This window comes from Verticiella sediminum (assembly GCF_007558815.1).
Taxonomy (GTDB): Bacteria; Pseudomonadota; Gammaproteobacteria; order Burkholderiales; family Burkholderiaceae_B; genus Verticiella; species Verticiella sediminum.
The window spans coordinates 450715-506631 of sequence record NZ_VLTJ01000029.1; the positions used below are offsets into that span (position 1 = coordinate 450715).

52 protein-coding genes (2 of these 52 cut by a window edge) are annotated in these 55917 nt (G+C 68.9%); 22 read left to right on the plus strand and 30 right to left on the minus strand.

The features are described from left to right. On the plus strand, positions 1-859 hold the 3' portion of the coding sequence (gene dinB, locus FOZ76_RS16585) for a DNA polymerase IV (protein ID WP_143949368.1). Its footprint begins 350 nt before the window's first position; 859 of the gene's 1209 nt are visible here — the last part of the coding sequence; its start codon lies beyond the left edge, outside the window; the stop codon is at positions 857-859. Positions 860-1008: 149 nt separating this feature from the next. After that, positions 1009-2148, plus strand: a complete 1140-nt coding sequence (locus FOZ76_RS16590; protein ID WP_143949369.1) for a GNAT family N-acetyltransferase — start codon at positions 1009-1011, stop codon at positions 2146-2148. 42 nt (positions 2149-2190) lie between these two features. Here FOZ76_RS16590 and FOZ76_RS16595 read toward each other — a convergent pair whose 3' ends face one another. Next, positions 2191-2787, minus strand: coding sequence for an IMPACT family protein (locus FOZ76_RS16595; protein WP_143949370.1), 597 nt, complete (start codon positions 2785-2787; stop codon positions 2191-2193). Positions 2788-2967: 180 nt separating this feature from the next. On the opposite strand from FOZ76_RS16595, the gene FOZ76_RS16600 reads away from it, so the two are divergent. After that, positions 2968-3498: a hypothetical protein gene (locus tag FOZ76_RS16600; RefSeq protein ID WP_143949371.1), complete on the plus strand. Its 531-nt coding sequence runs from the start codon at positions 2968-2970 to the stop codon at positions 3496-3498. 163 nt (positions 3499-3661) lie between these two features. Here the strand turns inward: FOZ76_RS16600 and FOZ76_RS16605 are convergent, their stop codons facing one another. Beyond that, entirely contained in the window at positions 3662-4750 is a 1089-nt protein-coding gene (locus tag FOZ76_RS16605; protein WP_143949372.1) for a Zn-dependent alcohol dehydrogenase, read from the minus strand. 542 nt (positions 4751-5292) lie between these two features. Here FOZ76_RS16605 and rplM point away from each other — a divergent pair. Beyond that, positions 5293-5751, plus strand: coding sequence for a 50S ribosomal protein L13 (gene rplM, locus FOZ76_RS16610; RefSeq protein WP_143949373.1), 459 nt, complete (start codon positions 5293-5295; stop codon positions 5749-5751). Then, a complete protein-coding gene (gene rpsI, locus FOZ76_RS16615; protein ID WP_143949374.1) occupies positions 5748-6140 on the plus strand; it encodes a 30S ribosomal protein S9 in 393 nt (130 codons plus the stop codon). Before rplM ends, rpsI begins: the two co-directional genes overlap by 4 nt. A 74-nt stretch (positions 6141-6214) precedes the next feature. Here the strand turns inward: rpsI and FOZ76_RS16620 are convergent, their stop codons facing one another. Further along, positions 6215-7129 (minus strand): IclR family transcriptional regulator, encoded by a 915-nt coding sequence (locus tag FOZ76_RS16620; RefSeq protein WP_143949375.1) that lies wholly within the window; start codon positions 7127-7129, stop codon positions 6215-6217. Between FOZ76_RS16620 and FOZ76_RS16625 the strand changes: the two genes are divergently transcribed. From FOZ76_RS16625 to FOZ76_RS16640, 4 genes are read left to right on the plus strand one after another with little or no spacing between them, the layout of a single operon-like run. Next, complete coding sequence (locus tag FOZ76_RS16625) at positions 7130-7930, plus strand: enoyl-CoA hydratase-related protein (protein ID WP_143949376.1); 801 nt, start codon at positions 7130-7132, stop codon at positions 7928-7930. 2 nt (positions 7931-7932) lie between these two features. Then, positions 7933-9087 (plus strand): CaiB/BaiF CoA transferase family protein, encoded by a 1155-nt coding sequence (locus FOZ76_RS16630; RefSeq protein ID WP_170235494.1) that lies wholly within the window; start codon positions 7933-7935, stop codon positions 9085-9087. A gap of 37 nt (positions 9088-9124) precedes the next feature. Then, complete coding sequence (locus tag FOZ76_RS16635) at positions 9125-10081, plus strand: Bug family tripartite tricarboxylate transporter substrate binding protein (protein ID WP_143949378.1); 957 nt, start codon at positions 9125-9127, stop codon at positions 10079-10081. Further along, positions 10078-10860 (plus strand): enoyl-CoA hydratase/isomerase family protein, encoded by a 783-nt coding sequence (locus FOZ76_RS16640; RefSeq protein ID WP_246129568.1) that lies wholly within the window; start codon positions 10078-10080, stop codon positions 10858-10860. Before FOZ76_RS16635 ends, FOZ76_RS16640 begins: the two co-directional genes overlap by 4 nt. A 130-nt stretch (positions 10861-10990) precedes the next feature. Here the strand turns inward: FOZ76_RS16640 and FOZ76_RS16645 are convergent, their stop codons facing one another. Together FOZ76_RS16645 and FOZ76_RS16650 are read right to left on the minus strand one after the other, a co-directional pair. Next, complete coding sequence (locus FOZ76_RS16645) at positions 10991-11866, minus strand: IclR family transcriptional regulator (protein WP_143949379.1); 876 nt, start codon at positions 11864-11866, stop codon at positions 10991-10993. Positions 11867-12159: 293 nt separating this feature from the next. Continuing rightward, a complete protein-coding gene (locus FOZ76_RS16650) occupies positions 12160-13125 on the minus strand; it encodes a tripartite tricarboxylate transporter substrate binding protein (protein ID WP_143949380.1) in 966 nt (321 codons plus the stop codon). A 107-nt stretch (positions 13126-13232) separates the two neighbouring features. Between FOZ76_RS16650 and FOZ76_RS16655 the strand changes: the two genes are divergently transcribed. From FOZ76_RS16655 to FOZ76_RS16680, 6 genes are all read left to right on the plus strand, one after another. After that, entirely contained in the window at positions 13233-14297 is a 1065-nt protein-coding gene (locus FOZ76_RS16655; protein ID WP_143949381.1) for a WD40/YVTN/BNR-like repeat-containing protein, read from the plus strand. Next, positions 14294-14878, plus strand: coding sequence for a carboxymuconolactone decarboxylase family protein (locus FOZ76_RS16660; protein ID WP_143949382.1), 585 nt, complete (start codon positions 14294-14296; stop codon positions 14876-14878). The genes FOZ76_RS16655 and FOZ76_RS16660 overlap by 4 nt, the downstream gene beginning before the upstream one ends. Positions 14879-14880: 2 nt before the next feature. Further along, positions 14881-15552, plus strand: coding sequence for a maleate cis-trans isomerase family protein (locus tag FOZ76_RS16665; RefSeq protein WP_170235495.1), 672 nt, complete (start codon positions 14881-14883; stop codon positions 15550-15552). Positions 15553-15626: 74 nt separating this feature from the next. Further along, positions 15627-16592, plus strand: a complete 966-nt coding sequence (locus FOZ76_RS16670; RefSeq protein ID WP_143949384.1) for a tripartite tricarboxylate transporter substrate binding protein — start codon at positions 15627-15629, stop codon at positions 16590-16592. A 144-nt stretch (positions 16593-16736) separates the two neighbouring features. Further along, on the plus strand, positions 16737-17534 hold the full coding sequence (locus tag FOZ76_RS16675; RefSeq protein WP_143949385.1) for an HpcH/HpaI aldolase family protein: 798 nt from the start codon (positions 16737-16739) through the stop codon (positions 17532-17534). Positions 17535-17545: 11 nt separating this feature from the next. Then, on the plus strand, positions 17546-18472 hold the full coding sequence (locus tag FOZ76_RS16680; RefSeq protein WP_170235496.1) for an amidohydrolase family protein: 927 nt from the start codon (positions 17546-17548) through the stop codon (positions 18470-18472). A 24-nt stretch (positions 18473-18496) separates the two neighbouring features. Here the strand turns inward: FOZ76_RS16680 and FOZ76_RS16685 are convergent, their stop codons facing one another. Beyond that, positions 18497-23188, minus strand: coding sequence for an ExeM/NucH family extracellular endonuclease (locus FOZ76_RS16685; protein ID WP_143949387.1), 4692 nt, complete (start codon positions 23186-23188; stop codon positions 18497-18499). Between the two features lie 240 nt (positions 23189-23428). Between FOZ76_RS16685 and FOZ76_RS16690 the strand changes: the two genes are divergently transcribed. From FOZ76_RS16690 to FOZ76_RS16710, 5 genes are all read left to right on the plus strand, one after another. Next, positions 23429-24424 carry a D-2-hydroxyacid dehydrogenase gene (locus FOZ76_RS16690; RefSeq protein WP_143949388.1) on the plus strand — a complete coding sequence of 332 codons (996 nt, stop codon included), beginning with the start codon at positions 23429-23431 and terminating at the stop codon, positions 24422-24424. An 88-nt stretch (positions 24425-24512) separates the two neighbouring features. Beyond that, complete coding sequence (locus tag FOZ76_RS16695; RefSeq protein ID WP_143949389.1) at positions 24513-25520, plus strand: D-2-hydroxyacid dehydrogenase; 1008 nt, start codon at positions 24513-24515, stop codon at positions 25518-25520. A 313-nt stretch (positions 25521-25833) separates the two neighbouring features. Then, entirely contained in the window at positions 25834-26658 is an 825-nt protein-coding gene (locus FOZ76_RS16700) for a DUF6776 family protein (protein WP_143949390.1), read from the plus strand. Continuing rightward, entirely contained in the window at positions 26655-27023 is a 369-nt protein-coding gene (gene erpA / locus FOZ76_RS16705; RefSeq protein ID WP_143949391.1) for an iron-sulfur cluster insertion protein ErpA, read from the plus strand. Before FOZ76_RS16700 ends, erpA begins: the two co-directional genes overlap by 4 nt. A gap of 196 nt (positions 27024-27219) precedes the next feature. Next, positions 27220-29043 carry an ATP-binding cassette domain-containing protein gene (locus FOZ76_RS16710; RefSeq protein WP_143949392.1) on the plus strand — a complete coding sequence of 608 codons (1824 nt, stop codon included), beginning with the start codon at positions 27220-27222 and terminating at the stop codon, positions 29041-29043. An 85-nt stretch (positions 29044-29128) separates the two neighbouring features. On the opposite strand, the gene lpxO is transcribed toward FOZ76_RS16710, so the two are convergent. From lpxO to FOZ76_RS16750, 8 genes are all read right to left on the minus strand, one after another. Next, complete coding sequence (lpxO, locus tag FOZ76_RS16715; protein ID WP_143949393.1) at positions 29129-30025, minus strand: lipid A hydroxylase LpxO; 897 nt, start codon at positions 30023-30025, stop codon at positions 29129-29131. A gap of 121 nt (positions 30026-30146) precedes the next feature. Then, complete coding sequence (locus tag FOZ76_RS16720) at positions 30147-30860, minus strand: GntR family transcriptional regulator (RefSeq protein ID WP_211366281.1); 714 nt, start codon at positions 30858-30860, stop codon at positions 30147-30149. Positions 30861-30883: 23 nt separating this feature from the next. Beyond that, positions 30884-31261, minus strand: a complete 378-nt coding sequence (gene hpxZ / locus FOZ76_RS16725) for an oxalurate catabolism protein HpxZ (RefSeq protein ID WP_143949395.1) — start codon at positions 31259-31261, stop codon at positions 30884-30886. 2 nt (positions 31262-31263) lie between these two features. Continuing rightward, positions 31264-32652 (minus strand): AtzE family amidohydrolase, encoded by a 1389-nt coding sequence (locus FOZ76_RS16730; RefSeq protein ID WP_143949396.1) that lies wholly within the window; start codon positions 32650-32652, stop codon positions 31264-31266. After that, positions 32649-32858, minus strand: a complete 210-nt coding sequence (locus FOZ76_RS16735) for a DUF4089 domain-containing protein (protein ID WP_143949397.1) — start codon at positions 32856-32858, stop codon at positions 32649-32651. Before FOZ76_RS16735 ends, FOZ76_RS16730 begins: the two co-directional genes overlap by 4 nt. A 113-nt stretch (positions 32859-32971) precedes the next feature. Continuing rightward, the gene (locus tag FOZ76_RS16740) at positions 32972-33793 is read right to left on the minus strand and encodes an ABC transporter ATP-binding protein (RefSeq protein ID WP_143949398.1); all 822 of its coding nucleotides are present in this window, start codon (positions 33791-33793) and stop codon (positions 32972-32974) included. Further along, a complete protein-coding gene (locus FOZ76_RS16745) occupies positions 33790-34620 on the minus strand; it encodes an ABC transporter permease (RefSeq protein ID WP_143949399.1) in 831 nt (276 codons plus the stop codon). Before FOZ76_RS16745 ends, FOZ76_RS16740 begins: the two co-directional genes overlap by 4 nt. 4 nt (positions 34621-34624) lie before the next feature. Continuing rightward, positions 34625-35641, minus strand: a complete 1017-nt coding sequence (locus tag FOZ76_RS16750) for an ABC transporter substrate-binding protein (RefSeq protein ID WP_143949400.1) — start codon at positions 35639-35641, stop codon at positions 34625-34627. 426 nt (positions 35642-36067) lie between these two features. Between FOZ76_RS16750 and FOZ76_RS16755 the strand changes: the two genes are divergently transcribed. After that, positions 36068-36865, plus strand: a complete 798-nt coding sequence (locus FOZ76_RS16755; protein ID WP_143949401.1) for a FadR/GntR family transcriptional regulator — start codon at positions 36068-36070, stop codon at positions 36863-36865. Between the two features lie 21 nt (positions 36866-36886). Here the strand turns inward: FOZ76_RS16755 and FOZ76_RS16760 are convergent, their stop codons facing one another. The 10 genes from FOZ76_RS16760 to FOZ76_RS16805 form a co-directional block, all read right to left on the minus strand. Beyond that, positions 36887-37642 (minus strand): SDR family NAD(P)-dependent oxidoreductase, encoded by a 756-nt coding sequence (locus tag FOZ76_RS16760; RefSeq protein WP_143949402.1) that lies wholly within the window; start codon positions 37640-37642, stop codon positions 36887-36889. A gap of 31 nt (positions 37643-37673) precedes the next feature. Next, positions 37674-38486 (minus strand): SDR family NAD(P)-dependent oxidoreductase, encoded by an 813-nt coding sequence (locus FOZ76_RS16765; RefSeq protein WP_143949403.1) that lies wholly within the window; start codon positions 38484-38486, stop codon positions 37674-37676. 43 nt (positions 38487-38529) lie between these two features. After that, positions 38530-39516: a tripartite tricarboxylate transporter substrate binding protein gene (locus FOZ76_RS16770; protein ID WP_143949404.1), complete on the minus strand. Its 987-nt coding sequence runs from the start codon at positions 39514-39516 to the stop codon at positions 38530-38532. A 49-nt stretch (positions 39517-39565) separates the two neighbouring features. Beyond that, a complete protein-coding gene (locus FOZ76_RS16775; protein ID WP_143949405.1) occupies positions 39566-41011 on the minus strand; it encodes an MmgE/PrpD family protein in 1446 nt (481 codons plus the stop codon). A gap of 62 nt (positions 41012-41073) precedes the next feature. Then, positions 41074-42495, minus strand: a complete 1422-nt coding sequence (locus FOZ76_RS16780) for an FAD-dependent oxidoreductase (RefSeq protein ID WP_170235497.1) — start codon at positions 42493-42495, stop codon at positions 41074-41076. Next, a complete protein-coding gene (locus tag FOZ76_RS16785) occupies positions 42488-44143 on the minus strand; it encodes an FAD-dependent oxidoreductase (protein ID WP_143949407.1) in 1656 nt (551 codons plus the stop codon). Before FOZ76_RS16785 ends, FOZ76_RS16780 begins: the two co-directional genes overlap by 8 nt. 25 nt (positions 44144-44168) lie before the next feature. Further along, a complete protein-coding gene (locus tag FOZ76_RS16790; protein ID WP_143949408.1) occupies positions 44169-45590 on the minus strand; it encodes an FAD-dependent oxidoreductase in 1422 nt (473 codons plus the stop codon). Next, positions 45587-45844: a hypothetical protein gene (locus tag FOZ76_RS16795; protein WP_143949409.1), complete on the minus strand. Its 258-nt coding sequence runs from the start codon at positions 45842-45844 to the stop codon at positions 45587-45589. The genes FOZ76_RS16790 and FOZ76_RS16795 overlap by 4 nt, the downstream gene beginning before the upstream one ends. 39 nt (positions 45845-45883) lie before the next feature. Beyond that, positions 45884-46846 (minus strand): Bug family tripartite tricarboxylate transporter substrate binding protein, encoded by a 963-nt coding sequence (locus tag FOZ76_RS16800; RefSeq protein ID WP_143949410.1) that lies wholly within the window; start codon positions 46844-46846, stop codon positions 45884-45886. 376 nt (positions 46847-47222) lie between these two features. Further along, positions 47223-48746, minus strand: a complete 1524-nt coding sequence (locus FOZ76_RS16805) for an acyl-CoA synthetase (protein WP_143949411.1) — start codon at positions 48744-48746, stop codon at positions 47223-47225. Between the two features lie 226 nt (positions 48747-48972). On the opposite strand from FOZ76_RS16805, the gene FOZ76_RS16810 reads away from it, so the two are divergent. Then, entirely contained in the window at positions 48973-49812 is an 840-nt protein-coding gene (locus tag FOZ76_RS16810; protein ID WP_170235498.1) for a FadR/GntR family transcriptional regulator, read from the plus strand. A gap of 55 nt (positions 49813-49867) precedes the next feature. Here the strand turns inward: FOZ76_RS16810 and FOZ76_RS16815 are convergent, their stop codons facing one another. The 6 genes from FOZ76_RS16815 to FOZ76_RS16840 all read right to left on the minus strand — a co-directional run. After that, the gene (locus tag FOZ76_RS16815; RefSeq protein ID WP_143949413.1) at positions 49868-51001 is read right to left on the minus strand and encodes an acyl-CoA dehydrogenase family protein; all 1134 of its coding nucleotides are present in this window, start codon (positions 50999-51001) and stop codon (positions 49868-49870) included. Between the two features lie 4 nt (positions 51002-51005). After that, positions 51006-52181: an acyl-CoA dehydrogenase family protein gene (locus FOZ76_RS16820; RefSeq protein ID WP_143949414.1), complete on the minus strand. Its 1176-nt coding sequence runs from the start codon at positions 52179-52181 to the stop codon at positions 51006-51008. A 65-nt stretch (positions 52182-52246) separates the two neighbouring features. Continuing rightward, positions 52247-53263, minus strand: coding sequence for a tripartite tricarboxylate transporter substrate binding protein (locus tag FOZ76_RS16825; protein ID WP_143949415.1), 1017 nt, complete (start codon positions 53261-53263; stop codon positions 52247-52249). A 65-nt stretch (positions 53264-53328) separates the two neighbouring features. After that, a complete protein-coding gene (locus FOZ76_RS16830; protein WP_143949416.1) occupies positions 53329-54216 on the minus strand; it encodes a MaoC/PaaZ C-terminal domain-containing protein in 888 nt (295 codons plus the stop codon). Next, complete coding sequence (locus FOZ76_RS16835; protein ID WP_143949417.1) at positions 54213-55259, minus strand: DUF7064 domain-containing protein; 1047 nt, start codon at positions 55257-55259, stop codon at positions 54213-54215. The genes FOZ76_RS16830 and FOZ76_RS16835 overlap by 4 nt, the downstream gene beginning before the upstream one ends. A gap of 43 nt (positions 55260-55302) precedes the next feature. Beyond that, on the minus strand, positions 55303-55917 hold the 3' portion of the coding sequence (locus tag FOZ76_RS16840; protein WP_143949418.1) for an SDR family NAD(P)-dependent oxidoreductase. 159 nt of this gene lie beyond the right edge of the window; only the last 615 of its 774 coding nucleotides appear in the window; its start codon lies beyond the right edge, outside the window; it ends in the stop codon at positions 55303-55305.

Consider the following 55917-nt stretch of genomic DNA (forward strand, 5'->3'; position numbering starts at 1 on the left):
GGTGATCGAGGACCGCGGCATCGACGAGATCTATATCGACCTCACGGACGTGCCCGGCGCGTTCGACGCCACGCCCGACGACCGCCTGGCCGGCGCCCGGGCACTCGGGCAGCGCCTGCAGCAGGCGGTGCGCAACGCCACGGGCCTGAGCTGTTCGCTCGGCGTGACGCCCAACAAGCTCCTGTCCAAGCTGTGTTCCGACCTGGACAAACCCGGCGGCGTCACCGTCCTCGACATGGACGACATCGCCGCGCGCATCTGGCCGCTGCCGCCGGGACGCATCAACGGCATCGGGCCCAAGGCGCGCGAAAAGCTCGAGCAGGCCGGCATCCGCAGCATCGGCGAACTCGCCGCCGTCGAGCCCGCCTGGCTGATCGCCAAGTTCGGCAAGTCGACCGGCGCCTGGATGCACGAAGCCGCGCATGGCCGGGACGAGCGTCCGGTCGTCACCCACCGCGACCCCAAGTCGGTCAGCCGGGAAACCACCTTCGAGCGCGACCTGCACGCGCGCCTGGACCGCGACACGCTGGGCGGCATCTTCACCGGCCTGTGCGAAAAAGTCGCTGCGGACCTCGCGCGCCACGGCCTGGTCGGCCGCACCATCGGGCTCAAGCTGCGCTTCGACGACTTTCGCACCGTCACCCGCGACCACAGCCTGGACGCCTACACCGCCGACGCCGGCACCATCCGCTGGGCCGCCGGGCAATGCCTCAAGCGCATCGAGCTGACCCGCCGCATCCGGCTGCTGGGCGTGCGCGTGGGCACGCTCGCCGCCAACGACGCGATCCCGGCCGAGCCGCGCCCGGCGCGCGGCCGCGGGAGCCCCGAGTCGCTGCCGCTGTTCGAGGATCTGGACTGAGCCCGCGAGGCAGCCGCCATGAGCCTGCGCAAGCCCGCCGCCGCGGCGGCGGGCTGCGCATCCGCGGCAGCGCACGGGCAATCCATGGCAGCGGTGCTACCATCCCCACATCGGCCGTCCATCCGGGCCGATGTCTTCCCAGCACCGCCGTGTCCACCTGGAAACCTTCCCCCTCCCTTGCCGATATCGATGCCGAGCGCTGGGCGCAGCTCGCCGCCGGCGACCCCACGCTGAGCGCGGCGTTCCTGGGCGCGCTGCAGGCGAGCGGGTCGGCCTCGCAGGACAGCGGCTGGCAGCCCGCGCACCTGGTTCGCGAGGGCGCTTCGGCGGTGCTGCCGCTCTACGCCAAGTCGCATTCCTACGGCGAATACGTGTTCGACCACGGCTGGGCCAACGCGGCCCACCGGGCCGGATTGCGCTACTACCCCAAGCTGGTGACGGCGGTACCGTTCACGCCGGCCGCCGGCCGCCGGCTGCTGACGGGCACGGCAGCCTTGGACGCCACCCTCGCCGGCGAGGCTTACGCCGCCGTGCGCGCGCTGGCCGAGCGGGGGCAGGTCTCGTCCTGGCACCTGCTCTTTCCCGACGACAGCGAAGCGCCCGCCTGGGCGTCGACGGGCCTGTTGCACCGCCTGGGGTGCCAGTATCACTGGTTCGACCGCGGCTACGGCGACTTCGACGGCTTTCTCGGCCGCTTCCGCCAGAGCCGGCGCAAGACGGTCAAGCGCGAGCGCCGGCTGGTCGCGGAACAAGGCGTGGACCTGGCCACCCTGGACGGCACACAGCTCGAGCCGCACCACTGGCAGGTGTTCTACCAGTGCTATCGCGACACCTACGAGAAGCGCTCGGGACACGCCGGTTATCTGAACCAGGCGTTCTTCGCGGCGATGGCGCGCGACATGCCGGAACAGGTGGTGATGACGCTGGCCACCCATGAAGGCCGCTATGTGGCCGCGGCGCTGTGCCTGCGCTCGGCCGACACGCTGTACGGGCGCTACTGGGGCGCGCTCGACGACTTCGCGAACCTGCATTTCGAGGCCTGCTACTACCAGGGCATCGAATACTGCCTCGCGCACGGCTTGACGCGCTTCGATCCCGGCGCGCAGGGCGAGCACAAGATCCCGCGCGGCTTCGAGCCGGTGCTGACGCACTCGTTCCACTGGCTGGCCGAACCCAGGCTGGCGAACGCGGTGGCCGACTTCCTGGCCGAGGAGCGGGTGTATATGCAGGACTACGCGCGAGACGCCCGCGAGCTGCTGCCGTTCCATCGGGCGCCGGCGCCCGAGTGAGGCCGGCCGCGCCGTCGCGGGCGGCGCCCGGGCGCCCAGCGCTCACCCGTCGGTCCAGACCACGGCGCTGCGGCCTCGCGTCAAGTCCACCACCAGGCTCGCCGCAGCCTGCGCCCGGTCCTCCGGTACGGCCAGCCTCACGCTGACACCCTCGGCGCCATAGCGCTCGTCCTGCAGGCGGGCGTCCAGCTCGGCCAGGCGAGCGCGCAGCAGGGGCAACTCGGCGAAACCGCAGTCCAGCTCGCCTTCGCGCATCGGTACCCAGGGGACCAATGACGCGTTGCGCAGGCAGGCCGCGGCGCACCCGCCGTAGGCGCGCACCAGCCCGCCAGTCCCGAGCTTGACCCCACCGAACCAGCGCGTGACCACGAGCATGACCCGATCGCACTGCGCGCCTTCGATCGCCTGGAGGATGGGCTTGCCCGCCGTGCCGGTGGGCTCGCCGTCGTCCTGGAAGCGGTACTGCCGGCCGATCCGATAGGCCCAGCAGTTGTGCGTAGCGGCGGGGTCGGCCACCTCGGCCAGAAAGGCGAGCGCCGCCTCGGGCGTATCGACCGGCGCGGCGAACGCGGCGAAGCGGCTCTTGCGGATCTCCTCGCGGTACTCGGCTAGGGTAGCCAGGGTAAGGACGGCACTCATGTACAGGCAGGTAAAGGCAAGCAGACGCGCCGGGGCAGCGCGGCCTGCCCACACTATAGCCAGGGCGGGCGCATGCCGGCCACGCGCCGCGGCCTCGAACAGGGCGGTACGGAAAATGCTTGTTCCCCGAGCGCCAAGCCACTGTCCGTTGCCTGGCCTCGTGCAAGGGAGAAACATTCCATGAATACCGTCGTCGCCCAGAGCCAAACACCGCGCATGAGCTGGGGAGCGATCTTCGCGGGCGTGAGCCTGTCGCTCGTCGTCTACCTGCTTCTCGGGGTGCTCGGCACCGCCGTCACCGTCACGCTGGCCAATCCGCTCGCACCGGGCTCCGGTGCGGGCACCGGCCCGTACACGGGCCTGTGGGTGGTCGCGAGCACCGCGGCGGCCGTCGCCTGCGGTTCCTATTTCGCCGGTCGCTTCGCCAACAACTACGGCGCCCTGCACGGCTTGCTGTCCTGGGCGCTGACCACGCTGCTCACGGTGTACATCTTCACCTCGTCGGCGGGCGGGATCTTCGGCATGGCCGCTTCCGCCGCGGCGGAAGGCCTGCTGCTCGCGCCCGAGAGCCTGAGCTGGGCTGCGTGGTGGACGCTGACCGCCCTGCTCGTGGGCGCCGTGATCGCCACGACCTGCGGCCACCTGGGCTACCGGGGCCAGCTCCTGGTGTATCGCGACGCCGATGGCCGCACCGAGGTGATCCGCGCCTGAGAGGCAAGCCCCCCTACGCGCTGACGCCCGCCCCCCAGGGGCGGCACTGGCGGACCGGCAAAGCCGGATCCGCTGTGCCCTGGATCGCATCACCACCGCTTCATACGCCGGGGCGGGCGCGCAGCGCCATGGATACCTGGGATGACGTGATCGGCTAGCCGCTTCAGGCCACGCCGTCGAACACCACGACCGAACGCGCCAGCTCGCCCCGGCGCAATTCGTCCAGGGCGTCGTTGATGCTCTCCAGGCCGATGCGCGAGGCGATGAGCTTGTCCAGGTGCAGCTTGCCCTGCAGGTAGAAGTCCACCAGCCCCGGCATGTCCACCGGGAAGCGGTTCGAGCCCATCAGGCTGCCCTGGATGCGCTTCTCGGACAGGAAGTCGGTGCCGCGCAGCTCGATCTTGACGCCCGGCGGGATCATGCCGATCACGTTGGCGGTACCGCCCCGGCGCAGCATGCGGAAAGCCTGCTCCGTCGTCACCTTCAGGCCGACCGCCTCGAAGCTGTGATGCACGCCGCCGTTCGTCATGTCCACCACGTCGGCGACGACATCCCCATCGGCCAGGACCGTGTCGGTGGCGCCGAAAGCGCGCGCCAGTTCGAGCTTGCCCGGCACCCGGTCGATCGCGATGATGCGCCCGGCGCCCGCAATCGCCGCTGCGTTGATGGCGCACAGGCCGATTCCGCCGCAGCCGATCACGGCCACCGTATCGCCCGGACGCACGCGCGAGGTGCGGGTCACGGCGCCGTAGCCCGTGACCGCGGCGCAGCCGATGAGGGCGGCCCGGTCGAGCGGCATGTCGCGACGGATCGCCACGCAGGCGTTCTCGTGCACCAGCATCTGCTCGGCGAATGCGCCCAGCCCCAGCAGTTGCTGCACCGGCACCTGCTCGCGCACCAGGCGCGGCTCGTCGTCAGGCTGCGGGCGCACGCGCGGGCTGACGCAACGCGACAGGAAACCGCTCACGCAATGCTCGCAGTAGCCGCAGAAGATCGACAGGCAGGTGACGACGTGATCGCCGGGCTTGACGGTGCCCACCTCGCTGCCCACCGCCTCGACGACGCCGGCCGCTTCGTGGCCCGGCACCACCGGCACCGGCGTGGGATAGATGCCGTCCGTGAAGTGCAGGTCGGAGTGGCACACGCCCACCGCGGCCGTGCGGATCAGCACTTCGCGCGGGCCGGGCTTGCGCACGGCGATGTCCTGGATCACCAGGGGTTGCTGGGGCTCGACGAGGACTGCGGCTTTCATGGGGACCATTCTCCTTGGCGATCGATCATTGAAAACGCATCATTGTCGCTCGGCGGCCCCCGCGGCCATGGCGGAAAACCCGCGTCCGTGCTGCATGGCGGAACACGGCCGCCGTGCCCGCACGGCGCCTCGGAGCCCGAGCCTCTCGCCACGACCCACCCCCTATTGCGTTTCTCCGCACGCCGAGTTAGTATCAAGGGCTTTTTTCCAAATTCCCCCACGTGTTGCACATAGCTCTTGCGAGCAGCCAAGGCGCAATGATGGCCGCGGCGCGACGTGGCAATGGGCCGGCAGCACCGCGGCGCATTGCATTGCATAGCGGCACACAGCCCTTTTCGCAGTGATGGTCTAGTAGCCATCCGGCCAAACGGAAAGATACGGCAGTCGGGGTCTTAGGCAATCGCAACGGCAAGCCGCCCACGGCGGCAAGGCAATGTCCCGGTTCTGGCCGGTGTGCCTGCTGCGATGATCGGGCACGGACGAGGCATAACGTCCTGGCCCACGGAAGAAAGCTCCTTTTTCACTCTTTTGGATTGACCGTCATGAAATCCTTTGTTGCCAAGCCGGCCGAAGTGAAGCGTGACTGGTATGTGATCGACGCGAAGGGCAAAGTCCTCGGTCGTGTGGCCAGCGAAGTCGCACACCGTCTGCGCGGAAAGCACAAGCCGGAATACACGCCCCACGTCGACACGGGCGATTACATCGTCATCATCAACGCTGCCGATATCGTCGTTACCGGGAACAAGGCGCTGGACAAGCGCTACTACCGCCACTCGGGCTACCCCGGTGGGATCACCGAAACCACGTTCGAGAAGATGCAACAGCGCTTCCCGGGCCGTGCGATCGAGAAGGCCGTCAAGGGCATGCTGCCCAAGGGCCCGCTCGGTTACGCGATGATCAAGAAGATGAAGATTTACGCCGGCGCGGAGCACCCGCACAGCGCTCAGCAGCCCAAGCCGCTCGAGCTCGCCTCCGCCGTCGCCAAGAGGAGCCGCGCATGATCGGTAACTGGAATTACGGCACTGGCCGTCGCAAGACGTCCGTCGCCCGCGTGTTCCTGAAGAAGGGCACGGGCCAAATCATCATCAACGGCAAGCCCGTCGACGAGTACTTCGGCCGCGAAACCGGCCGCATGGTCGTGCGCCAGCCGCTGGAACTCACCAACCACCTCGAATCGTTCGACTTCAAGGTCAACGTGCAGGGCGGTGGCGAATCGGGTCAGGCCGGCGCCGTGCGCCACGGCATCACCCGCGCGCTGATCGACTACGACGCGACGCTCAAGCCGACGCTCTCGCAAGCCGGTCTGGTCACGCGCGACGCCCGCGAAGTCGAACGCAAGAAGGTCGGCTTCCACAAGGCACGTCGCCGCAAGCAGTTCAGCAAGCGCTGATCGCTTCCCGGAGCAGGCTCGTATGGCTGCTCCCGGCAGGAAAAACGCCCCGGCATGCCGGGGCGTTTTTTTTATCAGCACTCCGCCCGCAGCCAGGCGGCACGGACTTCGGCGGCCAATGCGATCAGCAGTCGGCCGTACTCGGCCACCGTCGCTTCTTCCACATGCGGCAGCGGCTCCGGAAAGCTGATGTTGATCGCATACAGGACGCCGTCGGGCGCGCGCAGCGGTACCGCCAAAGAGGTCATGCCGGCCTGCCATTCCGCCCGGCAAAGCCCCACCTCCCGCACCGAGCGTATCGCCGCGTCTATCTCGGCCTGCACGCTCGGCCACGCTGCTCCGTGTGTCTGCCGCAAGCGCCGCAGCATGGTTTTCCGTTCGCCAGCCGGCAGGCCGGCCAGAAACGCCCGGCCCAGCGCCGTCAAGCTCATGGGAATGCGCGACCCGGGAACGATGCGGCGGAATATGCCCAGGCGGCTCAAGCGGACCGACTCCAGGTAGATCATGTCGGGCCCATCGGACTGAGCCAGGCCGACATTCACACGGCGCCCCTCCGCCAGCCCGCGCATGAGCGGCAGCGCGACTTCCAACCGGCGCTCCGAACTTCGATATGCCTGCGCCAGGCCGAGGCAGACCGCCGTCAGCCGGTAGCCTCGCTCGCCGTGGTCGTAGGCCAGGAATCCGGCGTCGACCAATGAGCGCGTCAGGCGACTGACGGTCGGACGCGGCAGGCCCGCGCGCGCGGCGAGCTCCGCATTGCAGAGCGCCCCGCCGCCCACGCGAAACGCTCTCAACAAGGCCAGTCCGCGCTCCAGCGACTGGCTGCCCGGTGTGCTCCTGACGAAGCTGCCGCTCGCTCGTGAACGGGCTCGCGTGGACATCACCGCAACCATGCTGATTTTTCGTAATTTCGCATTCCGAAATTCTAATCTTGTCGCGGCGTTCCGGCTTCCCGATACTGGCTGGCAAGCGCAACAGGAATGCAGCATATGGCAGAACAAAGCACCGAAAGACGATTCCCCGACCTGGACTATCGCGTCGAACAGCGCGTCGCCGTCATCACCTTCCACCGTCCGGACCGCCTGAACGCGTGGACGCGCACGCTGGAAGCGTCGCTGCGGCAGGCGCTCGATACCGCGGCGCAGGACGACGAGGTCCGCTGCATCGTACTCACCGGCGCAGGCCGCGCCTTCTGCGCCGGCATCGACATGCAGATGCCGGGCGACGGCGATATCCCGGGTCGGTCCGGCGATGCGCGGGACGAAGCGCAGCGCTACGGGTACATCGGGCAGATCGAGAAGCCGCTGATCGCCGCCATCAACGGCGCAGCCGTCGGCGTCGGGCTGTGCATCGCACTGTACTGCGACCTGCGCTACGCAGCAGCAGGCGCGAAGATCGCAGCGCCGTATGCCCGGCGCGGGCTGGCCGCCGAGCATGGGATCGCGTGGCTGCTGCCCCGGCTCATCGGGCCGATGCATGCGATGGACATGCTGCTGAGCGGCAGGACGCTGACGGCCGAGGAAGCGGACCGCATGGGGCTCGTGCACTGCCTCCCGGCGCAAGGCTTCATGGACGCCGTGCTGCTGAAGGCCCGCGAACTTGCCGGCACCACGTCGCCGCGCTCGGTGCGCGTCATGAAGCGCCAAGTCAACGAGGCCCGCTACCAGACGCTCGGCGTAGCGACGCAAGCCGCCGATCGCGAGATCGCCGCGTGCCGAGACACCGAAGACTTTCGCGAGGGCGTACGGCACTTCCTGGAGAAGCGCGCGCCCCGCTTTACGGGAAGATGATCATGCAAGGTCAACAACCGACCGCCATCCACCCCCTGCGCGGAATACGCGTCATCGAGATGGGGCAAAACATTGCCGGCCCCTATGCGAGCGAGATCCTCGCCACGCTGGGCGCGGACGTCGTCAAGGTCGAGCGACCGGGCACCGGCGACGATGCGCGCGGCTGGGGGCCGCCGTTCTGGCGCGAGACGGCCACGACGTTCCAGGCCATGAACCACGGCAAGCGCAGCATCGTGCTCGATCTGAAGTCGCCCGAGCACGTGCGCTGGCTGCGCGACTACGCGACCGAAGCCGACGTATTCGTCCAGAACATGCGGCCGGGGGCGCTGGCGGAACTCGGACTGGGGCCGGATGTGCTCTGCGCCGCCAATCCGCGCCTGGTCTACTGCTCGCTTTCCGCGTTCGGCCACAAAGGTCCCAAGCATCTGAGCCCCGGCTACGAGCCCATCGTGCAAGCGTATGCAGGGCTGTTCAGCGTCAACGGGGCGCAGGACGGGCCACCCGCCCGCGTGGGCATGCAGGTGCTCGATCTCGGCAGTGGGGTATGGGCAGCCCTGGGCTGCATCGCAGCGCTCTTTCAGCGCGCGAGTACCCAGCGCGGCTGCGTGGTCGACACCTCGCTCTTCGAAACCGCGCTGGGATGGCTGCAGGTCCTGCTGGCCGGCTTCCAGGCCACGGGCGAACAGCCCGCCCGGCATCGCAGCGGCAATCCGAACGTCGTCGTTTTCCAGGCACTCCCGACGGCCGACGGGGAAGTGCTCGTGGCCGCGGCCAACGACCGCCTGTTCGCGAAACTCGCACGCATCGTCGGCCGGGAGGCCTGGACACAGGACCCGCGCTACGCCAGCAATGCCCTGCGCGTGCAGCACAAAGCCGAACTCCTGGCCGAACTTCACACGCTGTTCCGGCAACGCTCGTCGGCCGTGTGGATCGATGCGCTGGAACAGGCCGGCATCCCGTGCAGCCCCGTGCAGGACTTCGAGCAGGTCATGGCCCAGCCGCAGACGCAGGCGCTCGGCATCTTCCAGACCATCCCCGGCCTGGGCCTCGACATCGTCGGGCTGCCGGTGTCGTTCGACGGCCATCGCCCGCCGGTGAACTCCCGCGCGCCCGAGCTCGGCGAGCATACACAAGAGCTTTGCAAAGGCCTGCGCTGAAAGCGCGGCAAACATCGACCAGAAACAGGAGACAACGATGCGCAGGAGACAATGGCTGCAATTGCTGGCCGCGGCGGTGCTGGCGAGCGGGGTGCCCGCATGGGCTCAGGACAAGCCGATACAGATCATCGTGCCTTTCGGGCCGGGCGGATCGGGCGACATCTCTGCGCGGCTGCTGGCCGAGTTCCTCACCAAGAAGACCGGTCGCACCGTGGTGGTCGACAATCGCCCGGGCGCGAGCGGCATCATCGGCGTAGGGGCCGTGCGCAACGCGCCTGCGGACGGCTCGGTGCTGCTGCTCGCGACCACCTCGACGCATCTGGCCAACCCCAGCCTCTTTCGCAACCTGCCTTACGACCCCGGCGAAGACTTTCGCCTGGTCGGCTCGTTCGGTCCGGGCTCGACCTACATGCTGGTCCGGCCCGACGCGCCCTACAAGGACCTGCCCGCTTTCATCGAGGCAGCGAAAGGCCGACCGGGGACGATCAACTACGGCTACTTCAATGCCACGTCGCAGGTCACCGGCGCGCTGTTCGCACACGAAGCCGGCATCGAACTCACCGGGATTCCCTACAAGCAGGTGGGCCAGGCCATGGCCGATCTGATCGCCGGCCAGATCCAGGTCGTGTTCACCGACACGGTGCAAGGCGACGGCTTCGTCTCGTCAGGACAATTGCGTGCGCTCGCCGCGCACAGCGATACTCGCCTGGAACGCTTTCCGGACGTCCCCTTGATTGGGGAAAGCGTCCCGGACTTCACCATCCGCGGCGGCTTCCTGGGCATCGCGGTGCCGACTGCCACACCGCTGGAGACGCAACAGACGTTGAACCAGTGGATCAACGAGGCCATCACCACCGAGCCGCTGCACGCGCGCCTGAGAGAATTCGCATTTGCCCCGGAAGAAGTGACGCTGGACGAACTCGCGCGATTCGAGCGGGAAGAGCGCGAGAAATGGAAGCAATACGTCGAGATCGCGGGGATCGAACCACAATGAGCGCTTCCTCCATGATTCCGGACCCCTCGTCGGGGCTGCACCGCCTGGACTCGGGCCACGAACATGTCGGGCTGCTGGAGCTCGCGCACCCGCCCTACAACTACTTGAACGCGCCTTTGCTGGCAGCCTTGGCGGACACCCTCGAAGCCTTCGATGCGGACCCCGGCGTGCGCTGCATCGTGCTGGCGGCGCGCGGACGCGCCTTCAGCGCAGGCGCCGACTTCGGCGGCGGGGCCAATGACCCCGAGTCCCTGTATACGCAGGCGATGCGCCTGTTCCGGACGAGCAAACCGGTGGTGGCCGCCGTCCACGGCGCCGCCATCGGCGCCGGCCTGGGGCTGGCGCTGGCGGCCGACTTCCGCGTCACCTGCTCCCAAGCTCGATACTCCGCCAACTTCAACCGCTTGGGTTTCCACCCGGGGTTCGGGCTGAGCGTCACCCTGCCCAGACTGCTCGGCCCGCAGCAGGCCAGCTTGCTCCTCTACACGGGCCGCCGCATCGACGGCACCGAGGCGGTGCGCATCGGCTTGGCTGACGTCCTGGCCGAAGAAGACAAGGTACGAGTGCATGCGCTGGCCCTGGCCGCCGAGATCGCCGCCTCCGCCCCGCTCGCGGTGACAAGCACGCGAGCCACCCTGCGGGCAGGGCTCGCGGATGAGGTACAGCGCGTGAACGAGCGTGAGCGCAAACTCCAACTGGCGCAGTTCGCCACCGAGGATTTCCGGGAAGGCGTCCAGGCCATGGCGGAACGCAGGCTGCCGCAGTTCCGCGGGAAGTAAGACGCTGTCGCGGCCCCGGCTGAACTGCGCACCGGCAAGAAGGCCCGAGTTCAGTGCAATACAGGACTCGCAGGCCACCGCATCCGGTTGTGCATGAGCCGGGAGCCGGCCCGCCCCGTCGACCGGCCGGCTACGGCGTCACCGAGCCGAACGCGCGGGGCGGGCGCACCAGGTCGGCGTCGGCATGCGAGAGCAGCTCGCTCAGATGCTTGCCGGCAGCAACGACGGCTTCGCAGAAAGCCGGCAGTTTCTTGCTGTCTAGCCGTTCCTGGGAACCGGCGATGCCGATGCTTCCGATCACCAGTTCGTCCGCATTGAACAACGGCGCCGAGACACCGAACACGCCAGGATTGAATTCGCCGTAAGTCACGACGTAGCCCTTGCGCCGGATGCCGGCGAGCGTGCTGCGAAAACCTTGCCAATCGGTGCCCAGTCCCGCCAGGGCGATGCTGCGCTGATGCTGCTCGAAGATGCGGCGCAGGCGATGCGGCGGAACATACGGCAGGATGATTTTCGAGGCCGCGGCGGTGAAGAGCGGCCGCCGCTGCCCGCGCGAGAACAGCGTGGGGGGAGCGCCTTCGGCCAGATGCTCGCGTATGCACATCACGGAGTCGCGGTAGAGCGCGCACAGGAGGGCCGAATGGCCCGTCAGCTCGACCAGGGACGGCAAGACCTGCCCACCCACCCGGTACAGCGGGTCCGCCAAGCGGATCTGTCGATCGAACTCCACGATCCGGGGGCCCAGCACGTAGTGCCCGTTCGCCACGGCTTCGATCAGCCCGGCCTCGTGGAGCGCCTTGATGTAGCGGTACGAGGTCGAGCGCGAAGTACCCAGGTAGTTGACCAGATCCGTCACGGGCCGCACGGGTGCGGAAGGCGTGAAGATATCCAGCAGTCCGAGCATCCGCTCCAGGCTGCTCTGCGCGTCGCCGTCCTTCTCCGACGCCTTGGCGGCCGCCGCATCGCGCCCGGACGGCGTGCGTTTGGCGGGAGCATTTCTGGCCATTTCGTTCCTTGTTCACCCTTGACGGCCCGCGTCCCCGCCGGCGCGTCGGCCCGATGCGACGCCGCCGATGCCATCGTCTGATCTCGAATCGCGGATCGTGGGATCCGAGCGCGAAATATACCAGCACGCATTGTTCGCCGGGCGGTGCGACCCGCGACTTGCCGGCGGCAGCCGCGCAAGCGCGGGCGCGCCGCCCCTTCTCAACAATATCCCGCAATATCGGATTAAACAGAACCCCCTGCGACACCCGTCGCCCCCCGCGAGGCCGGGGCGGCGAACGGCGGGCCGCGGCGTCACTCCATCTTGATATCGGCGTCCTTGATCACCTTGGCCCAGCGCTCGGTCTCCTCGTGCAGAAAGCTCGCGAACGCCTGCGGCGAATCGGCCACCGGCTCCACTCCCTGGGCCTGCAGCGTAGCCTGCACCTCGGGCAGGTAGATGGCCTTGTGCACCTCCTGCTGCAGACGGTCGATGACCGCCGGCGGTGTACCGGCCGGCACGGCCATGCCGAACCAGTTGGTGACGACGAAACCGGGCAGCGTCTCGTTCACCGTGGGAACGTCCGGCAGCGCGGCAAGCCGCTGTTCGCCGGTGGTGGCGATCGCGCGCAGGCGCCCCGCCTGCACGAACGGGATGCCGATGGCGGCCGCCTCGAAGGTGAGCTGCACCTGCCCGGCCACCAGATCGTTGATGCTGGGACTGCTGCCCTTGTACGGCACGTGGACCATCTCCACGCCCGCGGCGGAATTGAACATCTCGGCCGCCATGTGCGGCAGCCCGCCGTTGCCGCTGGACGAGAAGTGCACCTGGCCGGGCCGTTCACGCGCATAGGCGACCAACTCGTCCACGGTGTTCACCGGCACCTTCGGGTTCACGTAGATCACGAAGCCCGACGAAGCGACCAGCGTCACCGGGTCGAAGTCCTTCTCGATGCTGAACGTCAGGTTCGTCATGAGCGACGGCGTGATCGCGAAGTTGCCCATGGTGCCCATGAACACCGTGTAGCCGTCCGGTTCGGCCCGGGCGACGGCCTGGGTGCCGATGACGCCGCCGGCGCCCGGCCGGTTGTCGATGAGCACGGATTGCCCCATCGACTCCGCCATCCGGGGTGCGATCGTGCGCGCGATGGTATCGATCGCTCCCCCCGGCGGGAAGCCGATGACGATGCGGATGGGCCGGGTCGGGAAGTCGGCGGCGGCTGCCGAGGCGGCGGCGAGCGCCATGGCCGTGGCCGCCACGGCCTTGTACAGATATCGCATGCTGGGTCTCCTTGGGTTGAATAGTAATTTTTCCTACATGGTAGGATAATATTTAACAACAGCCAATGACCAACCGGGTGCAGGCGGGCACAGGAGACGCAAGAGCAATGAAGCAACGGATCGAGGTCTACGCCGGGACTGCCGGCCATTCCGCATGGTTCAGCGACGACTGCGGGCAGACCTGGGTACATCCCAACAGCCATTCCGGCATGTATCTGGAAGCCCGGGTCTGGACGTTCTGCCACCATCCCGATGCGCCGGAGCATCTGTATGCCGGCACCGACATGGGTGTGTTCCGCTGGAGCGAGCGCACCGCACGCTGGACGGCCATCGCCTCTCCCATGCAGGATGTCTGGGCCCTGGCGCAGGATCCGCGCGATCCGAACACCCTGTACGCGGGCACTCGCCCGGCGGGCTTCTTGCGCAGCGAAGACGGCGGTGCGCACTGGGAAGAACTGAGGGTGCCGGGCCTCGCGGCGTTCTCCGAGATCAACAGGGGGCCGACCCGGGTCACGCAGATCCTGTTCGACCCGACGGATGCGGACACGCTGTGGGCCTCGGTCGAGATCGGCGGCATTTTCCGCAGCCGCGATCGCGGCCGTACCTGGACGCCGCAGTCCGAAGGCCTGGTGTCCGCCGACGTCCACGGCCTGGCGTGCATCCGGGACGGCCAGGGCCGCAAGATCCTCTTCGCGACGACCAACCGCGGCCTGCATCGCAGCGAGGACGAAGGCGACACCTGGACTTTCCAGCTCCTGGACTCGCCATGGCAGTACACGCGCGCCATCGTGCCCGGCGCCGGCGACGACGCGGTGCTGTTCCTGGCCAACGGCAACGGCCCGCCCGGAAACGCCGGACGCCTGCTGCGCAGCGAGGACTACGGCCGCATGTGGCGCGACGCCGGGCTGCCGGGGCCGCTGAACAGCAGCGTCTGGTGCGTGGCCTGCCACCCGTTCGACCCCGCCCTGGTCTTCGTCGCCACCAACCTCGGCCAGTTGTTCCGCAGCACCGACGGCGGGCTGGCCTGGGAGCGATTGCCGCACGAGTTCGGCGAGATCCGGGCGCTGTGCTGGCGGCCGATCACCGTCGCACCGGACCGCCCGCCCCATTCCCTGACGGTACGCCCGCCCGTCACCGCCCCTGCACCCACCTCCGACACCGCCCTGCCATGAACCAGATCCGCTTTCCCGATATCGCCCCTGACGACATGACGCCGCAGCAGTCGGCCGTCGCCGCGGAGATCGCCGCCGGCCCCCGCGGCAGCGTCAAGGGACCGTTCCTGCCGCTGATGCACCACCCCGAGCTTGCGCGCCGCTTGCAGCGGCTGGGCGAGCATCTGCGCTTCGGTACCGGGCTGCCGCCCGAACTGATCGAACTCGCCGTGCTGCTGGTCGCGCGCCATTGGCAATGCCAGTACGAGTGGTTCGCACATGCGCGCATCGCCCGCGAGACGACCAGCCTGCCGCCATCCGTGATCGACGCCATCGCGCGCGGCGACACCCCGCCCGGCATGAGCGCCGAACAGGCCGAGGTGCACCGGTTCTGCAGCGAAGTCCTGCGCAGCGGGGAGGCCGGCGACGCCAGCTTCGCGGCGGTGCTCGAGCGCTACGGCCGGCAGGGCGCCCTGGACCTGATCGCGCTCTGCGGCTACTACAGCCTGCTCGCCATGGTCCTGAACACGGCGCGGGTCCCGCTGCCGGCGGGCGTGTCGCCGCCACTCCCGCCCCTGCCGGGCAAAACCGACGGAGGCTGAACATGGCCACCCCCCTGAACGTGGGCCTCATGGTGCCCGCCAACAACACCACCATGGAAGGCGAAATGCTGGGCTGGCTGCCGCCGGGCAGCACCTGTCGCACGCTGCGCGTGCCGCGCGGCAACGGCCTGCTCACCGCCGAAACGCTGCCCGCCTACAAGGCGGCGGCGGTGGAACTGGCCGCCCGGTTCGATCGCGACACACTGGACGTGATCGCCTACGGCTGCACGGCCGCCGGCTTCATCCTCGGCCCCGAAGGCGACGCCGGGATCGCCGCCGATCTGGCCCGGGTCACCGGCAAACCGGTCGTCACCACGGCCAGCGCCATGGTCCACGCGCTGCAGCAAGCCGGCGCGCGCCGCATCAACGTACTCACGCCTTACCTGGACGACGTCAACGAGCGCATCCGCCGCTTTCTCGCGGCCGGCGGCATCGACGTCGAGCGCCTGGACAGCTTCCTCGCGCCCGACGTGCAGGCCCTGGGCCGCATCACCGCGGAACAGGTTCGCGCACGTGCCGAGCCGTTGCTCGAGCCCGACGTCGACGCCCTGTTCATCGCCTGCTCGCAGTTGCCCACGCTGAGCGTGATCGCCCCCCTCGCCGAGCGCTTCGGCAAACCCGTGCTGTCCTCGATCCAGGTCACGGCACAACGCGCGATGCAATACGTGCCTTGATGCCCCAGGCACGCCCGACGACTTGCACAGACTGATCCGAATCAGCACCCCCACCCTATAGAGGAGACATCACCATGAGCCCGAAACTGCTGCCGGCAGCCTTGCTTGCCCTTGGCCTGGCTTCGGCGGCGCAGGCCCAGAATGCCTGGCCCGACAAACCCATACGCATCATCGTGCCGTTCACGGCGGGCTCTTTCACCGACACCGCAGCGCGCGCGGTCGGCAACGAATTGTCCACCCAGCTCGGCCAGCCCATCGTGGTGGAGAACCGGGGCGGCGCCGGCAGCATGCTCGGCACCGACGTCGTGGCCAAGGCGGCCCCGGACGGCTATACCTTCCTGCTCACCGACAACTCGTTCCCCGTCTCGGCCGCCCTCTACCAGAAACTGCCGTATCGGCCGTTCGAGGACCTCATGCAGGTCACGCTGGTGGCCGAGGCCCCCGCCGTGATGGTCGGGCGCCCCGACCTGCCGACCAAGACCCTCAAGGAAACCCTGGACCGGGCAAAGGAACAGCCGGACACGCTCACCTTCGGCTCGGGCGGACAGGGCTCGTCCGCCCACCTGGCGATGGAGCAACTGCTGCTCGAGGCCGGCGTGCAGGCCGTCCACGTCCCCTTCAAGGGTGTCGCTGCCGCCATGATCGAAATCGCCGCCGGGCGCGTGGACGTGGGCATCGGCAGCGTCGGCTCGACCGTGCAGTACATCGGGGACAACCGCCTGCTCGGCCTCGCGATCAGCGGCGAGCAGCGCCATCCGATGTTCCCGGAAGTACCCACGTTTGCCGAGGCCGGCTACCCCGAATACGACATGATGTACCGATTCGGCATCATGGCTCCGGCCGGCACCCCGGCCGAGATCGTCGACCGCCTGCAGAAGGGCGTGGCCCAGGCCTTACAGAACCCGCGGGTACAGGAGACGTTCAGGTCGGCCGGCGTCGAACCCAAGGCCAGCACCCCGGCCGAATACGCCAAGCTGACGCGCGACGAGAGCGAGACCTGGAAGGGCGTGATCCAGCGCGCCAATGTGAAGGTGGACTAGGATGCCCCCCTACGCGCTGACGCGCGCCCCCCTCAGGGGGGCGGCACCGGCCGACCGGCAAAGCCGGCTCGGCGGTGCCCTGGATCGGATCGCCGCAACGCTTCTTCCTTCCCGGCGGCATGCCGGGTTCTTCCGGAGCAATTGATGCATTTCCCCTTCGAAAACAGCGCCCGCAGCCGGCTGCAACGCGGCGAACTGGTGCTCTGCATGGGCCTGCGCCAGGCCCGCACGGTGGACATCGCGCCGATGGTGCAGGCCTGCGGGTTCGACGCGCTCTACCTCGACATGGAACACAGCCCGATCTCGCTGGAGACCGTCGCGGCCATCTGCACTGCCGCGGTGGGTTTCGGCATCACGCCGCTGGTCCGGGTGCCGGGCCATGACAGCGAACACCTGTCGCGCGCGCTGGACGGTGGCGCGCTGGGCATCATCGTGCCGCACGTGGACACCGTGGAACAGGCGCACGCCATCGTGCATGCGGGCAAGTACCCGCCGATCGGGCACCGTTCGGTCATGGGCAGCGGGCCGACCCTGGGCTATCGCAGCCTGGGGCTGGCCGAGATCAACGCCACGCTGAACCGCGAGACCCTGCTGATCGCCATGCTGGAGACGCCCGCCGGCATCGCCAACGCCGATGCCATCGCCGCCGTGCCGGGCATCGACATGCTGCTGATCGGCGCCAACGACCTGTGCACCGAAATGGGCATCCCGGGCCAGTTGCGCCATCCCAACCTGTTCTCGGCCTTCGAGACGGTCGCCGACGCCTGCCGCACCCACGGCAAGGTACTGGGCGTAGGCGGCGTGCGCGGCGACGCCGAGCTGCAGGGCCGCCTGCTCGGGCTCGGCGCGCGCTTTCTCATCGCCGGCAGCGACGTGACCTATCTGATGCAGGCGGCCCGCAAGGACGCGGACGCGCTGCGCGCCCTTGCGGGCACGGCCTGAAGGAGTTCCCCTTGTCCCATCCCCATGAACACGAAGCGCCGGCAGTCGCCGCGCCGGCGCTCGCCTGCGACAGCCACTTCCACGTCTTCGGCCCGGCCGAGCGCTATCCCCACGGCGCCGAATTGCGCTATGCGCCGCCGCTCGCCCCGCTGGCCGACTACCTCGCCCTGGCTCGCCTGCTGGGCATCGAGCGCTACGTATTCGTGCAGCCCAGCGCCTACGGCCGCGACAATCGCTGCATGCTGGACGCCATGCGGGAAGTGGGCGACGCATGCCGGGGCATCGTCGACATCGACGAGAACGCACCGGACAGCGAACTCGCGCAACTGCACGCGCAAGGCGTGCGCGGCGTGCGCATCAACGTGCGGCCGATCAAGCCCTACGAAGCCGGCTTCGCGCCGACGCTGCTGCCCCGCATCGAGCGCCTGGCGGCGCGCTGCGCCGAGATCGGCTGGCACCTGGACTTCCTGCTGCCGGGCTGGCTCACCACCGAGCTGATGCCGCAGTTGCGCGCCCTGCGGCTGCCGTTCACCCTGGCGCACCTGGGCATGCACCTGGCGCGCGACGGCGTCGAGGCGCCGGGTTACGCCGAGCTGCTCGATCTCCTGCGCCACGGCGAGGGCTATTGTCGGGTCAAGCTGACCGGCATCTACCGCATTTCCACCGCGCCCGGCTTCAGCGACGTGGGGCCGATGGTGCGGGCGCTGCTCGAGGCCGCGCCCGACCGTCTGCTCTGGGGCAGCGACTACCCGCACCTCTCGTTCGCGCAGAACAGCTCGGTCGCTCTGTTCAACAAGCTGGCCGAATGGGTGCCCGAGGCCGGCATGCGCCAGCGCATCCTGGTCGACAATCCGGCCGAGCTGTTCGGGTTCCGAGAGGAGCGGGCCGCGGCGCCGCCGCAGCCGCGCCGCGGCCAGGACGATCGCACCGTCCCCTGATCGCCCTCATCGCATGCCGAAAGCCTATGCGAAGAACGCCAGCTCCAGCTCCACGCCGCCCGTGAGGGCGGCGTCGACGGTTGCACGGTGCTCGATGCTCTCGGAGAACAGGCCGAGCAGGGCGTCGCGGGCCATGCCGGCTTCGAGCTGCTGCACCCAGTAGGCGCCGCCGGCCGTATCGGCATCGCGATCCAGCACCGTGCCATACAGCATGTCGACGAAGTCTGCGTGGCTCACATCGGCGACGTTCCCATTGGCCGCGGCGAACTCGTCCGAACCGAGGAAGCTGCGGGCGAGCGAGAGCAGATTCCCGCTGGCGTCCATGTCGCGCACCCAGTAGCTGATGCCTTCGATATCCGGCGCCCGGTCGAGGGCGGCCTCGTACATGCGATGCACCTGGCCCGGCGCGTCGTCCAGATCGAAGGCAAGGATCTTGTCGTCGAACATCAGACGCTCCACGTCGATCAGGACGCTGCTGCCGGTCGGGCCGCTCACGCTCGCGGGCAGGCCGTTCTCGCCCAGCGTGATGTCGTACGCAGCGGCGTCGCCGTCGAAGCGCGCGTGGTCCAGCCCGGCCCCGCCATCCAGGCGGTCGTCGCCACCCCCACCGTGCAGGATGTCGTTGCCGGCCCCGCCACGGATGTCGTCGTCGCCATCGGTGCCGACCAGGGTCTCCCCGCCGTCGCCGCCGACGATCGGCTCGGGGGTGCCCGGCTCGCCGGGCTGGCCGTCCGTGCCTTCGAGCACGCTGTCCTCGCGCACCGACAGGTTCTGGATCCGCTCGTCCTGGGCTGCGGCGGTGTCGGCCTCGCCGTAGGCGGTCTCGGGGGTGGCGTGGAACTGGCCCAGGTAGTTGGCCAGCGCGTGCTGTTCGCCCATCACATTGTCGGGCACGTCGGTGGTCAGGTCGTCCCACGCGACGGGCTCGGACAGCGTACCGTCCTCCAGCACGAAGCGAAAGTTCGTGGCGTTGGCCTGGATCGGATAGCCGTCGCCGTCCTGGGCCGTGAAATTCAGCGTGACCACCGAAATGGTGGCAGGCGCGCCGGCGACCAACTGGCCGTCGTCGTACAGGGCCAGCTTGTTGCCCTCGGCATCGACCAAAGCGACGTCCTGGACCCGCTGGCCCGCCGGCAGGGCCGGGTCGTACGAGAACGACACGCCGCCCACTTGCGGGTAGCCGCCGTTGCCGGGGTTCAGGCCGGCGCCATAGTTCAGAATGGCCAGCAGCCCTTCGGGCGTGGTGTCGAACACCGCCAGCTTGTTGTCGAAGCGCAGCGCGTTCTCGATGTCGAGCTGGGAGATGCCGCCCGCCTCCTTGCCCGCGGCCGGGTTGGCGATATTGCCGGTCTTGTCGCCCGTGGCCGGGTCGACCGCGCCGATCGAGGCGCGGATTCCGCCGCCGTTCTTGAGCGATACGATGAAACCGTCGTCGGCGGCGGCCTGGGCGGCCCATGCATTGGCATCGGCGGTGAGATTGCCGAGGTTGGTCTCCTGGGTTCGGCCGAAAGTCCGATCGCCTTCGAGAAAGACGCTCGAGTAGCCGTACACCGTGCCGTCCTTGCCGGCGATCAAGGCGTCCACCGCCTCGGTGATCTCGCGCACCGTTCCGCCGATGCTGCCCTCGGCGAAGGCGGCGTCGATGTCGGCGCCGTACACGCTCTCCACGGTGTCCTGCGTCGCCGAGTAGGCGCCGTTGATCGCCTCGTCCAGGCTCTCCAGGAGGAGGCGGCCCTCGGCGTCGAACTCAACGACCAGCCGGCCGAGATAGGTATATTCGCCGTCGGTGGAGACGATCAGGGTGTCGCCGCCGTCGGCGCCCTGCGCCAGATAGGGATAGCCCTCGGCAAAGGCGCGGCCCGGGAAGGCGGTGTCGTCGGCATCGCCCATCGCGGTGTGCGAGCCGGCGGCGAGGATGATGTCCACGCCTTCGAGCAGGCCGGCCAGCGCCTTCTCGTTGCCCAGCTCCTGCAGGTGCGACAGCAGGATGATCTTGTTCACGCCCCGTTCGACGAGAGCATCGATCTCGAGCTGTAGCTGTTCGGCCAGCAGCGCCATGTCGTCCTGCTCCTGGCCGTCGCCGGGCTGGCCGGCGGTCGGAAAGCCCGCCACCTCGGTGCCGGTGGGCGAGGAGATCCGCTCCAGCATCTGGGTGGTCGCGCCGACCAGGCCGATCGTCTCGCCGCTCTGCTCGATCACGGCCGAAGGCACGAACTTGCCGGCGACAGCGCCGAGCGCCTGCCCGCCGTCGGCCGTCAGGGCATTGATGGCGCTGTCGGCACTGTAGTCCAGGTTGGCCGACAGGTAGGGGAATAGCGCGCCGGCATAGTCGCCGGACGGTGTGACGGCGTCGGCGAGCACGCTGGAACCGAGGTCCCACTCATGGTTGCCCACCGCCGAGGCGTCCACGCCCAGCGCGTTGAGGATGGCGATGTCCGGGCGGCCCGCGCCGGCCGCGCCGATCACTGCGGCCAGCGACGGGTCGGCGCCGGCCGTCATGAAGGGTCCGGGAATGAAGTTGTCGCCGCCGGACAGCACCAGCGTGTTGACATACTCGTCGTCGAACCAGTCGATCAGTGCGCCCAGGTACGGCGCGGTCTGTCCGGCCAGCAGGCCGGCCTCGGCATCGCTGAAATGCAGCAACTGCAGTACGAAGACCTCGTCCTCGTTGCTCTCGCCCAGGTCCAGCCCGACCAGCACCGGATCGTGGTCCGACACGCGCGCCATGGCGCCGGCATCGAAGATCGCGGGGTCGCGGCCGTAGTCGAGGTTGTAGTCCAGCGCGTCGGCCTCGTCGGCGTTGATGTGCCATTGCGTCACGCCGGTCACCTGGGCCAGGGCCGTGGCGCTCGACAGGATGTAGTCGAGCGAGCCCTTCTGGCCGTCGAAGACGTAGGAGTACGGATCGTCCAGCAAGTCTTCCAGGTTCGTGTAGCCGGCCGCCGCGAGCAGGGCCAGCGGGCCTTCCATGGCATACGCGTTCAGGTCGCCCAGGACGAAGATGTCCTCGTCGACCGAGCCGGTGGGGTCGCTCTCCAGCCACTGGGCCACGGCCTGCGCCGCGAGTTCGCGCTGCTGGTTCCAGGCGCCGGCGCCGTCCACCTGGTCGGCATCCGCCCCCGAGTCCGGGCCGCTGCCCTTGGACTTGAAGTGGTTCAGGGCGGCCGTGAAGCTCTCCCCGCTGGCGATCTCCTCGAAGGTGACCGCCAGCGGATTGCGGCTGGTGTTCTCGCCGTCGAAGATGCCGCCCACCGTGCTCTGCGCGAGCAGCGCGTCGCCGCCTTCCATCTGCGCCAGCGCGGCGTCGTTCAGGATCGCCGGCTCGGTGCCCTCGGCGATGCGCACGGCGGACGTCTTGTAGATGAAGCCCACGCCGATGGCGTCGCCGCCGACGTGCTGGCGGCCCGGGTCGACCCACGCATAGTGGTCTTGCTCGGGCAGCGCGGCATTCAATTGTGCCACCAGGTACTCGATGGCGTTGCCCGGCGAACCGGGCAGAAAGTCGTTCTCCAGCTCGACCAGGCCCACCACGTCGGCGTCCATGCCCTTGAGCACGTTGACGAGCTTGGCCGTCTGGCGGTCGAATTCCGCCTGGCTGTCAGCACCGCGCGGATCGAAGCCGTTGACCGTGCTCGCCGTGTCCTGGTCGATGGTGCGGAAGTAGTTGAGCACGTTCAGGCCGGCGAGCTTGAGCGTGCCGCCGACGTCGGCCGGTGCGTCCTCGCGCAGGTTCACTCGCTCGAAGGTGTTGTCGCCGTCCTCGACCGAGCGTACGCGCCAGGCATCGTGGGCGTAGTCGAGCACCCCGGTGAGCCCGTCGATCGTATCGCCCATGCGCGGCGCATTGGCCGTGGCGTAGTCCGCGTAGCCGTCCAGGTAGCCGATGGGCTGGTTCTGCGCCGACAGGCCATCGTCGTAGGTGATGGTGCGCTGGGCCAGGTCGCGCAGGTGGGCATCGTAGCCCTGCGCATCCGGCACGTTGTCCACCGTGTACTGTGTCGGACGCTCGCCGGCCGCCAGCTTGACCTCGTTGTAGCGGTCGAGGTCGTACTGCTCGGTCAGCGTGAGCGTCTCGTTGAAGCGCACGAGCATGCCTTCATAGGCCGACAGGTCCGGCTGGTAGACCCCGGGTTCGATCTCGTTGACCGCCAGCGAGGGGAAGTCGACCGCCACCGCCATCGAATCCACGTCGGCAACTGCGCCGGCCTGCACCACGTCGACCTGGGTGGCCGTGACCTGGGTCTTGCCGAAGTACTCGGAGACCGTGCCGGTCACCATCACCTTGTCGCCCAACTGCACGTCCACGTCGAGAGCGGCGGCATAGACGAAGATGCCCTCGGAAGTGGCAGCGTCGTCGTCGTGCTCGGCCGTTTCGGCCTGCAGGAAGAAGCCGCCCAGGTTGCGCCCGTCGTCGGCATCGCCGTTCTGAAAATCGCCCACGACGATGGCCTGCAGCGTCACTTGCTGCCCGACCAGCGGGCTTGCGGCGCCAGCGCCCTGGATGGCGTGGATCTGGGTCAGGGGGGCGGGCCCTTCGCCGCCGTCGGCCAGCGCGCCGCTCGGCGCGAGCGTGCTGTAGAACTTGCCGTCGTTGCCGTTGTCGAGCACCCGGCCCCAGCCCGCGAGATCGGTACCGGCGGTTCCGGCGATCTCGACGGATTCATCGAGGTCGGCCCCGGCGTTGTCGTAATGGAATTCGTTGATCCGGACGGACACGTCGTGTTCTCCCGCGCAGGTCTAGGTCTGAGCTCGCGCGCCGGCGCGCCTGCAGTGGCGTCTGCATCGCACAACGGATGCGGGGCGCCCTACCCGGGGGAGCGCGGACATCCAGGCGTGGAGCCCGCCGGCGAGACTGTAGACAGCCCAGGTGACCTGCCGGTTAAGACAGCGTGACCGGTGCATGACAGACAATGGACGTTGCTATGATGGCCCGATCCACCGATGCCGGAGTTCTGCATGCCCGACGTTCTGCTTTCGCCGTCCTTCATCTCGCGCCACGGGGACGACGCCCTGGCCGCCGCGCCGCGCGAATACGCGCTCAATCTCCTGCCCTTCGACGACGCCCATCCGCCGGCAGGCCTGCACGGCGTGCAGGCCGCCTTCATGTCGCTCGACATGCTGCCCTCCGTGCGGGGCAATGCCGACTATCTGCAGGCCTTCTTCGGGGCGCTGCAGCGCGCCCCCAATCTGCGCTGGCTGCACGTCGGCATCGCCGGCACCGACATGCCCGCGCTGCTGGAACTGGCGCGCCGTGGCGTCACCATCACCAGCTCGTCCGGCGCCAACGCCGACGCCGTGGCGCAGCAGGCCATCGCCGGCATGCTGGCGCTCGCGCGGCGCGTGCCGGACTGGGTGCTGGCCCAGAAGGAACACCGCTGGCAGCCGTACCGGCGCGATCAGGTGCCGGCCGACGTGAATGGCAGCACGGCGGTCATCGTAGGGCTGGGCGAAATCGGCCGGCGCATCGCGCGCATCTGCCGCGCGATGGACATGCGGGTGATCGGCGTGCGCCGCCACGCGAGCCCGGACGAGAACTGCGATGAGGTGGTCGCGCCCGAGCGGCTGCACGAGATCGCGCCGGACACGCAGTGGCTGTTCCTCGCCTGCCCCCTGACCACGCAGACTCGCAATCTGGCCGGCGCCGAACTCCTGGCGCGGCTGCCGGCCGAGTGCCGCATCGTCAACGTCGGCCGCGGCGGGGTGCTCGACGAGGAAGCCCTGCTGGCGGCGCTGCGTGAACGGCGCCTGGCCGGCGCCTATCTCGACGTTTTCGACGCCGAGCCGCTACCGGTCGACTCGCCGCTGTGGGACGCGCCCGAGCTGCTCATCTCGCCGCACGTGGGCGGTGCCTCGCGCGGTTTCGCGGGCCGCGGCGCCGACCTTTTCATCGACAACCTGCGCCGCTACACGCGCGGCGAGGCGCTGCGCAATCTGGCGCGCTTCGAAGCCTGAAGACGCGCCCGAGCACGCGCGGGCACCTTGCCCACGAGGGTCGGGCGGCGCACACTGACGGTTTTCGAGCCGCAGCCTGCGCCCCGCCATGCCTGGAATCCTCCTGTCCCAACCCATCATCGACGTCTACGGCGATCAGGTGCTCGCCGCCCTGCCCGCCGGGATGTCCATGCAACTCGTGACGAACAGCGCGGCGCGCCCGCTGGACGACGCCACCCGCGACAGCCTGGAAGTCGCGTTCCTGTCGGTCGACCAGATCGGCCCGCACGCCTGCAACGGCAACGGCAAGGACCTGCCCGCCTTCTTCGACACGCTGCTGGCGGCGCCCAACCTGCGCTGGCTGCATATCTGCAGCGCGGGCACCGACCGGCCGCAACTCGCCCAGCTCGCGCAGCGCGGCGTTGTCGTCACGCACTCCTCCGGGGCCAATGCCGCCGCCGTCGCCCACGTGGCCATGGCGGGCATGCTGGCACTGGCGCGCGACGTACCCATGTGGGTGCGAGCCCAGGCGGAACACCGCTGGCAGACGCAACGCCACGAGGCCTCGCCGCTCGACATCGACGGCACCACGGCCGTGGTGCTGGGCCTGGGCGAGATCGGCCGACGCATCGCGAAGGCCTGCCGCGCGCTGGACATGCACGTGATCGGCGTGCGGCGCCGCGCGCAGGCCGACCCCTGCTGCGATCGTGTGGTTGCCACCGCCGCCCTGCGCGACGTGGTGCGCGAGGCCCAGTGGCTGTTCGTGGCCTGCCCGCTGTCGGACGAAACGCGCAACCTGGTCGACGGCGAGATCCTGGCGCTGATGCCGCGCGAAGGCCGCCTGGTCAATGTGGGCCGCGGCGGAGTGGTCGACGAGCGCGACCTCCTGGCCGCCCTGCGTGCCGGCGACATCGCGGGCGCCTACATGGACGTCTTCGCCACCGAGCCGTTGCCGCCCGACTCCCCCCTCTGGGACGCCCCCAACCTGCTCGTGTCGGCGCACAGCGCGGGCGCTTCGCGCGGCTTCGGGCCGCGCACGGCGGCGCGCTTCATCGACAACCTGCACCGCTGGTCGCGCGGACAGGCGCTCAAGGACGTGGCGACGTTCCCCGGCTGACGCTCGAGCGCGCCTCACACTCGGAGAGCAATGCTTACGCCTCGTCGCCCGGCCGGTTTGCCCGGCTCGGCCGATCGGGAGGATAATGGCTACTTTATTGCAATACGACGATGCGGCGCGCCAGCGCCGCCGCCCTGGCCACGGCGAGCCGCTCCGGACACCACACCCGGGCTTGCTCCGTGCCGCAGCGAACCCACCGGCCTTTTGTCATCCCGTTGTCCAGCGATGCCGTGCCTGCGCCGGCCGGAGCCGCCGTGCGAGGTGAACCGCCGCGCGGCGCCGTCGCATCGTCGGCCCAAAATGCAGGTTGAGCATGGCGCGTAGTGGATCTTTCTGGGCCGCCCTGGTACTGGGCACGGCCCTTGGTGCGGGTGCGACTTTCGCCTGGCTGCACGAGCCCCCGCCCGACCCCGGAGCAGGCCCCACGCTCGCCGAACAGGTCGAGCAGCTCCTGGGCGACATCGACACCGTGACGGCCGAGCGCGACGGGCTGCGCGGCGAACTGGATGCCGCCGGCAAGCGCGAAGCGGCTTTCACCGAAGCGGCCGCGCAACGCGTCAAGGAAATGGACGCCGTCATAGACAAGTGGCGTACGCAAGCCGCGGCCCTGCAGTCGAAACTGGAGGAAAGCGCGAGCCGCCTGGCGGTCGCCGAATCCGCCCGCGATCACCTCGCGGCCGAACTCACCGCCTCTCAGCAGGAAGTGGCCGCCCTGCAGCAGAATCTGGCCTTCTTCGAGAACCTCATCCCCGCCGGCACCAAGCCCGGGCCGGTGAGCATCCGCTCGGCGCAAGTCGAACCCGATGGCGCGCATCTGCGCTATCGGGTGTTGATCATGCGCAACGGCCCCTCGGGCGACGGCCGCTTCAAGGGCAGCCTGCGCTTCATGGCGACTGGCACCCGACGGGGCGAGAGTGCTACCATAACCCTTGAACCCGTGGCAAGCGCCCCCACCTCCCAAGCAGCAAGCGAGCGCGCTGCCATTCCTCTCGAATTCCAGCAGTATCAACGCGCCGACGGGCAACTCGCCCTTCCCGAAGATTTCGTTCCCGAATCCGTGACCGTGCGCGTGCTGGAAGGCAGGAAAGTCCTCTCCGAACACGCCGTCGGGTTGACCCCCAAGGAGTCATCACCATGAATGCCATCGCCGAAAACGTCTCCCTCGATGCCCCGCCCGTCCCGCTCGTCTTCACCGACTCGGCCGCGGCCAAGGTCAAAGATCTGATCCTCGAAGAGAACAACCCCGAACTCAAGCTGCGCGTCTTCGTCCAGGGTGGCGGCTGTTCCGGCTTCCAGTACGGTTTCACCTTCGACGAGGTCATCAACGAGGACGACACCGCCCTCGACAAGAACGGCGTGCAGTTGCTCATCGACCCGATGAGCCTGCAATACCTCATGGGCGCGGAGATCGACTACAAGGAAGATCTGCAGGGCGCCCAGTTCGTGATCCGCAATCCGAACGCCGCCAGTACCTGCGGCTGCGGCTCGTCCTTCTCGGTCTGACGACGGGCCCCAGCCGCCGGCATCGCCCTCGAGGGCGAGGGCTGGCGAGGCAAGCCCGCCCACCTGTCCGAACGCCCGGCTCCGCCGGGCGTCGGCGCTTCTGCGGCCTGTCCCCGGGCGCGCGCTCCTCCCGGCGCCGCTGCGCACCCAGGCGATAATCCCGCTTTCCCGAACCGCGCCTTCTTCCCCGACCCGCATGGCCCTCATCACGCTCACCAACGTCCAGCTCGCCTTCGGCCACGTGCCCCTGCTCGACCATGCCGACTTCTCGCTCGAAGCCGGTGAGCGGGTCGGCCTGATCGGGCGCAACGGCACGGGGAAGTCTTCGCTGCTGAACATCCTGGCCGGCCTCGCCCTGCCCGACGACGGCCAACTGGTGCGCAGCGGCACGGTGCGCGCGGCCCTGGTCCGCCAGGAGCCCGACCTGGACGACACCCAGACCCTCTTCGAGGCCGTGCTCGACCAGCCCGTAGGGTCGGTGGACGCGAGCGAGCCGGATGCCTGGCGGCGGCCCGCCATGGTCCATACCCTGCTCGATCGGCTGCGCATGCCGCCCGACGCGCCGGTGGCCGGGCTGTCCGGCGGCATGCGCAAGCGGGTGGCCCTGGCGCGCGCCCTGGCCTGCGAGCCCGACGTGCTGCTGCTCGACGAACCCACCAACCACCTGGATTTCGAAGGCATCGCCTGGCTCGAGGAAACCCTGCGCAGCTTCCCGGGCAGCATCGTCGTCATCACCCACGACCGGCGCTTTCTCGACGCCGTGGCCACCCGCATCGTCGAACTGGACCGCGGCAGGCTCGCCAGCTTTCCGGGCAATTTCAGCGCCTACCAGCAGCGCAAGGCCGAGCAGCTCGCCGCCGAGGCCCTGGAGAACGCGCGCTTCGACAAGCTGCTCGCCCAGGAGGAAGTCTGGATACGCAAGGGCGTGGAGGCGCGCCGCACGCGCAACGAGGGCCGCGTGCGGCGCCTCGAATCGCTGCGCCGTGAACGCGCCGAGCGCCGCGAGCGCACCGGCAACGTCAACCTGGCGGTGGACGTGGGCCAGCGCTCGGGCAAGCTGGTGGCCGAACTCACCGACGTGAACAAGCGCTTCGGCGACAAGGTGGTGGTGCGCGACTACAGCAGCACGGTGATGCGGGGCGACCGTATCGGCCTGATCGGCCCCAACGGCGCCGGCAAGACCACCCTGCTCAAGATCATCCTCGGCAAACTCGAACCGGATTCGGGCAGTGTGCGCCTGGGCACCAACCTGGAGATCGCCTACTTCGACCAGATGCGCGAGCAACTGGACGAGGAAGCCACGCTGGCCGACATCATCAGCCCGGGCAGCGAGTGGGTGGAGATCGGCAGCCAGCGCAAGCACGTCATGAGCTACCTGGGCGACTTCCTGTTTCCGCCGGCTCGCGCCCAGTCGCCCGTGAAGAGCCTGTCGGGCGGCGAACGCGCGCGCCTGCTGCTCGCGCGGCTGTTCGCCCGCCCCGCCAACGTGATGGTGCTCGACGAGCCGACCAACGACCTGGACATCGAAACCCTGGAGCTGCTGGAAGAACTGCTGCAGGACTACAGCGGCACGGTCTTCCTGGTCAGCCACGATCGCGCCTTCCTCAACAACGTCGTGACTTCCACCATCGCCTACGAAGGCGAAGGCAACTGGCGCGACTACGTGGGCGGCTACGACGACTGGCTCGAACAGCGTCCCGCGCCGGCGGCCGAGCAAAGCGCGCCGGCCAAGCCGGCCAAGCCCAAGGCCGACAAGCCGAAGACGCAGGAGGAGGCGCCGCGCAAGGCCGCCGCCCCGAAGCGCCTGACCACCTGGGAACTGCGCGAACTGGAAGGTTTGCCGGCCGCCATCGAAGCGCTGGAGGCGGAGCAGGCCGAACTCACCGGCAGACTCGCGGATCCCGATCTCTACAAGGATGGCAACGACGCGGCGGCCGCCGTGCATGCGCGCATCGAGGCGATCGAAACCGAGATGCTCGAGAAGATGGAGCGCTGGGAGGCGCTGGAAGCGCGGCGCTGACGCCCGGGCCCGGCAGCGCCCCCCGCCCTGGCGCAGCGCCTAGGAGCCCATGCGAGGTGGCCGAGGCTGGCGCCACAACCCGTGGTCAGAGAAAAATCAGCGCCAGAATCCCGCCGACCAGCAGCCACTTCGACAGGTAGTACAGCGGCACGCTGCGCGCCTTGAGCGCCTTGCCGAAGCGGCGCACGGCGTAGACCGTGCCGAAGATGCGGTTGATACCGCCGGTGGCGTCGCCTTCCTGGTTGGGCGAAGCGGCCGCCTTGAGCAGCAAGCCGCCCACCGTGTGATTGACCGCCTGGGCCCAGCGATAGCGCATCGGACGCTCGATGTCGGCGAACAGGATGATGCGGTTCTGCTCGGTCTTGTTCTCGGCGTAGTGGATGTAGGTCTCGTCGAACACCACCGCCTCGCCGTCCCGCCAGTAGTAGTTCTGGCCGTCCACGTTGATGTAGCACGCCGGGCTGTTGGGCGTGATCAGGCCCAGGTGAAAGCGCAGCGAGCCGGCATACGGATCGCGGTGGCGGGGCAGCCGGGCGCCCGGCGGCAGGGCGGCGAACATGGCGGCCTTCACCGACGGCATGTCGGCCAGCAGCCGCGTGCTCACCGGACACAGCTCGGCCGCGGACGGCATCGACGCACCGTACCACTTGAGGTAGAAGCGCTTCCAGCCGGTCTTGAAGAACGAGTTGAAACCCGCGTCGTTGTACTTGTCCGACGCCTTGATGTGGCCGTCGCCGTACAGGCGCACGGCTTCCTCCCGGATCTCGTCGGCGCGCTGCAGCAGCACCCTGAGCTCGGGAAACTCGTCCAGGTCGATGAAGGGCTTGTTCGGTACGCGCGAGAACGCGTACATGAAGACGTTGATGGGTGCGGTGAACGTGGAGTGATCGAGCGCCTGGCGTGTGAATGTGTGTCGTACCCTGCCGCGAAAGTGCACGACGATGGCGCTCACGACAAAGAGCGCCAGGATAAGCCACTTCATTCCAGTCTCCGGCGAACGAAGGCGGTAGTTTACGAGCGCCGCAGAGGGGCCGCAATTCCGCGGTCATGGCTGCGTGGTAAGGAAGGCACACTCGTGCCGCGCCGGGCCGACGCCCGGCCGTTCAGCCGCCGATGCGGCGTGCCAGATGCATCTGGTGCAGCGTGATCTTGCGCACCTCGGCATGGCTGAGCGCGATGTGCGCGGACAGCAGGCGGTTCGCCTCGTCGGCCCGTTGGGCGAGCACGGCGCGCAGGATCTGCGCGTGCTCGTCGTAGGTGGCGGTGATGCGACTTTCTTGAGTGAAATCCAGGCGACGGATGATGCGGATGCGTTCGGTCACTTCGCGGTGCGCACGCGCCATCTCGGCGTTGCCGGCGGCCTGCACCAGCGTGCAATGAAAGGCCTCGTCCCAGGCCGCGACCTGCTCGCCGTCGCTGCAGCGCTCGGCTTGCGGCACCAGCCAGATCCGCGCAAGGTCGTCGAGCAGTGCGCGGTCGACGCGCGGCGCCCTCGCACACACGCGGCGCACGGCCTCGGTCTCGTACAGCGTGCGCAGATCGTAGAGCTGCTCGAACTGCTCGAAGTCGAACGGCAGCACGCGCCAGCCGTTGCGGAACTGCACCTGGACGAAGCCTTCCTGCTGCAGGCGGAACAGGGCCTGGCGCACCGGCGTGCGCGACACCCCCAGGCGTTCGCTGACCTCCTGCTCGGTGAAGCGGTCGCCGGGCACCAGCCGGAACTCGGCGATGTCGCGCTTCAGGCCGGCGTAGACGTCGTCCGCCCGCGAGCGTCGCTCCGGGGCGGTGGTGCCGGCGCCGGGCTTGCGCAATTGCACGGCAGCGTTCCGATGGCCCGCCGTCAGCCCGGCTGGGCCATGTTGCTCACGTGGGCGGTCACGACCCGCCAGCCCTCGGGCATGCGGACCCAGGTCTGACTCTGGCGGCCGATCCTGCCGTTGCGCTCGAACTCGATGTTGGTGGTGGCGTAGTCGCGGCCGTAGGTGGTGATGGCCGTGCGCACGACCTCGCGCGCCAGCCCCTGGCTCGGGCGGGCCGCGCGAAACGCCTGGATCTCGTCGTAGCCGTAGAGATTCTCGGCAGCGCCGTAGCGCAGGGTGTGCGGGCTGTTCCAGAACAGCTCGTCGAGCACGGCGACGTCGTTGCCGGTGAGCGCCCGCTCGTAGCGCGCGAACTGCTCGGTGACTTCGGCGAGAACTTCGGGGAGGTTGATCTGCATGGTCAGAAGGTGACGGGTTTGAGATGGGAAACGCCGGCGGCTTCGAGCGCGGCGGCCGCCGCCAGGGCCAGGTCCTCGCGCCAGGGTGCGGCGATCACTTGCACGCCGATGGGCAGGCCGCCGGTGCCCGCCGGCCAGCACGGCGCGGCGACCACCGGGCAGCCGGCAAAGGATATCGGCTGCGTGAGCATGCCGACCGAAGCGCGCGAGGGCACGCGCGCGCCGCCGATCTCCACCCATTCCGTGCCGATCGCCGGCGCCGCGAAGGGCGTAGCCGGCGCGAGCAGGATGTCCCAGTCCTGGAACAGGGCGTTCACGCGGTCGCGGTAGAGGCGCCGGAAACGCTGCGCGCGGGCGACCCAGTGCGCCGGCTGCAGGGCGCCCGCGATGAAGCGGTCGACCGACAGCGGCTCGAAGTCGTCGGCTCGGGCGCGCAGATCCTCGAGATGCAGGCTGCCGCCCTCGGCCGCAGTGATGATGAAGGCACTGATGCGGCCCAGCAAGGCGTCCGGCCACTCGACCGGCGGGGCCGCCGCGCCCAGCGCCTGGGCCGCGGCGCGCACCGCCTCGCGCGCCGGCTCGCTCGCGTTGTCGTGAAAATACCCGCCCAGCACGCCGATGCGCAGGCCCTGCACGCCCTGGGCCGCGCGGGCGGCGGCCGGTTGTATCGCCAGGGCATGACAACCCGGGTCCCGGGCGTCCGGGTACTGCAGGGCGTCATAGACGCGCGCCAGCAGCCCGGCCGAATCGGCGAACGGGCCCAGATGGTCGATGCTGTGCACGAAGGGATAGGTGCCGCGCCGGCTCAGGCGCCCGAAGGTCGGCTTCAGCCCCCAGACGCCGCACAGCGAGGCGGGCACGCGGATCGAACCGTTGGTGTCCGAGCCCAGCGTGGCCGGCACCTGGCCGGCGGCCAGCGCCGCGCCGGAACCACCCGACGAGCCGCCGGCGATGCGCGTCGGATCGTGCGGGTTGTGCGCCGGACCGTAGTGCGTGTTCTCGGTCGTGAAGCCGTAGGCGTATTCGTCCATGTTGAGCGCGCCCACCAGCACCGCGCCGGCCTCGCGCAGGCGCTGCACGAGCACCGCGTCGGCGGAGGCCGGCGCATGCGTGCGATTGACCTTGGAGCCGGCCAGCGTGGTGAGGCCCTCGATGTCGAAGAGATTCTTGACGGCATAGGGCAGGCCGGCGAGCGGCGGCAGCGCGCCGCCGCGCGCGCGGCGAGCGTCGATCGCCGCCGCCTCGCGCCGGGCCCGCTCGAAGGTGCGGCCGGTGAAGGCGTTGACCTTGCCGTCGGTGGCCTCGATGCGCGCGATGCAGGCTTCGAGCCAGTCGGCGGCCTCGAGTTCGCCCGCGGCGACGGCGGCGAGCTTGTCGAGCGCGCCCGTCATGCCGCACCTGCGTCTGGGAAAGGCGCGGGCCGGTAGACCTCCGCGGGCTCGTCCTCCACCGCCATCGGCACAGCCTCCAGGGTGGCGGCCATGGCCGCGGTGCGGGCGAAATGTTCGGCCACACGCTGCGCGCGGCCGGCATCCAGCGGGATGTCGAGCAGGGCAGCGGCGGTCTGCACGTAGTTCAGTATCGGATCGTCTTGCATGATGGGAAGCATGGAAGCGTCGGGCGCGCAGCGGTATCGGCGCAACGCCGCCCGACAGTGGATGGAGGGTCGCGGTGCCGGCAGCGCCGGGCACGGCCTGCGCTTGCGCGGCATCAGCGGCGCACCTCGCGCTGGAAGATGTCGAGGCTGCGCTTTTTCACGCTCACGAAGCCGGGCTCCGAGAGCGTGTCCACGGTCCGTGGACGCGCATCGCCGTAGTCGATGATCTCGGCCACCTGGGTCGGGCGCCGCGTAAGCAGCAGCACCTGGTCGGCCAGATACACCGCTTCCTCCAGATCGTGCGAGACCAGCATCATGGTGGTGCCCGTCTGCATGAAGACCTCCTGGAGCTTCTCGCGGATGAACAGCGTCATCTCGTAGTCCAGCGCGGAGAATGGTTCGTCGAGGAACAGCACCTCCGGACCGGGCGCGAGCGCGCGCATGATCGAGGCCGTCTGCTGCTGCCCGCCCGACAGCTCGTAGGGGTAGCGATCGAGGTCGAACTTTACATCGAAGGATTCGACCAGCTCGGCCAGACGGCGATCGACCTCGGCCTTGGAACGCCCCTCCAGCTTGAGCGGATAGGCGATGTTGTCGATCGTGCGCATCCACGGGAACAGCGCCTCGCGGTAGTTCTGGAAGACATAGCCGATCTTGGTTTCCTTGAGCGACTTGCCGTCGAACAGGATCTCGCCCGAATCGATCGGCACCAACCCCGCGATCATGTTGATGAGCGTGCTCTTGCCGCAGCCGTTCGGGCCGAACACCGAGACGATCTTCCCCTTCGGGATGTCCAGGTCGAAGTTCTCGTACAGCGGCCAGCCCGCGAAGTACTTGGTCAGGCCGCGGATGGTGATGTGCGTGCCTGCCGGGCCGGGCCGGAAGCTGCGCGCCGGCGCCTCGGCGAAGACGGGCGCGTTGGCATGGGCCGTCATCTGCCGCTCCAGTGCACGATGCGTCGCTCGACGACGAGGAACACGATGTTCAGGACATAGCCGAGCAGGCCCGCCGCGAGAATCGAGGCGTACATGTCGCGCACGTTCATCACCTGCTGCGAATTGATGATGCGATGGCCCAGGCCGCTGTCCGAACCGATGAACATCTCGGCCACGATCACGATGACCAGCGCCATCGACACCGCCGAGCGCAGGCCGACGAAGCTAGGCTGCAGGCTTTCCCAGACCAGTACGTCCTTGAAGATCTGCCAGCGCGAGGCGCCCATCACCTTGGCCGCCATGACCCGCTGCTTGCGTGCATTGATGACCCCGTAGGCGCTGTTGAACACCACGATGAGCAGCGCGCCGAAGGCCGCGATGGCCACCTTGTTGACGTCCGACACGCCGAACACCATGAGAAACAGCGGGATCAGCGCGGACGAGGGCGTCGAGCGGAAGAAGTCGATCAGGAACTCGACGCTGCGATAGGCCTTCTCGTTGCTGCCCAGGATCACGCCGAGCGGCACGCCGACGATGGCGGCGATCAAAAAGGCCTGCAGCGTGCGCCAGACCGTGACCAGGAAGTCGTGCAGCAACGAACCGCCGGCCAGGCCGGTGATGAGCGTGGCGAGCGTATCGGCCGGCGGCGGCAGCAGGATCGGACGGATCATGCCGGAGCGCACCGTCAGGTCCCAGATCAGGAACAGCACGACGGGCCCGACCGCCGGCAGCAGGCGCACCCACAAGGGCTTGCGCGGCAGCGCCTGCGCCTGCGCACCGGCGTTGGCCCACCCCGGCGATGCCGCGGAGGAGGAAGTCTCGGCCATGGCCTCAGCCTCGCTGGTAGAGCATGGACTCCACCATCAATCGATGGGCGAAGATCTCGCGCTCGCTGAAGAGGTCGAAGAATTTCTGGAAGTACTCGATGTCCTGCGGCGTGAACTCGTCATACATGGTGTAGGCCGCGAGCGGCACTTCCTTGGTGAGTTCGCCCTCGATCGGCGTATAGCCCTTCAGGTACTGCCGCGCCTCGTCGGGGTTCTTGCGCACGAACTCCACGCCCAGACCATAGGCCTCGACGAAGCGCTGCGCTTCGGCCGGATGCTGCTTGATGAACTCCGCCGTCAGCGAGGCCGAACCGCCGAACCACGGCGCCTTCGGATCGCCCAGCACATAGTGCGCGATCACCCCGCTCTCGAGCACGCGGGTCGTGCCGTTCAGCCGCCCGATGGTGCCGGTGGGTTCGAGCGTGTAGCAACCATCGATCTGCCCGGCGGCCAGGGCCGCCACGTGCTGGCCGATCGGCAGCTCGACCACGGTGGCGCCCTCGGCGCCGCCGCGTTCGAGCACGGTCTTGGCGAGCGTCACGTTCTGGATGCCCGGACCCGAACCGACGCGCTTGCCGGCCAGATCCGCCACCGTACCGGCCGGGCTCGCCACCGGCACGATGACTTCGTCGAGCACATGATCGACATTGCTCGGATTGCTGCAGAAGATCTTGAAGCTGCCCGGCGCCGCGATCTCGCCGATGGCCAGATTGCCCGAGCCCGTCCCGTTGGCGCTGCCGTCCGTGCGGCCCGACAGCATGCCCTCCATGATCTGCTGCGCGCCCGCGAAGCGCTGCACCTCGACGTTCAGCCCGGCATCCTTGAAGAAGCCGCGTTCGACCGCGGTATAGAACGGCAGGCCGGCGGCGATCGGCCAATAGCCGATGCGGATTGCCAGCCCGCTCTGCGCGCGCGCCAGCCCCGGCAGGGCCAGCGTGGCCGCGGCCAGAACCCCGCCTTGCAGCATGCGGCGGCGGCTGAGACGGGAAGCGGAAAGGACCGGGACATCGGAACGGCGCATGGGGCTCTCCTGGGACGGACGCTGGGAAGGGTTCGTTCAGGACGGAATCCGCGCCGCGGGCCCGACAGCACCGGTTTGGTGCGTCCGGCACATACGCTGCGCCCCGGTGCAGCAGCACTTCACACCCTGCGGCAGCTTCGCCGCACGGCGCCCCGCGCGGCTTCCTCTATGAAGAAGCGGCCGGGTTGCCTGCACCAAGACGAGGAATTCCGTCTTGTGTACAAGACAAAATGCAAGAGCTGTGCCAATTGATGCAGTGCATCACCTCGCAGCCGTGCCGCTGCCGCAGGGACAACCTGTTTTACCGAGCCAAGGGGATTACCTCATAAGGTATTACCTTATTATCAAGTGTGCTCTCATGACAATTTAATAGAATTTTATGGATAGACCATATGGCCTTGTACACTCTGCTCACTAGGAGAAACCATGCCCAAAGCACGCCCGCCGGAGCGGGAACCTGACCATTTCGACGCAATGGAACGTCCGGGCAAGCAGGGCCCACGGTTCGCCCCCATCAAGGCCAAGCGGGCCTTCGAAGAAGTGTGCGAGCAGATCCGCCGTGAAGTCGCACTGGGCAATCTCAAGCCCGGCGACCGGCTGCCGCCGGAGCGTGAACTCGCGGAGCAACTGAAAGTAAGCCGCACGGCCATCCGAGAGGCCATGCGCAGCCTCGAGAACGCCGGGCTGGTGCAGTGCCAACAGGGCATGGGCGGCGGTGCGTTCATCCGCGAAGGCGATTCGATGGCGGTGACTCAGGCGGTTCGCGACATGGTCATGCTGGGCCAAATACCCTCGCGCAACGTCACCGAGGCCCGCATCATCCTCACCGAGCAGGCGATCCGTCTTGCCTGCGAGCGGGCCACAGAGGCTGACCTCTCGGCGATCGAGCGGGACATCGACAAATCCGAGGCGCTGACCCTGCAGGGCAACTTCACGCGCCGCAACGCCTACATCACTGAGTTCTACCGGGTGCTGGCCCAGGCAACGCACAACCAGGTCATCGTCATGCTGGTCGAGTCGCTGTCCGAGCTAACGCGCTCGCTCCTGGAAAAGGCGAGCCCCGAGCCCCGCAAGGACTTCATCAGCGTGCGGCGCAACGTGCTGCGGCTGATGCGCGCACGGGACGCCGAAGGTGCGGTCCGCGAAATGCGCGCTCACTTGCAACGCCTGGACAAGCACCTCGAGCGCCACGAAAAAATGCCGGAAACCGCCGCCGTGGATTGAGCACACGGCTGCGCAGCGGCTTCAGAGCATCGATTCGCCGCCATTGACGTCCAGCACGGCGCCGGTCACGAAGCTCGCCCCATCGCTCGCCAGATAGGCCACCGCCGATGCGATCTCGGAAGCATCGCCCAGCCGGCCGACCGGTATTCTTCTCGCCGCTTCGGCCAGCACTTCAGGCGAGGAGGTGCGGGCAAGCGGTGTTTCCACCTGGCCGGGCGCGATACAGTTGGCGGTGACGCCGAAAGGCGCGCACTCCCCCGCCAGCTTGCGCGTCATGCCGATGAGCGCCGCCTTGGATGCCGAATAATGCGTGCCGGCGCGCGGCGAGAGCGTGCGCCCTGCGCGCGAGGCGATGTTGACGATGCGCCCCCAGCCCTTTTCCTTCATCGCAGGCAGCAGCGCCTGGCAGAGTAGAAACGGCGCAGTACTGTTGACGCGGAAGACGAACTCCCAGTCCTCCAGCACGATCTGCTCAAAACCGGCGATCCGCCCGTCCACCTTCGGGTGCACTCCCGCATTGTTCACGAGGATGTCGACGCCGCCCCGCAAGGCCGCCATTCGCCGGGCCGCCTCGGGCACGTCGGCGAGCTCGGACAGATCGGCTACCACGGCTTCGGCCGCCATGCCCTCCGAGCGCAGACTGGCGGCCACCTCATGCACGCGATCGCTGCGATCGAGCAGGACCAGGGCAACGCCTGCCTGGCCCAGCAATCTTGCGCTTTCCAGGCCAATGCCACTGGCCCCGCCGGTGATCGCGGCGGTTCTTTCGTTCTTCATGTCGGTCTCTACTTAATGGGTCGGAACGCGCTCAGGACGGAGTCAGCACCTTGCCGCCGCACACCGAGATGCACTGTCCCGTCACGTAGGAGGACAGGTCCGTCGCCAGGAACTCCAGGGGCCCGGCCATGTCCTCGACGGTGGCCAGGCGGCGCAGCGGGATGCGCACCGTGTCGGCGTCGTTCACCATGCCGCGCGCCTTGGCCTGGCTCGCCACCCGCGCCGTCGCCGTGGACCCCGGCGCGATGCAGTTGACGCGGATGCCGTCGGGACCGACCTCCGCAGCCAGAAAGCGCGTGAACTGCACGACGCCGGTCTTGGCCATGCCGTAGTGGGCATACAGGCCGCCCCGGTGCGCGGCGTCCAGGCCCAGGGTGGAGCCGACGTTGATGATGTTGCCGCCGCCCTGGGCGCGCATGTGCGGCACCGCTGCCTGGCTGCAATGGACCGTCGCCATGAGGTTGACCTCGAACATGGCGGACAGGTCTGCGTCGCTCATCCGGGAGGCCTGGCTCGTCTCGATCGGAGCGAACGCGCCGCCGGCGTTGTTGACCAGGATGTCCACCCGGCCGAAGGCAGCGATGGCCTGTTCGATCAGCGAGTGCGCCTCGGCGCGCCGGCGCAGGTCGCATTGCACGCCGATGCTGCGGCGCCCGAGCCCGGCGATCTCGTCGCTCACCGTGTCGCCATCCAGCACTTCGCCGAACTGGCGCGCAGCGTGCAGATCCACGTCGGCCACGACGACGTGGCATCCCAGCCGCGCCAGCCGCAATGCAAAGCCCCGGCCGATGCCGCGCGCGGCCCCGGTGACGACGGCCACCTTGTCTTCGAGTTTCAGAGTCATGTGGGTTCCTGAACAGGGATGCGTGCCGCGGCGCGGCGCGCGGTCATTGCGCAAGCAGGCCGTACTCGTCGGCGATCTGCCGGTACTGCGGGATCTTCTCGGCCAGGTCCTGCTTCATCGCGTCGCCGTCGAGCACGTACAGCGGCACCGACATCCGTGCCAGCAGGCCGCCGAACGCGTCGCTGCGCGCGGCGTCGAGGAACACCGCCTCCAGGCGCCGGCGCACCGCATCCGGGGTCTGCGCCGACACCGCGATGCCGGTGATCCAGGGAAACTGCCAGTCGATGCCGAGTTCCGTGAACGTGGGCACGTCCGGCATCTCGGACGAACGCTGAGGGTCCAGCAGCGCCAGCGGCCGCAGCTTGCCGGCCTTGACCATCTCGCCGTAGTTCGAGGTCGGCGCGAAGGTGGTCTCGCCCGAGACCACGGCCATCAGGCTCTGGTTCGCGCCCTGGTACGGAATGTGGTTGAACCGCACGCCCTTGGCCCGCTCCAGCGCGCTGACGCCGAAGAACGAGGTATCGGACGTGCCGACCGTGCCGAAGCTGAGCTCGCCCGGCCTGGCCTTGGCGTCGGCGAGCAGGTCGCCCAGGGTGCGGTACGGCGAATCGGCGCGCACGACCAGCGCGTGCGAGGGGCCGGCGTAATTCAGGATGTAGTCGAGGTCGGTCAGCGGGTCGAACGAGGCCTTGGTCAACAAAGGGCCGATCAGCACCACGCTGGTCGTCACGGCGAGCAGGGTGTGGCCGTCGGCGGGTGCGCGCAGCACATTGGCCGCGCCGATCAGCCCGTTGGCGCCGGGGCGGTTCTCCACCACGATGGGCTGGCCCAGTTCCTGCGCAGCCAGGTCCGCCAGCCGGCGGGCGCTGACGTCGGTCAGGCCGCCGGGCGGAAACGGCACGACCAGGGTGATCGGCCGGTTCGGGAAGCCCGCGGCCGGCTGCGCCGCCATGGCGGGAGCCGCCAGCCAGAGTGGGGCGGCGACGAGTGTCAGCAAGGCACGCACTGCGGTGATTAAATGTCGGTACATGCTCACGGCTCCGGGGTCGGGGGTTTCGGATCGGCGGCAAGGCACCCGGTCAACGGGCGGGATCGAACAGGCGGGTAAGCTCGCGCACGTCGTCCATGTCGTCCACGCCCATCACCGCGTCGATCAGCTCGCGGCTGCGCGCCTCCCACTGCGGCGAGTACGGCGCCAGGGTCTTGACCATGCGCGCGAACTTGTCGAACACATCCTGCTCGGCAAAGCCGGGGGCGCCGTCCCACGCGTCGCCCAGCGCGAAGTCGCTCTGCGCGCTGAACGTCTGGCCGCGCGCATGCACCACCGCGCGGGAAGGCACTTTCAGGACCTTGTCGGCCAGGCCCCAGGCAGCAGGGTCGTAGGCACGCTCCTCGTCGAGCAGGCGAACCTTGCGGCGCATCTCGCGCGCGGCCAGCCCGCCCAGGCTCGCTTCGGTGAACCACGCCGGGCCCGCGGGTACGCCGAGCGCGACCATCGCGGCGGCATGCGGGAAACTGAAAGTCGCCGCCACCAGGTTGGGCGGATCGCCCTGGTCCGCGAAGCGCGGATACGGAATCATGGGAAACGAGTGCAGATCGATGGCGTCGATCTCGGCGGCCTGCAGGCCGTGGCGGCGCAACACCGCGTCGAGCGCCGTCAAGGCGTAGTGGATCCAGCGGCAGCAGGGCCAGAACTTGATCGACGTTTCGGGCAGGTACCAGTCGCGACCAAGGTTCTCCAGCATGGCCACGGGATCGAGGACGACGCCCTGGAACACCTGCGCATAGCTGTCGCCATCGAAGATGTCGCGCACCCCGCGCACGCCCTCGCGGGCATGCCAGGCGGCCATGAGGCCGCCCTGGGCGTTCCAGCCCGTATCCGCGTATTTCAGCGTGCCCAGGTCCACATCGCGTCCCCATTGCCGGGACCAGTCGCGGCCGACCATGTATTGCGCGCAACTGCCGAACGCATGCGCCAGCTCCACGGGCGAGGAACCGATCAGGCGAGCCGCCGCGGTGCAGGCCGCATGCACCCCTTGGCCCGGGCCCACGAGACCAGTCCAGCCTCGGGTGCGGCCTTCGGCATCCACCGTTACGCGCGGACTGAAGAAGTTGCCCAGCCGCACGCCGACCTCGAAGCCCAGCGTGAACGCGGCGAGCAGGGCGCGGCCGTCCAGCGCGTGCGTCTCGGCCAGCGCCAGGGCCGTGCCCAGGGCGGCCTGTGCGTGATGGCCCTGCACCTTGTAGCACTCGTCCATGTCCAGGACGTTGCCCAACCGGCCATTCGCCCAGGCGGCGGTGGCGATCGAGGTTTTCTGGCCGGTGCCGATCACGCTGGCCGGGCCGACCGCGCCGCTGCGCTGGACGATGCGCCGTACCGCGATGCCAGGATCGGTGCCCAACGCACCGACGGCGCAGCCCAGCGTGTCCAGCATCAACCGCTTCGCGGCCCGGCGCACCGGCTCGGGGATGTCCTGATAGCGCGTCTCGATGGCGTAGCGCGCCAGCTCCTGCGTGGTGTTCATGTCGCCCTGGTCTCCTGTCCGTGTCTTTCCGGCCTGGCCGGCTGGCTGCACGCAAGCGCCCCTTATGCCGGGGCCTGTGCACCGGGCTCGCGGGCGCGCGCCACGGCGTGGCGGGAGGCCAGCCGGCCGAAGATGCAGCCCTTGGCCAGGGAGGACCCGCTCATGTAGGTTTCGCCGTGAAAGCCGCCCATGACTTCGCCGGTGGCATACAACCCGACGATCGGCGCCTGGAAGACGTCGAGGACGCGCGCCTCGGTGTCCACGTGCAGCCCGCAGTAGGTCGAGGTCAATCCGGTCGTGCACGCCAGGCCGTAGAACGGCGCCGTGCTCACGGGGGTGGGCTTGCCGTAGCCGGTGCTCAACGAAGTGCGGCCGAACTCGTCCTCGTCCGCGCCGGCGCAGGCCTGGTTGTAGCGCTCGACGGTATGCGCCAGGCCGGCGGGGTCGATGCCCAGCTTGCCGGCCAGCGCCTCGAGCGACTCGGCCTGCTGGATGAGGCCGGTCTCCAGCCCCGCGCGATAGTCCGCCACGGTGGGCAGCGGCGAGGACTGGTCCATGACCGTCTGGTCGAAGACCTGGAACGCCAGCGCATCCTCCTGCTCCAGGCAGCGATCGCCGATGGCCTTGTAGGAGATCGACTCATTGCAGAAACGCCGGCCGGCCTTGTTCACGACGATGGCGCCGCGGTACATGGCCGACAGCAGGCGCGGCGCGTCGTCCTCCCTGCCCGGCAGCGGTTCGCCCACCGGCGCGCCGAAACTGCCCTTGGCATAGGCCATGTCGACCAGGTCGGCGCCCAGCGCCCAGGCCATCCGCAGGCCATCGCCGGTGTTGCCTTCGCCGCCCATCGGGCGCGCCTGGCGCAGATGCGGCACGAAGCGCTCGACCAGCTCGGCCGAACGCGAGAAACCGCCGGTCGCGATGACCACGCCGCCGCGCGCCAGCAGCCGCTCACCCGATGCGAGTTGCACCCCGGCCACGTGCCGGGCGCCGCCTGCCGAGGACGCCGTCACCAGCCGCGCCACCGGCGCCTGGTCCCGGTACACGACACCGGCCTCGAGCGCGGCGCGATGCAGGGTCTCGAGCACCAGCACGGGACTGATGCTGTGGTTGCGCGGGACCGACTGCGCGCCGCTCAGCGAGACCTTCTCGAAACGCAGACCCAGCGCCTCCAGCCACTGGTAGGCCTCGTACTGGCGCTCGGCATAGACGTGCACCAGGGCGGGGTCGTTGCGGTACTTGCCCGCCTTCATCAAGTCTTCCTCGAGCAGCGCCGAGCTGTCGTCGATGCCGTTGCGCTGCTGCACCTCGGTGCCCGCGAAGGCGAAGGCACCGCCGCACATCCGCGTGCTGCCGCCATAGCGCGCAGTCTTCTCCAGCAGCAGCACCCGGCCGCCGATGCGCGCGGCCTCCAGCGCCGCGCAGTGACCGGCCATGCCGGCCCCGACCACGATCACGTCGTAGCCCTCGTGCGTCTCATGCATGTTCCATCTCCCTCGTTTCGTTGCCCGTGACCGCCGCCAGCAGCATGCGCGGATCGGCCGGTCGCGCCGCGCCGCGCCATGCGACATGACCGTCGGGGCGTACCAGCACGAGGCGCTCGGCATACGCCCCGCGCACCGCCGCCTCTGTCATCGGCACCACCGTCAGGGGCACCCCCAGCGCCCGCGCGGTCGCGGCCAGCGCCTGCGCATCCTCGCCGCAGGAGGGATCGCTCATCAGGACATAGCCCTGCCCGAAGAGATCCAGCGTGGAACGCCCATCGGCCATCCACACGTGCGGTGCGCGGCAGCCCGGACGCGTGCCCGGCCGGTAGTTCACGGCGTCCTCGTATTCCGCCCGGATCCGTTCGGGGCTCTCCATCTCGTCGTACACGCATACCGGCGAGCCGACGTAGCGGTTGCCCAGGTGCATGTTCTTGGAGAACCACTCCTGGCGCAGCCCCGCGCGCAGCGCGTCGCCGACCTGCCGGCGCGCCTCGTCGCCGGCGGGGCCCGGATCGAAGATCCGGGCGGTATGGGGCACGTGCTGCATCGTCTCCAGATTGCCGGTGGAAAAGCGCGTGATGCGGTGCGCGATCGGGCGGCGCTCGATCTCGTACGAATCCAGCAGGCGCGGCCCGCCCCAGCCCTCCAGGCAGGCGGCGAGTTTCCAGGAGAGGTCCACGGCATCGCCGATGCCCGTGTTCATGCCCAGCCCGCCGGTCGGCGAGGTCAGGTGGCAGGCGTCGCCGGCGATGAAGACGCGGCCCCGGCCGTAGCCGTCGGCGACCTGCTCGATCCGGGTCCAGGGCAGGACGCTCAGGATCTCCAGCTCGAATTCGCGGCCCAGCGCGCGGTGGGCGAACGCCTCGAGCTCGCTCTCGGTGTACGACGGGCGCTCGGTCGCGTTGCCGATGATGGACATGCGCCACTGGTCGTTGCCGTTGATGGCCACGATCGTGCCCCACACCCCATGTTCGCCGACGAACATGTAGCGGTAGCCGGGCTGCTTGTCGTGCAGACGGTTGAAGCCGGGGCAGCGGAAGATGACGTTGACCGTGTGCGTGAGCACCCCGCGCCCCTGCATGCCGATGCCCAGCAGCTCGCGCACGGCGCTGCGCCCGCCGTCGCAGCCCACCAGAAAGCGCGAGCGCAGCGTGCGCTGTTGGCCCGTGGCCAGGTCCTGCACCTGCACGCTGACCCCGTCCCGATCCTGGCTGAAGGCCACGAAGCGGTGACGGTGGCGTATCCGCACACCGGGCTGCGCCTGCGCGAACCGCTGCAGCACCGGATCGAACATGTTCTGCGGGCAGCGCTCGCGCTTCTGCGGGCTCTCGGGCGGCGGGCGGTCGTCCTGCATCGCGGGCATGGGCTCGCGGCCGATCTCGTAGCCGAGCAGCGACGTCAGATAGACGTTGTCCTGCGGATAAGCGCGGTTGTAGGCGCTGGCCTCGACGTCCTGCACGATGCCCCAGCGCCGGCAGAACTCCATCGTCCTGATGCCGACCCCGTCCATCTTGGCCTGCACGATGCTGCCGTCGCCCTGCTCGAGCAGCAGGCACGTGCGGCCGCGCCAGCCCAGGTCCCCCGCCAGGGCCAGCCCGACGGGCCCTCCGCCGACGACGACGACGTCCACTTCCTCGGTTGTCATGCACTCATTCCTGTCGTTGTTGCATTCAGGCGGACCGGCGATACGACTGCCCGATGTGTTCGCCCGCGCGCATGCCCGTGGTGGCCGCCTTGGCGAGCCCGCCCACGTAGCCGATGCTCGCGCCGCCCTCCAGCCCGCCGCTGGCGCTGCCCACGGCGTACAGCCCGGGATAGGGCGAACCGTCCTCGCGCATCGCGCGCCCCCATTCGTCGATGGCGACACCACCCATCGTGTAGGTGATGCCGGCGCATACGGGCACGGCATGGAAGGGCGCCGTCCGTATCGGCATCGGCCGATACGGATACGGGGTGCGGGATGGGTTCAGCGACGGCAGTTCGTCCTTGTCCAGGGCATCGTTGTAGGCGGCGACGGTGGCGGCCAGAGCCGCCGTGTCCACGCCCATCGCCTGCGCCAGCGCCTGCACGCTGTCGGCGCGCAACACAGTGCCGCCGCGGTTCTCCATGTGCGGATTCGGCGGCAGAAAGCGCGAGGTGCCCGGCCCGTCCCACAGCGGCTGGTCGAAGACCACGAATGCGGACAGCGGGTCTTGCAGTGCCGCGATGCGATTGGCGAGGTAGACGCCGCCGCGTCCTTCGTCGGCGAAGCGCCGGCCCGCGGCATCGACCACCACGGCCGAGGTCGCCACGTTGTCCATCCAGGGCAGCGGCCAGAGACGATCGTCGGTCATGGCGTTGCGGTTCAGGACGTGGCCGTAGAAGCCGACCAAGTCCGAAAGCCGCGCGCCGGCCTCGCCCGCCATGCGCACGCCGTCGCCGAAGCCGGACCGGGCATTGCGCTGCAGGAGGCGCCCGGGCGCGGGGGAGATGCTGCGGCCGACGAGTTCTTCATCGCACTGGAAGCCTCCGTCGGCGATCACCACGTGGCGCGCCGACACGTCGAAAGGCACTGCCCCCGCATCGCCGGCCACGCCCACGCATCGGCCCTCCTTCACGATCAGGGAACGCGCCCGGTGGCCACGCAGCAGTTGCCCGCCCAGGCCGGCGAGGCGCTGCTCCAGCGTGCGCAGCAGAACATCGCCGCCACGGCCCTTCCAGTCCGAACCCACGCGCTGCAGTGACGGGGGCGACAGCACGAAGTTGTGGTGCGGCTCCGCGCCGCCCTTGATGAAGCGCACGCCATGCGACTGCAGCCACTTGACCGCGCGCCGAGCATCCTGCGCCACCGCGTGCGCCAGGCCGGGATGGGCCGCGCCCTCGGTGGCGGACAGGATCTTCCGTTCGAGCTCGGCCGCATCGGACTGGATGTCGCTCAGGCAGACATGGAACGCTCCGCCGGTCAGCCGCGTATTGCAGAGATAGTCGGTCTCCTGCGCTCTTTCGAGCACCACTGCGATGGCCCCGTCCTGGGCCGCGCGCAGCGCCGCACTCAACCCGGCCAGGCCGCCGCCTATCACGCAAACGTCGCAATCGATCATGGAATCACTCATCTCGGCATCAGGGTTTCGGCGACCAGGTCGACGACTTCCAGCGCTAGGCTCAGCACGCCATACGTCACCGCGCTCGCAATGGGGGCCGCGATCAGGAAGTCGGGCACGCCGGTGCGCAACGCGAGCCAGATCAGCAACAGCGCCGGCAACGCCGTGCCGGCGCCCACGATCAGGCGCCGCCGCCGCAGTGCGCCGCGGATCAGCGGAAACGGCTCGGCCGCGGGGCCTTGCGTGTCATCGTCGGTTCGATACATCGGAGAACTCCAGGCAAACGGCCGCTGCTTGCGTGCGGCTCACTCGAGGCGGATACCGGTGTCGGCCATGAACTGTTTCCAGAAGGCCAGATCGGAGCGGATGGTGCGGTCGAGGTATTCCGACGAGGTGTCCTCGGCGGGGTCCACGCCCACCGCCACCATCCGCGCCTTGACCTCGGGGTCCTTGACGACGGCGGCCACCGCCCCGTTCAGGCGCTGCACGACGTCCTCAGGCGTGCCGGCGGGCACGACCAGGCTGTACCAGGTCCGCACGATGAAGTCGTCCAGACCGGCCTCCTGCATCGTGGGAATGTCCGGCGCGATCCCCAGCCGGGTCGGCCCGGTGACGGCCAGCGCGCGCAACCTTCCCGCCTGGACCTGAGGCATCGCGGAGGTATCGCTGAACACGAAGTCGATCTGGCCGCCCAGCAGGTCCGTCACCGCCGGTCCGATACCCTTGTAGGGGACATGGTTGATCTTCACATCCGCCAGGCGCTTGAGCATCTCGCCGGACAAGTGCGGCGTCGCCCCGTTGCCGGAGGAGCCGAAGTTGAGCTTGCCCGGGTTCTGGCGGGCATAGTCGATCAGCTCCTGCAGAGACTTGAACGGGCTGGCGGCGTTGACCACCAGGATGTTGGACGACGCATTGACCATCGCCACCGGCGCAAAATCGCCCACCGGGTCGTACTGCAGCTTGGGGTACAGGTTCGGGTTGATCGCCATCGTGCTGTTCACGGCCATCAGCATCGTGTAGCCATCCGGCTGCGCCTTTGCCACGTAGGCCGCGCCGAGCGCACCGTTCGCTCCCGGCCGGTAGTCGACGACGACAGGCCGGCCCAGTTGCCGCGCCAGCGCATCGCCGACCACGTTGCCGAACGTGGAACCCATGCCACCGGCGGCATACGGCACTACGAGCGTTATCGGCCTTTCCGGATAGGCCGCCTGCGATGCCGGGGGCAGCATCGTCGTCGCGACCGCCAGCAATGCGTACAGCGCTTTCATGAGTCTCCCCCTGGGTCCGTTCGTCAGAATGTGTGTCGTACCCTCATTAGATAATAAGGTATGACCTTTTTCAAACTAGGATAAATGACCATTGACATCGGGATGCACGGCTCTAGAAACAGGCAGGAATCGCAGGACGCATCCGGGCATCCAGGGCGCCGGCAAGGCGTCCCGGGGTAGGTCCTCGATTGATGCGATGGTGGGCTCCGGCCCCCGCTGCCCGAGATGCCGCGCTGGCTGCAGGAACGGCGTCAGGGCGCCGCCTGCGGTACTGCCGGGGTGGGCCTCGCTAGGGCAACAGGCCGAACTCTTCGCCAGCCTGGCCCAGGTCAAACGGATCCACGCCCCGTATCGCGGGCAGGCATCGATGGCCAACTCAGATGCGCCGACCCGCCGCTTCCCAGTACGGCGCGCGCAGCTTGCGCTTGAAGATCTTGCCGCTTTCCTCGCGCGGCAACCGTTCGTAGAAGTCGAACTTGCGCGGGATTTTGTATTTCGCCAGCTTTTCGGCGAGATAGCCGCGCAGCTCGGCCTCGGTGGCGTCGCTGTGCGGGAGCAGTTCGATGGCCGCGGCCAGGACTTCGCCGAACTCGTCGTCGGGTATGCCGAACACGGCGCAATCCTGTACGCCCGGGCACTGCGCGAGCGCGGCCTCGACTTCCGCGGGGTAGATGTTCACGCCCGCGGAAATGACCATGTCGGAGCGGCGGTCGCAGATATACAGCAGACCATCCTGCAGATAGCCGACATCGCCGACGCTGATCAATCCGTCGCGCTCGGCGGCACGGCGCTTGTCGTCGTCGTGCAGATAGGTGAAGTCCGGATGCGCGTCGACTTTCACGAAGATTTCGCCTGGCACGCCGTCCGCCACGGGAACGCCGTCGTCGCCGTAGATGGCGATGCGCGCGCCGGGCACCGGCCGGCCGACGCTGCCGGGATGGGCCAGCCAATCCTGGGGCGTGGACAAGGTGGCCGTGCCGACCTCGGTGCCGCCATAGGTCTCGTAAACGACCGGCCCCCACCAATCCATGAGCGCCTGCTTGACCTCGCGCGGGCAGGGAGCGCCGGTATGCACGACCCAGCGCAGGGAGCTCACGTCGTACTTGCGCCGGACGGCCTCGGGCAGCTTGAGGATGCGCACGAACATGGTCGGCACCATGACGGCGTGCGTGATGCCATGCCGCGCGATGGTGGCGAGCGTGTCCTCGGCGTCGAACCTGGACTGCAGCACGATGCGCTCCGCCGCCGGCAGGACCTGCCTGGCGTACGAGTTGGGCGAGGCATGGTACATGGGGCCTGCGATCAGCGCCCGCATGCCCGGCTCGACACCCCAGACCTGGCGCAGCAGGGCGGCGTTGGCGGCCACCTGCTCGGCCGTCGCCGGCTCGCGCTGGACCCCCTTGGGGCGGCCCGTGGTACCGGAGGTGTAGATCATGCTGGAACGCAGCTTGACCGCGGGGCCGTCCCAGGGCGCGCAGGCGTCCGCGGCGGCCTGCCATGCGCGCTCGCCCGGGGCCGGCCGGCCCGCGGCCAACGGCAGTCCGAAGCGCTCGAGCAGCTCCGGCGGGGTCGGCACCACGAACACGGCCAGGTCCGCGGGCAGCTCCTGGCGCACCGTCGCGAGCAGGTCCGCATGGGCGATCAGGACCTTGGGCTGGGCATCGCCGATGACGTAGAGCACTTCGTCGGGCTTGCCGTGCCAGTTGATCGGCACCGCGTAGGCGCCGAGCGCCGCGGTGGCCTGCATCGCCTCGAAGAATGCGAAATCATTGCGCAGCAGCAGCGCGACGGCGTCGCCCTCGCGCACGCCCGCTTCGTGCAGCAGGCGCGCGCCGCGGGCGGCTCTCGCGAGGACTTCCTCGCGCGATACCGATCGTTCATCCAGGTAGATGCTGGCCATCTCTTTGACTCCTCGCTGTCGCGATGCTGCACGCGCCCCTTGCGGGCGCCCGGCTGCGCATCGCCGTTGTGATATATTTAAAAGGTCCAACCAATTTGGGCAATCCTAGATGGATGGCCGCTTCGTTGTCAATGGCGCACGGACGGCCGCTACACTGGCGCATCCGCCAGATGGCAGCGAGCGTCCGGGCGCCGCCGCGAGAAAAATTCTTCTGCAGGAAACCTCGATGTCTCCTTCCTCTCCTTCGAGTTCCAGCCGCCCGCTGGGCCGGCCCGCCACCCCGCTCGACGTGCTGCAGGTGCCCCGGCGGCGCGCCTTCGAGGCCGTGTGCGAGCAGATCCGCGCCAAGATCCGCAATGGCGAGTTGGCGCCGGGCGACCGGCTTCCGGGCGATGCCGAACTGGCGGAGATGTTCAACGTCAACCGCAACTCCGTGCGCGAAGCGCTGCGCAGCCTGGAGATCGCCGGCGTCGTGCGCAGCACGACGGGTGTGCAGGGCGGATTCTTCATCGCCGAGGGCCGCAACGATTCGCTGAAGCAGGCCATGCGCGACATGGTGGCCGTCGGCAGCATGCGCCCCGCCAGCCTGACCGAGGCGCGGATCATGGTGGTCGTCCAGGCCGTGAAGCTCGCCGTCCAGCGCGGCACGGCCCAAGACTTCGATGCCATCGAAGCCGACATCGCCCGCCTGGAAACGATCGCGCAACGGGACGGTCTGTCGCACGGCACGCCGCAGCTCACGGCGTTCTACCGCCTGCTCGCCGAAGCCACGCACAACGAGGTCATCGTCGTCCTGGTCGAAGGGCTGTCGGACATCGTGCGCACGCTCATCGCACGCACCCATCCGTCGGTGCAGCCCGACTTCATCGGCATCCGGCGCAGCATCCTGCGCCACATGCGCGCCGGCAACGAAGCCAAGGCCGTCGACATCATCACGCGCCATCTCACCAAGATGCACGCCCACCTGGAGCAGGCCGAAGCACAGGCCGAAGTACAGGCAGGGATGGCCGCTACGCCGCTGCGCCCCGCCGCCCGCGCACCGGCGGCCCGCAAGTCGAAGGCCTGACCGCGCAGGCTGCGGCCCGGCCCGCGCCGGCCATGCCATGCGCCGGGCCAGGGGATCACGCAGCCGCACGCAGACAGCGACCGAGATTCGCGGCGTGGTGCGCCGCATCGCCGAACAACTGGTCCAGCACGGTCAGGCGTCGCAGATAGTGGCCCACCGCGTACTCCTCGGTCATGCCGATGCCGCCATGGAGCTGGATCGCCTGCTGCGTGACGAACGTTCCCTGCCGGCCCAGCAGGATCTTGGCGCGCGCGAGCTCCACGTCGATCCGCTCCTCGTGCGCCTCGACCAGGGCCCAGGCCGCGGCAATGGCGGCGCTGCGCGCGGTTTCCACGGCCACCTTCATTTCCGCAACCCGATGGCGCAAGGCCTGGTACGTGCCGATCGGAGCGCCGAACTGGCGACGCTCGCCGAGATAGGCGACGGCGAGTTCGAAGGCGCCCTGCATCACGCCCAGGCCTTCGGCGCATGCCGCCGCGATGCCCGCGCGCCGCATGGCCCGCAAGGCGGACGCCGCGGCCGCGCCTTCGGCCAGGAGCTGTGCCGGGGCCGCCTCCAGGTGCAGGCGCGCCGCAGGGGAACGATCGGCCAGGCGCAGGCCGGCGATGCCGACTCCTGCGGCGGCGGGATCGAGGCGGAAGATGCCCAGGCCGTCGGCGTCGGCCGGTCCGCCCGAGATCCGGGCCGATACCAGGATCTCGGGCGCGGCATCGCCATGCAGGACCTGCGTCTTCACGCCGTGCAGGCGCCAGGCGCCGTCGGCCTGCTCCGCCCGCGTCCGGACCCAGCATTCGGCGTGGCGCGCCCCAGGCTCGCTGTGCGCCACCGCAAGCAACCGATGGCCGGTGCACAGCCCGGGCAGCACATCGGCGGCATATGCGCCGCCCACGGCCCGGGCCAAGGTGCCGCCGAGCACGGTCGAGCCGAGATAGGGCTCCAGGCTCAGGACGCGGCCCAACTCCACGTGCACCGGGAGGCGGTCCAGCGCGTCGCCGTCGAGGCCGCCGAGTTCGGACGGCACACCGAGCGCGGTCACGCCGAGTTCGCCCAGTTGCCGCCAGACCTGCCGGCTCCAGCCGGGTTCTTCGGCCAGGATGCGGCGGCGCCCGGCGAATGGATATTCCTTCTCCAGCAGGCGGCGCAGGCTGTCGCGCAGTTGCCGTTGCTCTTCGGTGATCTCGAAATTCATGGCTCTATCCCAGGATGCTGCGGGCCAGGAGATCCTTCTGGATTTCGCTCGTGCCGCCGTAGATCGATGCTGCGCGTGAATAGAAATACCTGGCCGCCGGCAGATCCGACCAGTCCGGCTCGGCCGTCTCGTCCAGATCGGTGTAGTGCAGGCTGGCGGGCCCGGCGATTCGCATGAGCAGCGCCGCGATGGCCTGCTGCAGTTCGGTACCCTTCAGTTTCAGGATGGAGGCGAACGCCGGGTTCTCGGCCTGCTCGCGCTCGGACAGCAGCATCCTGAAGTTGGTCAGTTCGAGGGCGCGGGTTTCCGCATCCAGCACCGCGATCTCCGCCAGGATGCCCGGGTCCGCGTCGAGCACGCTTTGGCCGCCCTCCTTCAGGCCCAGGGCCAGTTCCATCGCATAGCCCAGACGCTCCCGGCACAAGCCCACGTTGGCGATGCCGGTACGCTCGGCATTGAGCAGGTGGCGGGCGCATCGCCAGCCCTGGCCCTCCTCGCCGATGCGGTTCTCGACGGGAACGCGCACCTCGTCGAAGAACACCTCGTTCAGATGATGCTGGCCGTCGATGGAGACGATGGGCCGGATCGTGATGCCGGGGCTGCGCAGCTCGACCAGCAGAAAGGAGATGCCTTCCTGCTTGCGCGCCTCCTGGCCAGTGCGTACCAGGCAGAAGGCGTAGTCGGCCAGGTGCGCAGTGGTGGTCCAGATCTTCTGGCCGTTCACCACGTAGACATCGCCCTCGCGCCGGGCCGAGGTGCGCAGCGACGCGAGGTCGGAGCCCGAACCCGGTTCGGAGAAGCCCTGGCAGAACCAGACGTCCATGTTGGCGAGCCGCGGCAGCCATTCGAGCTTTTGCCGGGCCGTACCGAACGCCAGCAGCACGGGACCCAGCATGTTCATGTTGAACACCTGAGGCAGGGGCGCGGGCGCGCGGAACAGCTCGTCCAGCAGAATGAGCCGTTCGGCCTGGCCCAGCTCGGCGCCGCCGTACTCGCGCGGCCAATGCGGTGCGGCCCAGCCGCGCGCGTGCAGGATACGCTGCCACTGCACGATGTCGTTCTTGCGCGGCGGCAGGCCGAGCCGCATGCGGTGGCGCAGATCGTCCGGCAAGTGCGCGTCGATGTAGCGGCGCACGTCGTCCCGGAATGCCGCCTGCTCCGGGGTGGGTCGCAGATCCATGATGACTCCTCCGTTGATTCCTGTCGCTCTCGGGAAGGCCGCCGCCATGCGGCGGCGCCGCTCCTTCAGTCCAAGCGGATGGCGCTCGCCTCGATCACGCGGCGCCATCCCTGCAGATCGGTCCGCAGCACCTGCTGGAACTCGTCCGGCGTATTGCCCACCGGCACGTAGCCATAGCCTTCGATGAGCTGATGGATCGCCGGATCCGCCACGGCATCGCGCACCGCGGCCGAGAACTTCTCCACGATGGGCCGCGGCGTATCGCGCGGCATGAAGAACCCGCTCCATCCCGGCAGGTTGACTGCCTCGAAACCCTCCTCGGCGAATGTCGGGATATCCGGGAACTGCCGCAGCCGCGCCGGGCTCGCCACCGCCAGCAGCTTGACCTTGCCTGCCTCGGCCTGTTGGGCGACGAAGCCCAGCGATGCGTAGAACAGCGTGATGCGTCCGCTGACGAGGTCGGGAAAGCCCGCGGCCTCGCCGGCGTAGGGCACGTGCACCATGTCGACCTTGCCCTGGTGCGCAAGCCCTGCCCCGACGATGTGGCCGCCCGAGCCGATCCCGTAGCTGCCGTAACTCAGCTTGCCCGGCTGCCGACCCGCCAGGGCCAGCACCTCGTCGATGGAGTTCGCCGGGACCTCCCCGTTCAGTACGGCGGCGATGGGGAACACCGCCACCTGGCTCACCGGCGCGAAGTCGGTCAGGGCGTAGCCCGGCTCCTTCTGCAGCAGGACGTTCTGGACCATGGAACTCAAGGACAGATAGACGGTATAGCCGTCGGCCGGCGCCCGCTTGAGCTGCGCCGAGGCGATCATGCCGTTGGCGCCCACCCGCTGCTCCACCACGATGGGCTGGCCCCAGCGCTCGGACATGTGCTTGCCGATGGCTCGGGCCAGCGTGTCGGCCGTGCCCCCTGCCGTCGTGGCCACCAGCAGCTTCACGGGCTGGTTGGGATAGCTTGCGGCATCGCCGGCGGCGCCCGCGCGGTCCGCTGCGTGGGCCGCTGCATAGGCCGCGGCGAACAGCGCGGCGCTGAGCGCCAGACACGCCGGTAATGCCTTGGTCGAACACCATGTCCTCATGTTCGTTCTCCTCGCTGGTGGTTCATGTTCTTCTCCTCGCCCCCGTGTGCCGCGCGCCCCTGCGTTCAGGAGCCGGGAGCGATGCCGGCGACGTGGGCCCAGCCCTGGTCCAGCACGATGACGTCGCGCTCGCGCACGCGCGCCTGGAAAGCGATCCGGCCGTCGTCCTCGTGCCAGAGCGATAGCAGCAGCGTCTCGCCGGGGTATACCGGCGCGCTCAGGCGCGCCCTGAACGCCGACAGCCGCGCCGGATCGTCGCCGCACGCGCGTTCGATGACGGCGTGCGCCGCGCGCCCCCAGGTGCACAGGCCGTGCAGGATGGGGCGCGCGAAGCCCGCCCGCTGCGCCACCGCCGGGTCCGCATGCAGCGGGTTGGTATCGCCGGACAGGCGGTAGATCAGCGCCGCCTCCGGGCGGATCGGCAGTTCGGACACGCTGTCCGGCGCACGCTCCGGCAGCGCGGGCGCACGCGCGGCAGGCTCGTCCGCGCCCGCGCCTTTCGAGAAACCGCCGTCGCCGCGCAGGAACAACACCTGCTCGACCGTGGCGAGCAGGCGCCCGTGCGCTTCGTCCGTCAGCGTCTTCTCCACGTGCAGGATCGCGCCCTTGCCCTCGCCCTTGTCGACGATGCGGGTAACGCGGCTCTGCCCGAGCACCACCGCCCGTGCCGGCAGCGGCGCATGCGTCACCAGGCTCTGCTCGCCGTGCACCAGGCGCAGGAAATCGATGCCCAGCTCGGATCGCTCGCGCATCCAGGCCCCCGGCGAGGCCAGCACCGCGGCCATCGTCGGCAGCGCCTTCAGGCCCTTCTCGTACACGTATCCCAACTGGCGCGCATCCATGGGGTCGCTGCCCACGCCCAGGCCGAGGGCGTACAGCATGGTGTCCTTCTCCGTGTAGGCATGGCGCACCGGCCCGGAACGCCAGGCCTTGGTCTTCTCGTAATCGATCATGTCGTCTTCCTTGCGGCCGCATCCAGGGCCGAGGCCGGCATCCCGTCGTTCATGAGATCGCAGTATTCGGCCATGCCGAGCGCCGCATGGCCCTCGCAGGCGTACTGCGCCATGGTCTCGGTGATGCGCGTATAGCTGGCGCTGTCGGCACGCCGGTGGCGCAGCGGCACGGTGGCCCTGGCGACGCCGCTCACCCGGTAGCTGCGGCTGGCCGTCTGCACATGCGCGACCAGGCTGCGCGGATACCCGTCGGCGTCGTAGTCGGTCTCGATGCTGCCGCCGGTGACGGGTTCGTAGACGCCATCGCGCAATACGTTGCCGCTGACGCGCGGAGCGTCGCCGCCCGGGCTGCCCTTGATCGAGAGCAGAATGCCGAAATCACGGCTGAACGTGATCGGCAGCCATTTGTACCAATAAAAACCATGCCAGTACCGCGGCCCCCAGGATTTGTCGCGATAGCCCGTGCCCTGCCCGATCTCGCAGCGCATGCCGTCCACGGTGATGTGCCCCTGGACCGCCATGTTCTGTTCCGTATGCCCGCGGTACACCGCGCTCGCCGGATCGAGTTCGACCGGGCTGCCGTCCAGCGCCACGATTTCGCCGCCATGCATCGGCGATACGCCCTCGAAGTCCAGGGCGATCTGCGCCGGGCGCTGGGGATACTGCTTGAAGGCCTGCCGCGGGCCCGCCATGGCGCGCGGATCGTCCATCAGCAACAGATCCCCGGCGTAGTGCACGCGCAGCCGCGCGAAGGGCTCGAGCACTTCGAAGTGCATGCCGCCGGCGCGCAGCTCGGTGTTGCCGGCGATCCGAGGCCGGCGGAACATGAACCCGACACGGCCGTCCGGCAAGTACACGCAGCATGTCATCTCGGCATGCCCTTCGTGCGGCCGGTTGCCCAGGCGCATCCACGCGCCGACGCCGCTACTCGTGTCGAAGGCGTTGACGTACATGCTTTCGTTGTAGTTCGGCACCGGCTCCGGGACGTGCATGTCGTCGTCGCGCGGGTCCAGCCGCAGGCGGGTGCCCGGGGGCATATACATATGAGGTCTCCAGTACGCGGGCGCAGCGGCTGCGCCCGTCCCGTTACAGGCTGATGTGGAACCCGCCGTTCACGCCGAGATGCTGTCCCGTCACATAGCTCGCACCGTCCGACAGCAGGAAGCACACGGCCTTGACCACCTCCTGCGGCGTCGACCAGCGTCCCATCGGGATCTGCGCGAGCATGCCGTCGCGGAATTTCTCGCCGCGCACGACTTCGGTCATCGGAGTTTCGACCACCCCGAAACACACGGAATTGGCCCTGATGTTGTAGCGGCCCCACTCGCGTGCGGCGGTCATCGTCATGCCCAGCAGGCCGGCCTTGGCGGCGGCATAGTTGATCTGGCCGACCGAGCCCTTGCGGCCCGCATCCGAAGACACGTTGACCAGCGAACCGCCCGATGGGTCGCCGCCCTTGGCGCGCTCCAGCAGGTGGCGGCCGACGGCGCGCGTCCAGTAGAACGAACCCGTCAGGTGCACGTCGATCACGTCCTGCCATTGCTGGTCGGTCATTTTCTCGATCATCGCCGGGCGGATGATGCCCGCGTTGTTCACCAACCCGTGCACGGCGCCGAAACGCGCCACGGCATCGCGCACAGCGCTGCCGGCCAGCGCCGGATCGACGACGCTGCCCGGTATGCCGAGCACCCGGTCCGCCGG

Excerpts from the sequence above, each read along its gene's own strand:
- FOZ76_RS16595 (WP_143949370.1), bottom strand. The coding sequence starts at position 2,787 with ATGAGTGCCGTCCTTACCCTGGCTACCCTAGCCGAGTACCGCGAGGAG.
- FOZ76_RS16600 (WP_143949371.1), top strand. The coding sequence starts at position 2,968 with ATGAATACCGTCGTCGCCCAGAGCCAAACACCGCGCATGAGCTGGGGA.
- FOZ76_RS16605 (WP_143949372.1), bottom strand. The coding sequence starts at position 4,750 with ATGAAAGCCGCAGTCCTCGTCGAGCCCCAGCAACCCCTGGTGATCCAG.
- rplM (WP_143949373.1), top strand. The coding sequence starts at position 5,293 with ATGAAATCCTTTGTTGCCAAGCCGGCCGAAGTGAAGCGTGACTGGTAT.
- rpsI (WP_143949374.1), top strand. The coding sequence starts at position 5,748 with ATGATCGGTAACTGGAATTACGGCACTGGCCGTCGCAAGACGTCCGTC.
- FOZ76_RS16620 (WP_143949375.1), bottom strand. The coding sequence starts at position 7,129 with ATGCTGCATTCCTGTTGCGCTTGCCAGCCAGTATCGGGAAGCCGGAAC.
- FOZ76_RS16625 (WP_143949376.1), top strand. The coding sequence starts at position 7,130 with ATGGCAGAACAAAGCACCGAAAGACGATTCCCCGACCTGGACTATCGC.
- FOZ76_RS16630 (WP_170235494.1), top strand. The coding sequence starts at position 7,933 with ATGCAAGGTCAACAACCGACCGCCATCCACCCCCTGCGCGGAATACGC.
- FOZ76_RS16635 (WP_143949378.1), top strand. The coding sequence starts at position 9,125 with ATGCGCAGGAGACAATGGCTGCAATTGCTGGCCGCGGCGGTGCTGGCG.
- FOZ76_RS16640 (WP_246129568.1), top strand. The coding sequence starts at position 10,078 with ATGAGCGCTTCCTCCATGATTCCGGACCCCTCGTCGGGGCTGCACCGC.
- FOZ76_RS16645 (WP_143949379.1), bottom strand. The coding sequence starts at position 11,866 with ATGGCCAGAAATGCTCCCGCCAAACGCACGCCGTCCGGGCGCGATGCG.
- FOZ76_RS16650 (WP_143949380.1), bottom strand. The coding sequence starts at position 13,125 with ATGCGATATCTGTACAAGGCCGTGGCGGCCACGGCCATGGCGCTCGCC.
- FOZ76_RS16655 (WP_143949381.1), top strand. The coding sequence starts at position 13,233 with ATGAAGCAACGGATCGAGGTCTACGCCGGGACTGCCGGCCATTCCGCA.
- FOZ76_RS16660 (WP_143949382.1), top strand. The coding sequence starts at position 14,294 with ATGAACCAGATCCGCTTTCCCGATATCGCCCCTGACGACATGACGCCG.
- FOZ76_RS16665 (WP_170235495.1), top strand. The coding sequence starts at position 14,881 with ATGGCCACCCCCCTGAACGTGGGCCTCATGGTGCCCGCCAACAACACC.
- FOZ76_RS16670 (WP_143949384.1), top strand. The coding sequence starts at position 15,627 with ATGAGCCCGAAACTGCTGCCGGCAGCCTTGCTTGCCCTTGGCCTGGCT.
- FOZ76_RS16675 (WP_143949385.1), top strand. The coding sequence starts at position 16,737 with ATGCATTTCCCCTTCGAAAACAGCGCCCGCAGCCGGCTGCAACGCGGC.
- FOZ76_RS16690 (WP_143949388.1), top strand. The coding sequence starts at position 23,429 with ATGCCCGACGTTCTGCTTTCGCCGTCCTTCATCTCGCGCCACGGGGAC.
- FOZ76_RS16695 (WP_143949389.1), top strand. The coding sequence starts at position 24,513 with ATGCCTGGAATCCTCCTGTCCCAACCCATCATCGACGTCTACGGCGAT.
- FOZ76_RS16700 (WP_143949390.1), top strand. The coding sequence starts at position 25,834 with ATGGCGCGTAGTGGATCTTTCTGGGCCGCCCTGGTACTGGGCACGGCC.
- erpA (WP_143949391.1), top strand. The coding sequence starts at position 26,655 with ATGAATGCCATCGCCGAAAACGTCTCCCTCGATGCCCCGCCCGTCCCG.
- FOZ76_RS16710 (WP_143949392.1), top strand. The coding sequence starts at position 27,220 with ATGGCCCTCATCACGCTCACCAACGTCCAGCTCGCCTTCGGCCACGTG.
- lpxO (WP_143949393.1), bottom strand. The coding sequence starts at position 30,025 with ATGAAGTGGCTTATCCTGGCGCTCTTTGTCGTGAGCGCCATCGTCGTG.
- hpxZ (WP_143949395.1), bottom strand. The coding sequence starts at position 31,261 with ATGCAGATCAACCTCCCCGAAGTTCTCGCCGAAGTCACCGAGCAGTTC.
- FOZ76_RS16730 (WP_143949396.1), bottom strand. The coding sequence starts at position 32,652 with ATGACGGGCGCGCTCGACAAGCTCGCCGCCGTCGCCGCGGGCGAACTC.
- FOZ76_RS16735 (WP_143949397.1), bottom strand. The coding sequence starts at position 32,858 with ATGCAAGACGATCCGATACTGAACTACGTGCAGACCGCCGCTGCCCTG.
- FOZ76_RS16740 (WP_143949398.1), bottom strand. The coding sequence starts at position 33,793 with ATGACGGCCCATGCCAACGCGCCCGTCTTCGCCGAGGCGCCGGCGCGC.
- FOZ76_RS16745 (WP_143949399.1), bottom strand. The coding sequence starts at position 34,620 with ATGGCCGAGACTTCCTCCTCCGCGGCATCGCCGGGGTGGGCCAACGCC.
- FOZ76_RS16750 (WP_143949400.1), bottom strand. The coding sequence starts at position 35,641 with ATGCGCCGTTCCGATGTCCCGGTCCTTTCCGCTTCCCGTCTCAGCCGC.
- FOZ76_RS16755 (WP_143949401.1), top strand. The coding sequence starts at position 36,068 with ATGCCCAAAGCACGCCCGCCGGAGCGGGAACCTGACCATTTCGACGCA.
- FOZ76_RS16760 (WP_143949402.1), bottom strand. The coding sequence starts at position 37,642 with ATGAAGAACGAAAGAACCGCCGCGATCACCGGCGGGGCCAGTGGCATT.
- FOZ76_RS16765 (WP_143949403.1), bottom strand. The coding sequence starts at position 38,486 with ATGACTCTGAAACTCGAAGACAAGGTGGCCGTCGTCACCGGGGCCGCG.
- FOZ76_RS16770 (WP_143949404.1), bottom strand. The coding sequence starts at position 39,516 with ATGTACCGACATTTAATCACCGCAGTGCGTGCCTTGCTGACACTCGTC.
- FOZ76_RS16775 (WP_143949405.1), bottom strand. The coding sequence starts at position 41,011 with ATGAACACCACGCAGGAGCTGGCGCGCTACGCCATCGAGACGCGCTAT.
- FOZ76_RS16780 (WP_170235497.1), bottom strand. The coding sequence starts at position 42,495 with ATGCATGAGACGCACGAGGGCTACGACGTGATCGTGGTCGGGGCCGGC.
- FOZ76_RS16785 (WP_143949407.1), bottom strand. The coding sequence starts at position 44,143 with ATGACAACCGAGGAAGTGGACGTCGTCGTCGTCGGCGGAGGGCCCGTC.
- FOZ76_RS16790 (WP_143949408.1), bottom strand. The coding sequence starts at position 45,590 with ATGAGTGATTCCATGATCGATTGCGACGTTTGCGTGATAGGCGGCGGC.
- FOZ76_RS16795 (WP_143949409.1), bottom strand. The coding sequence starts at position 45,844 with ATGTATCGAACCGACGATGACACGCAAGGCCCCGCGGCCGAGCCGTTT.
- FOZ76_RS16800 (WP_143949410.1), bottom strand. The coding sequence starts at position 46,846 with ATGAAAGCGCTGTACGCATTGCTGGCGGTCGCGACGACGATGCTGCCC.
- FOZ76_RS16805 (WP_143949411.1), bottom strand. The coding sequence starts at position 48,746 with ATGGCCAGCATCTACCTGGATGAACGATCGGTATCGCGCGAGGAAGTC.
- FOZ76_RS16810 (WP_170235498.1), top strand. The coding sequence starts at position 48,973 with ATGTCTCCTTCCTCTCCTTCGAGTTCCAGCCGCCCGCTGGGCCGGCCC.
- FOZ76_RS16815 (WP_143949413.1), bottom strand. The coding sequence starts at position 51,001 with ATGAATTTCGAGATCACCGAAGAGCAACGGCAACTGCGCGACAGCCTG.
- FOZ76_RS16820 (WP_143949414.1), bottom strand. The coding sequence starts at position 52,181 with ATGGATCTGCGACCCACCCCGGAGCAGGCGGCATTCCGGGACGACGTG.
- FOZ76_RS16825 (WP_143949415.1), bottom strand. The coding sequence starts at position 53,263 with ATGAGGACATGGTGTTCGACCAAGGCATTACCGGCGTGTCTGGCGCTC.
- FOZ76_RS16830 (WP_143949416.1), bottom strand. The coding sequence starts at position 54,216 with ATGATCGATTACGAGAAGACCAAGGCCTGGCGTTCCGGGCCGGTGCGC.
- FOZ76_RS16835 (WP_143949417.1), bottom strand. The coding sequence starts at position 55,259 with ATGTATATGCCCCCGGGCACCCGCCTGCGGCTGGACCCGCGCGACGAC.